The sequence below is a fragment of the Legionella saoudiensis genome (genome assembly GCF_001465875.1).
Classification (GTDB): Bacteria; Pseudomonadota; Gammaproteobacteria; order Legionellales; family Legionellaceae; genus Legionella; species Legionella saoudiensis.
Map to the genome: position 1 here is coordinate 115,343 of NZ_LN901324.1, position 57,671 is coordinate 173,013.

A 57,671-nucleotide genomic window follows, 5' to 3' on the forward strand; every position below is an offset into this window, starting at 1 on the left:
AGGCACAATGGGATAAAGCCAAACAGGCTGATTTCGTATTAGAAAATATTAATCATGCGTCAGACTTGGAATTTCTTTACAGCCAGGCAATACCTTTATTAAGTCATCGGGGCTGGCAAGTGGAAATAATAAGCTCCTTATATCAGCAAGTGGTTAGTGCCGATGACGTGGAATGGTTTTCTGATTTAAACGAGGGAAGCGGCACCGATTTCTTCTCCTATCAATTAGGTATTTTGGTTGAGGGTAAGCCAGTTAGTATTGTTCCTTTGGTTGCTGATTTAATTCAACATTACAAAGGTAGAGAGTTAGATGGCCTTCCAGATGAGCAATTAGTCAAATTACCTTTAGATGATGGTCGCGCTTTGCAGTTAGAAATGGGGCGCATTAAACCTCTAGTACGTTTGCTTTTGCAATTTGGTTTACGTCATATTGATGAAAGCCAGCCGCTACAAATTAACAAATACCAACTGATACTCATGCAGGAAGCTGAGTTAGCACTGGCAGCCACAAAGACACGTTGGCAAGGTGCTGAAATGCTACGCAATGAATTAAAGCGCCTGGCGAAGTTAACGGATATCCCTGAAGTTCAGGTTCCACAAGGACTACAAGCGCAGTTAAGAGATTACCAACGTCAAGGGCTCAATTGGATACAGTTTTTGCGTACAAGTAGTTTCAGCGGCATCTTAGCGGACGATATGGGCTTAGGAAAAACCATTCAGACCTTAACCCATTTGCTTTATGAAAAAGAGCAGGGTCGTACTCGAACAGCCACATTAATTATTGCACCCACCAGTTTAGTTGGTAATTGGGAGGCAGAGGCTCGGCGTTTTACTCCTGCCTTAAAAGTCTTAGTTTATCATGGCAGTGAGCGACACCAGGATAACTTTGATGATTATGATTTGGTTATTTCTACCTATGGGCTTATCCATCGAGATAAAGAAAAATTTGTCAGCTATCCTTTTTATTACCTTATTTTGGATGAGGCCCAATTTATTAAAAATGCGCGCACTAAAACAACGCAAATTATTCAACAATTACATGCAGCGCATCGTTTATGCCTCACGGGTACTCCTTTAGAAAACCATTTAGGAGAATTATGGTCATTGTTTCACTTTTTGATGCCAGGTTTACTCGGCGATAGCAAGCAATTTAGGTTATGGTTTAGAAATCCCATAGAGAAACACGCAGATATGCATCGACGTGAGATTTTAGTTAACCGAGTTAAGCCTTTTATTTTAAGAAGAACCAAGAATCAGGTTGCTCGGGAATTGCCACCAAAAACGGAAATGACTCGTACTATTGAAATTGTAGGACCACAACGTGATCTTTATGAGGCAATTCGCATGAGCATGGAGAAAAAAGTTCGCGATGCCATTGTGAAGCAGGGTTTAGGTAAAAGTCATATAATCATTCTTGATGCGTTATTGAAGTTGCGCCAGATTTGCTGTGATCCTCGCCTATTATCATTACCCGAAGCAACCATTGCGCATGGAACTTCTGCTAAACTCGAAACCTTAATGGAATTGCTTGATAACTTAGTGGAAGAGGGCAGACGAGTGCTCGTTTTTTCCCAATTTACATCTATGCTGCAGTTAATTGAAGATGAGCTGCATGCACGTAACTATGATTATTTAAAGCTTACTGGACAAACACAAAACAGGCAGGCTTTAGTTGAGAAGTTTCAGGAAGGAAAAACTCCGGTGTTTTTAATTAGCTTAAAAGCGGGCGGAACTGGATTGAACTTAACGCGCGCTGATACAGTAATTCATTATGACCCCTGGTGGAATCCTGCCGTAGAAGATCAAGCTACAGATAGGACACATCGCATTGGTCAGCTAAATCCAGTATTTGTTTATAAACTTATTACTTCAGGCACCGTTGAAGAAGCTATTTTAGGAATGCAGGAGCGTAAACGTTTGCTGGTGGATGGGATTTTATCGGCAGATCCTACTAAGGCGATGAGTTTAAGCGAGGAAGATATCGAGCAGTTTTTTGCACCCTTGTAGGTTGGACCCTGGGTCCAACCTACAAGCCATTTGCAGTCACTCTTTAAAAAACATAAAAATAATGCTTTTTTATTGAAAAACTGGCATAGTCGCGAATCATGGCATAAGCTATATATGATTGTAATTATGGAGAAAACTATGAAATTATGGAAAGCGATTTGTGGTTTAGTTTTTGCTGTATCATTTATTCCTAGCGCCATTGCCGCATCAGGTTCGCCTGTTGGTCAATGGACAACAATTGATGATAAAACTGGTGCCAAAAGAGCTGTTGTTATGATTTCTGAATCTGGCGGCGTTTTAAGTGGTGTTATTGAAAAAGTATACCCACAAGCAGGCGATACTGGAATTTGTGAAAAATGCCCAGGCTCGTTCAAAGGTAAAAAAATTGCGGGCATACGTTTCTTATGGGGTTTGAAAAATACTGGTAACAATGAGTGGAGCGGTGGCTCTATTCTAGACCCTAAATCAGGTAAAATTTATAAAGCAAAAATGACACTTGATGGAAATAAACTTCATGTTAGAGGATATTTAGGCGTTTCCTTATTAGGTCGCACTCAAACATGGGTTAGATAATCTCTAAAACCTGGTTGCTTGCAGCCAGGTTTTTCTTAAAACCTCCAGTAGCAATCAAGCCATAGACCCTTTTATCAGATGACATCCAAGCAAAAGATCATTACAATAGCCGTTGTTCCAAACTCACATTGCCTACGTAATTATGCTTGATCTAAAAAATCCCAAAAAAACTCCAAAAACAGTTGATCCATTAAGAAGACCCCCTCATTCAGTTGAGGCGGAGCAAGCTATTATTGGTGGTTTAATGTTGGATAACCAGGTTTGGGATAAGATTAGCACCAAACTGTGTGAGGCAGATTTTTACCGTACAGAGCATCGTATTTTATTCCGGGCAATTTCTAGTTTATCAAAAAAAGATCAACCTTTTGACGTTGTTACTCTTCTAGATACCTTAAAGTCTCATAATGAGCTGGATGATGCTGGCGGTGAGGCTTATTTATTTGAATTAGCAAATAACACCCCCAGCGTTGCAAACGTCAGCGCCTATGCTGATATTGTGCGCGAAAAATCCGTACAACGGCAATTGATTGGAGTGGCAACGGAAATTGCTGATGCGGCCTATAATCCTGATGGTAGGGAAGTGCCGGAATTATTAGATATGGCAGAAACCAAGGTATTTGCAATCGGCGAACAAACCGGGGGCGATGGTGGTCCAGAAAATATTAAATCCATTTTGGTACGTACCGTTGAGAAGATTGACGCTTTATACCACAATGGCGATGCGCTCACTGGGGTTGCTACAGGGCTTAGTGATCTAGACAAAATGACCTCGGGTCTACAGCCCTCTGATTTGATTATTGTGGCGGGCCGTCCTTCTATGGGTAAAACCACCCTTGTAATGAATATGGCAGAGCATGTCGCAATTCAGTCTAAAAAACCTGTAATTGTCTACTCAATGGAGATGCCCTCAGATTCATTAGCCATGAGGATGATGTCTTCGTTAGGGCGTATTGATCAGCACAAGATAAGAACGGGAAAACTGGATGATGATGATTGGCCACGGGTGACTTCTGCGGTTCATATGTTGTCGGAAGCGTCTTTATTTATTGATGATACCCCAGCGTTAAGTCCCTCGGAAATGCGTGCGCGCTCACGTCGAGTGGCCAAAGAGCATGGCTCTATTGGCTTAATTGTGGTGGATTATCTACAGCTGATGAAAGTACCCGGCTTTAATGCTGAAAACAGAACGGCAGAAATCTCGGAAATTTCACGAAGCTTGAAGTCGCTTGCCAAAGAATTGCAAACGCCGGTAATCGCTTTATCTCAGTTAAACCGAAGTTTAGAGCAGCGTGCCGATAAACGTCCCGTAATGTCTGACTTAAGGGAGTCGGGTGCTATTGAGCAGGACGCGGACTTAATCTGCTTTATTTACCGCGATGAAGTATATAACGAAGAAAGCCCTGATAAAGGAACTGCGGAAATTATTGTTGCCAAGCAAAGAAATGGTCCTATTGGGAAGGTCCGTGTAGCCTTTATTGGTAAATATACTCGATTTGAGGATTTGGCATTTAATGGTTATCAAGAAGGATTCGAATAGTGTCAAGACCGACCCATTTGGTAGTTGAGCCTAGTGCTTTACTGCATAACTTGGCGCAAATACGACGGTTTGCTCCAGGAAAAAAAATAATTACGATGGTTAAAGCCAACGCCTATGGTTGTGGCATTCATGCTGTGGCACCAGTTCTTGATGGACATGTTGATGCTTTTGGCGTGGCTTGCATTGAAGAGGCCATGGTTATTCGTCGCCTGGGCAGTCGTACTCCTTGTATTTTGTTTCAAGGGGTTTTTAGCCCAGATGAATTTAAGCTCGTTGCTGAATATCAATTAGGCTGTGTTATGCATCAGCCGCATCAAGTGCAATGGTTATTAAATACTCCATTAGATAAGCCGATTAAATTATGGGTTAAGGTAAATACGGGCATGCACCGCTTGGGTTTTAAACCTCATGAATTACAAGAGGTAATGAATGCCCTACAGGCCTGTCCCTGGGTCGATAAAGACATTGGCTTAATGACCCACTTAGCCTGTGCTGATGAACCCGAGCGTGTGGAAAATTATCAGCAGATTGCTCTGTTCGAAAGTATTTCCGTAACGGGATTTAGCCAACGTAGTATGGCTAATTCTGCCGCCATTATTTCTTTTCCTCAAACGCATGCTGATGTAGTAAGACCAGGAATCATGTTGTATGGGGTATCACCTTTTGCGGAAAAGACAGCAACTGAGTTGGGCCTAGTGCCGGTAATGCGTTTTGTCTCTGCAATTAGTGCGGTTTATGAGAATCCTCCTTTTGCACAAGTAGGGTATAGTGGCATTTGGAGTAGTTCCAAGCCTACACGAATTGGTATCGTTGCTGCAGGCTATGGGGATGGTTACCCACGTCATATTGCTGCGAATACGCCGGTTTGGGTACAAGGTAGGGAAGTTCCGATTGCGGGCCGTATTTCTATGGATATGATGGCTGTTGATTTAACAGGGCATCCAGACGTTGAACCAGGAGCTCCTGTTGAGTTGTGGGGGACTAATATTTTAGTTGAGCGTATTGCTAAGGCAGCAGGGACGATTGCCTATGAGTTATTATGCCAAATTTCAGAACGCGTGCGTCATTCCTAGCAGGGTGGGTCAAGATCAACCTACAAGCTATACCCTATGGATCATAATCACTCAGGGTGCTAGAATGGTGTCGATTTTTTAACCCTTTAATCTGGTGACAATCATGAAAAAGTTAACTGTTGCATCCTTATCTTTGTCTTTCTTACTCGTCGGTTGTACCGGTGTGAATAATGAAGGCATAGGCGCCCTTTCTGGTGGTGTCGTTGGTGGATTGCTCGGTAGCCAGTTTGGTAGTGGCGGTGGTAAAGTCGCTGCAGCAGCTGGTGGTGCCCTTATTGGTGCGGTTTTAGGCGGCCAAATTGGGAGAAGCATGGATAAGGTAGACCAAATGCAAATGCAAAGAGCATTGGAAACTGCACCAACAGGTAGAGCAGTTAATTGGTCAAACCCAGATACTGGATATCGTTATACCGTTCAACCTGTTAGAACTTATTATCGCGTGCATCATCATGAGCGTTTGCCTTGCCGCGAATATACTACAAAAGCATGGATTGATGGACGAACTCAATTGCTTCGTGGTAGTGCTTGCCGTCAGCCTGATGGAAGTTGGCACGTAGTGAACTAGGGTAAAAACCTGGATGTGGTACTGAACTGTAGCCCGTATTAGCATCGCGTAATACGGGCTACAGTTTATTAAGCTGCTGGTTTATCCTTCACATCTTTTACACCCTTATCGCAACAAGCACAGGTGCAATGACTAAATTTATTGTATAACCAGGCAATAATAAAGCCCATAATGAATGCATCAATAAACGCAATAACCGCTCCAAGAATACTGCCTTTAATAGATGGAGTATATCCAGGATATAAATTTCCCATTGATATGACGAACTCATGTCCATAAGCATAATAAGTAGCAATTAAGCCTAGCAATAATATGCTTATGCCCCAAAGCACACCAAACGCCAGACCCAAACCTACAGGGCTTAATCTGCAACCACTCATAATTATCTCCATATAAAAAGCCTCTTGTGCGGAGGCGTGTTGGTTTACGGGTGGTTCACAATGGTACTGTTTGCTGACCGCCCAAGAGGCATAAAATGCCCCTTGTTGGAGTATAGCTCTACTTTGCACCAAGTAGTAGTTTTTGACAAATTGAAAAATATTGTGCCTCTAATTGATGCAGATCGATTAAAGAAACACACTCGTTAACTTGATGAATGGTGGCATTAACAGGTCCTAATTCAATAACTTCCACACCATAAGGGGCGATGAAACGACCATCAGAGGTACCCCCACTAGTTGATAATTCAGGGGTAAAACCTGATTGCTCCAAAACAGCTTGCTGAGCACTTTCTAAGAGGGCACCTTGTGCAGTTAAAAAAGGCTCTCCACTTAAACGCCAATTAATACTGGGGTTAAGACCAAACTCATTAAATGTTGCCATAACTTGCTCTTTTAATGTTTCTTGAGTTTGCTCGGTAGAGTAGCGGAAATTCAGATGCATATTGAGCTCACCAGGAATTATATTAGGAGCTTGCCCTCCTGAGCTAATAGAGGTTATTTGCATCGACGTTGGTGGGAAATACGCATTACCTTCATCCCAATGAATGGCGGTTAATTTAGCTAAAGCAGGGCTTATTTTATGAATGGGGTTTTCAGCTAAATGGGGATAGGCCACGTGGCCTTGTTTCCCAGGCAGACAAATTTTTGCGCTTAAAGAGCCACGCCTACCAATTTTAAGTACATCTCCAACATGGGAGGTACTGGAAGGCTCACCCACAATGCAGTAATGAATATGAATTCCTTGCTTTTGTAGTTGCTCCATAACATAAGGAGTTCCTAAATCATAATCATCACCTTCTTCACCGCTGGTAATGAGAAAGCCTAATCTGCCCGGAAAGGCAGGATAAGTTTCAATAAAGCGTTTTGCCATAAGTAGCATGCAAGCAAGACTGCCTTTCATATCTGCAACGCCTCGGCCATAGAGCATGCTGTTTTTATCAGTTAGCACAAAGGGATCTGAATCCCATTTGGACTCATCTCCCACAGGTACTACATCAGTATGACCTGCAAATACTAATAAAGGACCACTGTCACCGTATAGGGCAAAAAAATTAGATACCGGGCCATTATTCATACGTTCACAGCTAAATCCCACATCCTGCAAAAATTGAATCATAAATTCCTGACACCCTGCATCATCTGGGGTAATCGAAGGAAACTTAATGAGTTCAGATAATAATTCCTTTATTTTACTCATCATTTAATTAGCTCTTAGTAATTCATTAATACTCACTTTCGCCCGGGTTTTTTCATCAACCTGTTTGACAATTACGGCACAATATAGGCTATGACTTTTATCTTCACTGGGCAGGCTGCCAGCAACAACTACGGAGCCTGCAGGAATGCGGCCATAGCTAATTTCCCCAGTAAGACGATTGTAGATTTTGGTGCTTTGTCCTAGATAAACTCCCATGGACAACACAGAATTGCGCTCGACAATGACTCCTTCAACAACTTCGGAACGAGCTCCGATAAAGCAATTATCTTCAATAATGGTAGGATTTGCTTGTAAGGGTTCCAACACACCACCAATACCAACGCCACCTGAGAGGTGAACATTTTTACCAATTTGCGCGCAGGAGCCAACAGTCGCCCAAGTGTCAACCATCACGCCCTCATCAATGTAGGCGCCGACATTTACATAAGAGGGCATTAAAATACTGTTTTTAGCAATATACGCCCCTTTGCGCACCATTGCATGAGGTACAACACGAACCCCTGTTTGCTGAAATTGGGCTTCGCTATAGCCTTGGTACTTTAAGGGGACTTTGTCATAAAACTGACAAAATCCAGCGTCGATAACTTGATTAGGAAATAATTTAAAGGATAAAAGCACTGCTTTTTTAATCCATTGGTGTACCACCCAATCCTCATTTATTTTTTCTGCAACACGGTATTGGCCACTATCCAAGCAAGAAAGTACTTCATTCACAGCGGCAATGAGCTCGGGAGTTGCGGTACTCATGGAGAGTGTCTGGCGTTGTTCAAAGGCTTGCTCAATAATGGTTTGTAACGTATGCATTGTTTTTCCTATAAATGTTAAAGGTTAACCCGAGTATGCCATGGGCAGGTGTTTCTAAGTTAACGCATTGTGTAAATCAGCTTGTAAATCTTCAATGTGTTCAATACCCACAGAAAGGCGAATAAAGCCATCTTCAATACCTAAGGCTTTACGTTGTTCTGGGGGAATAGAGGCGTGCGTCATAATTGCTGGATGTTCAATTAAGCTCTCAACACCGCCTAAACTTTCTGCAAGCGTGAATAATTCACAGCGCGATAAAAAGCGCTTAGCTTCTTCAATACCACCATCGATTACCATGGAGATCATGCCACCAAAGCCTTGCATTTGCTCTTTCGCTAATTGGTGTTGTGGATGACTGTTAAGGCCTGGGTAGATTACTTTACTTACTTTAGGATGGGAGCTTAGCCATTGTGCTAAATGCTCTGCATTCTCACAATGTCTTTGCATACGTAAGGATAGGGTTTTTAGGCTTCTGAGCACTAAAAAGCTATCAAATGGACCGGCAATGCCTCCGCATGAGTTTTGTAAAAATGCAACGCGATCCGCCAGATCTGCATTATCGCCAACAACAACGACGCCACTAATTACATCGGAGTGACCATTTAAATATTTTGTTGCTGAATGTAGTACAATATCAAATCCTAGTTCGATTGGACGTTGAATCCATGGGGTAGCGAAAGTATTGTCTGCTACGCTAATCAAATTATGACGCTTGGCAATCGCTGCAATTTCACGTAAGTTGGCAAGTTTTAGCATGGGGTTGGAGGGAGTTTCCACCCAGATTAAACGTGTTTTAGGGGTGATGGCTGCTTCAATGTTGCGCGCATCGGTCATATCGACAAAAGAAAAAGATAAATTTGAGGTACGTGTTTTTACTTTATCAAATAAACGAAAAGAACCACCATATAGATCGTCCGTAGCAATCACGTGATCTCCGGCGTCAAGCAGATCAATAACCGTATTAATAGCAGCCATTCCCGAACCAAAAGCAAAACCACGCTGGCCTGATTCCAAGCTAGCAACACAGCCTTCATAAGCGGCTCGTGTAGGATTTTGCGTGCGGGAATACTCATACCCCTGATGTACTCCGGGTGCACTTTGACGATAAGTTGATGTTGCATAAATAGGGGTCATTACGGCACCAGTACTTGGGCAAGGCTCCTGGCCAGCATGAATAGCTCGTGTATCGAAGTGATTCTTTTTCATTCAAATATTCCTTATAGGTAATAGCCAGAAATTATTTAGGATATTCTAGTGGGGTAACCTCACCTAGGCAAGGTATCAATTGATGCTAAACTTAGAGTAACTAGTAGTTTTAGTGCTTAATCTCAGGCTTTTGGGGCATTTTTACCTCAATCATTTTGATTTCTTTCGATTTTATGCGATTCTTATCCTGAAACCGCGTTTAAATCCAAGGCTTAGGAAACTATGAAGGTTGATTTTCATTATTTATGGTCAGGCAAATATGCTCAATGGATTGCTATTGCTTTAATTTCGCTCTTTTCTTTATTGATTATTCTTGAATTTTTTTCACTAAGATTTTCACCGGTTTCCGTAAAAATAGCCCCTGAAGTGGGTAATAGGTCAATTCCAATGGCCCCAAAAGAGGACTCTTTTAGTGCCATAATTAAGGCCTCCCTTTTTGGTGTTTATGTTTCCAATGATTTAAGCGATGGTAGTGTTAAAAAATCCATGTTAAATGTTACTTTGGTAGGAATCCTATTTGCTGGTAATATGGATAACTCACAAGTGATTATTCGTGCTGCAAATGGAGAAGAGAAGACCTACAAGATAGGCGATACCATTCCAGGAGATGCAGTGATTAAACGGATTACGGCCAATGGCGTCCTTGTTGAGCGTCAGGGAGCTTTGGAAAGTTTAAGTTTACCCAAAAATGAATTAACCTTTGAGCCGGTAGCTAAGCCTTTAAAAGGGGAATAGGATAGATGAGGCATGCTTTAAAATTATTAATCGTTGTATTGTTTATTCCAACATTAGCTGCTTGTTTGACAAGCACCACCAACCTACGCGAGGGTATTATTAGTTTTCGTGTTGAGGATTATCGGGCTGCATTCATACGTTTGAAACCTGAAGCCAAAAAAGGACAGCGTGATGCGCAATATGCTGTTGGTTATATGTATTATTACGGCAAGGGTGTGGTTGAAGATCGCAAAAAAGCATGGTTTTGGATTAAGGCTGCTGCAAATGCAGGGCAACCCGATGCGATTGTGGCGGCAAAAATGTTGGATGGGAATATGAATACCCCGGTAGTTAATCCGAAGATTTATTAAACGTTGTGCGTTTGCGAATAAATAGTTATTCGCAAACGCGATTATTCTAATAAAGACAAAATTTTACTTGTTGGTTTTGCCAGTCCCAATGTGCTTAATTGCTCTTTCGCAAACCATTGTCCTTTAGGCTCAGCCAATGTTCTTCCTAAAGCCTTCGTTTTAATTTTTAATGCATTAATCTCCAATAGAAAATGACTAAAGCGATGTTTAAATGCTATTAAGTGCTGCGCTGACTCGCCATTCAAATCATATTCTAGCTGAATAAAATCCAGAGGGCATTTGCCTTCATCTAAACTAGGCAAACACCATAAACCACCCCATAGCCCAGTGGGAGGTCTTTTTTCTAAATAAATTTTTCCTTCATGATTGCATAAAACCAATAACTGTTGTTGCTGCACAGGCACTGGTTTTTTTACTTTTTTGCTAGGATATAAATGCTGTTCTTTATATTTTAAGGCCAAACAATGATCTTGAACTGGGCAGCAAGCACAATCAGGATTCTTTGTGGTACAGCAGGTAGCGCCTAAATCCATAATGGCTTGCGTGTAATCCGCACACTGCTCTTGAGGCATGCAGGCATCGGCTAGTTGCCATAATTGTTTTTTAATTGCTGCCTGTTCTGGGTGTCCCTTAATAGCAAAAAAACGTGTTAAAACGCGCTTCACATTTCCATCTAAAATTGCCGTAGGCTGATTAAAGGCTTGTGATAAAATTGCTGCTGCTGTTGAGGCACCGATTCCTGGTAATGCATGGACCAGCTCAAGTTGATCAGGAAAAATTCCTTGATATTCTGAAATAATAATCTGAGCCGTACGATGAAGATTACGCGCTCTACTGTAATAACCTAACCCGGACCACAAGGAAAGGACCTCATCCTCATGAGCCTGTGCTAAATCATTAATACTTGGAAAACGCTCCATAAAACGCTCAAAATAGGGGATAACTGTTTGGACCTGCGTTTGTTGCAGCATAATTTCAGAAATCCACACTCGATAAGGGCTACGTGGTAATTGCCAGGGCAGATTTTTGCGCCCATAACTAGCAAACCATTCAAGTAAAGGCTTGCTAAATTGCTCAGGTAAATTATTCAACATAAATCATTGTCTAGTTAATCAGCCAAGATAATATCTTAATTTTAATATGATTAATACCTGAACACGATGCAGAAAAAATTTTAAAATTATTCGCGAACTCCCCATCCATGGTCTATCGTTTTATTAAGGATTGTTTATAAATATAAACAGCCCCAAAGGACACGCCTAAATTTTTATTAAAAGTCCCCCTCATCCGCGAAGAAAATTCATCGCAGATAGGGGGCTTTTTTTGTGATTTATGTAGAAAGATACAATAAGGAGATAATTATGCGCCAAAAATCATATGAAATAATAGTCTTAAAGCCCACGGCTGTTTTTTTATCATTTCTGGCGTCTCAATTACCAGAAGTTAAATTACCTGATCTGCGTTTATTACAAATCGACAATACAGCCTATACTATTCCCAAACAAGCTACAGATGATGCACTTCTCAATGAAATAGAAAAATGTTTCCCTGAAATGTTTCGCCATGAAATTTCGCGCTGGTTAGGGGACAGCGTACGTTCTGAGATTGAAACTAATTTTCTTGATTTTCTTTGCTGCTTCAAATTTGAATTACACAACCATATTATTTTAATGGAGCCAACAATAGAAAAAGGGCGGCAATTATTACTCTTCAAACCTCGAGCAGCATTACTTAATTGGTTAAAATCAACAGCTGAAGGACAAGATGAGCTTGTTGAAGTAATTGAGCGCGTACACTTATCTAATTTAGAAGAAAATGCCACTGTGATGGTGAAGAACTTTTCTAATTTAACAGAAATTAAGCCCTTCATTAAAAACTACTATCAGCCGATATTTTCAACTGCGATGACTCGCATTAGCAATCAATCAGAGCAATGGCCGTTGATTGATTCATTCCAGCAGTTTAATGAGTATTTTGCAGTTGAAATACATACTCAATTGATTCATTTGTATCAGTAAGGAGTTGATTATGGATCCGATGGTTATAGGACTTATTTGTGCAGCAGTATTTGGGACAGTGATGATTGCATCGGCGTTTATCAGGCAATTATTATTAAGTCGAGATAAAAAATTAAATGATGAAGCACAAAGTCGGGCATTAGCGCAGGAGGCGAGTGAGTTAGAGAAAATCCGTATGCAAATGCAAAGTGAAAAACGTTTTAATGCACATTATCAAATGCTTGGTGATAATAAGGACGCGATTAAGTATATAGATAATCAAATCGAAGAACTTTTAAATAAAAAAACGCAACTTATAGAACGTTATGCTCAAGCAACCATTAAAGAGTCAGGGGTTATCATTTCCAGCGGAGAGGTTTCTCCTGAGCGTAAAGCAATTTGTGATAAATTAAGAGATGAAATTGATAAAAAAATTGCTTTCTATGACAATGAGCTGCAATTGCTGCAAAAGCGTAGGGCTATATTATGGGATACCCATACCGATTTTGAGCGCTATTTGTTAAATCAAGAAAAAATGAGTAATGTCAATCTTGATAATATTTACAAGCAACATTCGGCCTTATTGGAAAAAGTGTATTTGCGTCATATTGATGATACAGAGGTGGTTGCGGTTAAAGTTATTGATGCAGGGACTGTCTCGTTTAAAGACATGCTGATGGCACCTATACAATTTTTAATGCAAATTTTTGGTGCAGGTACGGCCTTACCTAGTATTGCCGTGGTGCAAACCCGAGTGGAACATAGCGCCAGACAAGAAGTAGAGCGTGCGGAAAATGAGATTAATACCCCTGAAGAGCGTTCTAATCTGCATCGTCAGGCACTTGAAGAACAAAGTGACCAAGGGACTGAGGTGAAAAATACTTCTGTTTCTTTTGCCGTATAGCAAGGGATATAAGTTAGGCTTTTAAGCCAAATGGTGACATTTTGCCCAATGTATAATACAATCCTGTTCTGAAAAATTCTCTATTTTTTCTTAAAATTTCGACGTGCCACGATTTATCCGCGGGACGTCGAAAAAATAAGAGGATTTCTCACAATCTCGTTGCATTTAAGGGATGCATAAAATTTTATAAATTGCTGTGGAGTATTACAACAATGAGGCAACATCGCTTAGGATTTATTTTAGGTATTATTTTAGCTGTTCCTGCATACAGCATGAATGTAAATGCACTGCTTCCAGATGAACAAAATACGGTACAGGTATTTCAACAAGCATCGCCCAAAGTGGTGTATGTTCATCGCTTGGCAACAGTGACCAATCATTATTCATTTAAAAAAATGCAAATCCCTGATGGTTCGGGTTCTGGAATTATTTGGGATGATAAAGGCCATATCGTTACTAATTATCATGTAATTAAAGACGCAGATAAGCTTGCTATTACTTTGGACAATATGACTGTACCGGCACGAGTAATTGGTGCTGAGCCACGTAAAGACATTGCAGTATTACAAATTAAATCTCCGAATGCTTTATCGAAATTAAAATCATTTAAACCATTTGAAATCGTACATCTTCCTGATTTAATTGTTGGCCAAAAGGCAATTGCAATCGGTAATCCTTATGGTCTAGATCACAGTTTATCTAAAGGCGTTATTTCTGCTTTAGGCAGACAAGTTCCAGGTATAGGCGGCGTGACGATTCGTAATATGATTCAAACGGATACACCAATTAATCCGGGTAACTCAGGAGGTCCTTTATTAAATAGTGCGGGACAATTAATTGGTATGAATACGATGATTTTTTCTCGCTCGGGAGCCTCTGCAGGAGTTGGTTTTGCCGTACCTGCTGATGATATTCAACGCATTGTGTCTCAAATTATCAAACATGGGCGTGTGGTCTTGTCGGGTATTGGTATTCACAGCGTTGCACCTAATGTTGCCCATCGTTTGGGGGTACATAAAGGTATATTGGTTGCTGAGGTACTTCCGCGTACGCCAGCTGCACAGGCTCATTTACAAGGAACTCACCGTGACTCCTGGGGACGGTTGGTCATGGGTGATGTGATTGTAGCGCTTAATGGCCATTCAGTTGAAAATTATGATGCGCTTTATAATTTATTGACGGAAATTAAGGTTGGTGAAAAAATTACCTTATCAGTACAGCGCGGTAATAAGCAGATGGATATAGCAATGAAAACTATTGATATCGCTGGAGCGTAATCGTTCCTTTTCCATCAAAAGTAAGTCATTTTAGTTACATGAAGGAGCTCTTGTATGTGGTACAATGATTAAAGTACTACATGTAGGCGCTCCTTTTATTACATTTGGGATGGCCTACTGATGGGCAATTACTTAAGGAGAATAGGGATGTTACTTAATAAAGAAGAATCATTATTATTATTGATTGACGTTCAAGAAAAACTTACCCCTGCTGTAATGAACAGCGAAGCCCTTATTTCTCAATGTGAATGGCTGTTAAAGTTAGCTCGCAAACTCTCAGTTCCAATTTTAGTTAGTGAACAATATCCCAAAGGCCTTGGCATGACTGAGGCATCACTTAAGCACTATTTCGATCCGCAAGACTGTATTGATAAGGTTCATTTTTCCTGCATGAGTGATGCAAATTATACACAGCGGCTAAAACAATTTCATAAAAAACAATTAATTTTAATTGGAATGGAAGCACATGTGTGTGTGTTACAAACTGCATTAGAGATGAAAGAACATGGTTTTGATGTTTTTGTGGTGGTTGATGCGGTAAGTAGCCGCGGAGCGCAAAATATAAAATATGGTCTGAAACGTATGCAGCAAGCAGGCGTTCATTTGATTACCTCTGAAATGGTATTTTTTGAATGGGTAAGAAAAGCTGGAACACCGGAGTTTAAAGAGTTAAGTAAAGAGTTTTTGTCTTAAGTTGTCATTTAATAAATGTTGTTTCGCCAGGCGTCCAATGGCGAATACATAAACTTCGAATAGCCTCTATAGGTAAGCTCAAGCAAGAAGTGTAGGCTGGTGCTGAGCATCGCGAAGCCCAGCATGGATGGGGCATTGGCCTTGGCGCTGGGCTTCGTTGTACTCAGCACCAGCCTACAAAATCCCTTAAAGTAAGTGCCATTAGCCTCTACAGGGATACGAGAGATGAACGGATCTTATACATTTATAATTACGGAGAAGTTATAGTGAATTTTACAAATCAAGTGGCATTAATTACTGGCGGCGCCTCAGGTATGGGGAAGGCTTGCGCCCAATATTTGCAGCAACGAGGAATGCGAGTAGCTATTTGGGATAAACAAGCCGACCCTCAAAGTGAAGCTGATCTATTTATTAATTGTGATGTAACCAGTGACACTTCCGTCGAAGAAGCCATGCAGCAAACAATTGCGAAACTTGGCGCGCCTAGAGTATGTATTAATTGCGCAGGAATTGCACCAGCTAAGCGTATTGTAGGTAAAGAAGGTGCAATGCCTTTGGCTGCATTTAAGCAAGTCATCGATGTAAATCTTATTGGTACATTTAATGTCATGCGCGTTGCCGCACATGCGATGTCAACATTGGAAGTGGAAGGCAAATCTCAGGAACGTGGAGTAATTATTAATACTGCATCGATTGCGGCATTTGAAGGACAGATAGGGCAGGCGGCCTACAGCGCTTCCAAGGGTGGAATAGTAGCCATGACTTTACCTGCCGCACGAGAGTTGGCTCAGTTTGCTATTCGTGTAAATACAATAGCTCCCGGATTGATTGGTACGCCCTTATTACTCAACATGCCTCAAGAGGTGCAGGAAAATCTGATTTCAACCATGACCTTTCCTAAGCGTTTTGGCCAACCTGAAGAGTTTGCTGCTTTAGTGGGCCATATTATTGAAAATGGGATGATGAATGGTGAGGTTATTCGCCTAGATGGGGCCTTGCGTATGCGGTAATTGTAGAGAGGACTTATCGTCATCCCTCAGCATTACGTTTGGGATGACGTTAAACTCAAAACTAAGCCTCTTCGTGATGGCGATTCGTATCGTTTGAAGAGGATAGGTTACCATGAGCATTATAAACCTTCACTGCATCAGGCTTATTCCCCGAAAGGGCATTGACAAGCTCTTGACGGACATAAAGGTTATTCGCAATCACTTGGCCATTTACAGCGTTTAATTCACGGCAACGAGTTAAGGCATGGGCTAGTTTGTTATTTAAGGTTTTTACTTGGTTTATTTCAGCCTCAGGGCATTCTTTAAGAAAAGCATTTAGGGCATCTGCTGCGTTAATTGCTTGATTCGATGAATTGATTAGCTCCATACGCTGCTTTGCGCTGTCTTCTAGCTTGTTGGACAAGTCCTGCTTTTTACTGGCACACTCTTCCATTTGAGCAAACTGGCGAGTTTCCAAAAATCCTTTTTCTTCGGCTAATAAATTATTAAGTGATTCAACCCAAGAAATTTCTTGTTCTAAATGCTTGCATAATGCTTTTACTTTGTCGTTATTCATGTAACTACCTTAAAAATTACGCCATTTCTGTATTATTTAACATTTTTGCTGCAATCTTGTCACTATTAATTTGGTAATTACCTATTTCTATTTCAGCTTTGAAATAGAGAACCCGAGCCTCGTTAACTTCAGGAACTGTATCTAATGATTTTTTAATTGCTTCAAGCTGTTTAGTGGTATTGCTGATGCTAACGCTGTCATCAAATGATGAAGAACCTTCAGCTAAAATTTTATTAATTTCCAGCTGTTTACTTTTCAAACGATTGTCTGACTCTATAGGTTTCACATGAGTAGCATCACTAATTTGATTAAACATAAACTTATCCTCACGTTGTTTGGTGTTTATTCCATACTGATGACCCATAGTTACCAGTCCTAAAAATTGCATCAGTAAACGCGTTATCGGCAGCTAAAGAAAATACTTTAGTAAATTTTCTTAATTTTATGATTTTTTTATTAAAAAATATATTCTTAGCTTAAAAAACTACGGTTACCCTTTTTTTTCCGGAAACTTGGGCTTCAACTATTTTTTTTGAGCTTAAATTTCGTACTTTAATGGTTTCCCCTAAGGAACCATCGGTAACGGCGATGCCATCCATACTAATGGTTAAATTATTATTGCCGGTTACAATAGAAACCTTTTCTCCTTTATTAACAACTTTGGGTAATTCAATGTTGGTTGGATTAAAAGGATGGTTAACTGCAATATTTTGTTTACAAACTTGACCAACTAAGTCGTCAATATCATTGAAATAGCCATGTTTTAATTTGTGAATATCCATTTCAGTTTGGTAAATATCATTCCCAGTAATCCGCTCCCCTTTCATTAGGCTGCGACTTGCTACAAAGACAGTTTTTAGAATGATGATGCGAATTGGTACATATAAAGACCAATGATTCTCAGGCTCCTGGCACTTAATTCCCATCGTGCTCGTTTCTAAAATAGGGGTATTATAAGGATTAAATACCACCAATTGATCATCCGCACAGGCTTTCAAACTTAAACGAGAATCAATTTTATCGGCGGAAACGTGAATACGTCCTTCTTTATGAGAGGCTAATTGTTTGAGCACGTACAGTTCAATTTTTTGAGTTAATAACTCAGGCGACTGAGTTGGCTCGGCAAAAGCTCCTGTGCTTGCAAAAAATAGTAAAATGCTTAGTATGCTCTTTTTCACAACAATATCCCTAATGTCCCTGTAATATTTTTTTGAATCATACAGCAAACAGAGTAGCAAATTAAGGAGTTTATAACATGCTCAAGTATTTTATTATTTTAGGTACTATTGCTGGTTTTTTTGCTTATCCCCAGGTGCATGCAGACAGTCATCGCCCTCAAGACTTTCTACAATCAGTGAGTGGCTCTAAAAATGAGGGCGAGCAGATTTATAATCATTTTTGCGTCAATTGTCATGCAACTAAACCTATTATTCCTGTTGGGGCACCCAGAGCGGGTGAGGAAGAGGATTGGAAATTACGTCTAAAACAAGGGATGAAAATTTTGTTCCAGCATACTGATGAAGGATTAAATGCAATGCCGCCTCGCGGAGGGTGCTTTGAATGTACGGACAAACAACTGGAGTTAGCTATCCAATTTATGCTTCCACAGCAAAAAGAAAAAACCAAATAAAATGAACATGATAATCACAAAATGATTAAAAAGTAAAAAAAATTTACAAAAAAGCCTAAACCTATTTTTGATTCTCCCGATAAATAAGAAAAAAGAGGGAGAAAAAAATGAAAAAAATGTTACTTATAGGACCAGTTTGCGCATTGGCTGCATCATGTTCTTCTATGGATGGGGGGGTACCTGTAGTCGATGATGCGGGTTATACCCATTACACAAAAAGCATGGCAAACGATCATCGTGGAGCTCATCACTTTCCTGAAAAACGAGTAGCAACCGGTAAAAAAGTTTTTATTTTTGACCCAAAAGCAACTGCATGGGCTGCCTATGATGCTGATGGAAACAGAGTAAATACAGGTAGCGCATCTGGTGGTAAAGATTTCTGTGAAGATGCAGGTAAACCATGTCGTACAGTGACTGGTACGTATCATGTTTATTCGAAAAAAGGTGAGGATTGTACCTCCAGTATTTATCCCCTTGAAACTCATGGCGGAGCCAGAATGCCTTATTGCATGCACTTCCATGGTGGTTATTCAATTCATGCGGCTTATGAAGTACCTAACTATAATGCAAGTCATGGATGCATACGCGTATTACCCAGTGCTGCAAAATGGCTGAACCAAGATTTTATTGATGTTGGTACTACTGTAATTGTAAAACCCTACTAAACTAATTAGAAGGTAGGTTGAACCTCAAGTTAAGTTGTACGAATAAATATAAATTCCTTCGCTAAGGAGTTTACCAGGAGTTGTAACATGCAGTATCTCCACTCTATGCCCTGCTAATGCGGGGCTTTTTTTATTCTCCTAAGAAGACTAGAATCACATAAATTTTTTAAAGCAGGTATAACTAAATGATTCTTTGTATTGATGTGGGCAATTCCCATATATATGGTGGTGTATTCGATGGAGATGAGATTAAAATTCGTTTCCGTCATACGTCACAAGTGAGCACTTCGGATGAGTTAGGGATTTTCTTAAAAAGTGTCTTACGGGAAAATGGTTGTTCTCCTGAGGCAATCAGTAAAATTGGTATTTGCTCGGTAGTTCCTCAAATTGATTATTCATTACGTGCCGCTTGTCTTAAGTATTTTTCTATCGATCCTTTTTTACTGCAAGCGGGCGTAAAGACGGGATTGAACATTAAATATCGAAATCCTGTGGAAGTTGGCGCCGATCGAATTGCTAATGCCATTGCAGCAACGCATAGCTATCCTAATCAAAATATTATTGTAATTGATTTTGGCACTGCAACCACATTTTGTGCTATTAATGCACAGAAGGCATATTTAGGGGGAGCCATTTTACCTGGAGTACGATTGTCTGTTGATGCCTTATCGAAAAACACCGCAAAATTGCCTGCCGTAGAAATTATCAAAATAGATAATGCGATTGGACGCTCTACTATAGAGAGTATTCAATCAGGGGTATATCATGGAGCGCTTGGCGCTTGCCGTGAATTAATTCAGCGTATGAACCAGGAGGCTTTTGGTGCAAGTAAAGCCCTGGTTTTAGCGACGGGTGGTTTTGCTTCTTTATTTGATAAGCAAGATTTATATGATCACCTGGTACCTGATCTGGTTCTTCAAGGTATTCGTTTAGCAGCCTTGATGAATTATTAAATACAGCGCAACTGTTTGAATTTTATTTCCAGACAGTTGCTGTTGATTATTCCCTCATAAATAGCCCAACAACAAGCTATAATCATGTATGATATGCATGAATAATTTTTATAGTTATATCAATTTCTTATATTTAAGAAAAAGTGAAAATCATAAAATATACTTTCCTTTTACGGGGATACATCATAAAATATGCTGTTTTTTTAAGCAGAACCTATGAGTGATGCAATGAGTTATTTTAATGATTGGATGTAAATACAGATACGTAGCAAAGTCCAAAAACAGTTAAAGGAATTATTATGCCTAAATTCAAAGCCCTTCCTGAAGATAAAAAAGGTAATGAACAGTTGCGGATGCACTGTGCATTGGTTTTCGCACAGATGAAAATGGCCTCTTTTTTTGATACTTATAATATAAAACCAGGAGATGAGGTCCCGCAGGATAAAATCATTAAACTACGGGGGCGAGTCGAAGATGCGAGTGATTTGGCTTATCAATGGACCGCCTTAATTGTTATGGCGCAACTGTCAGGCCGTAAAGGGTTTTCCGCCAAAAATATTGAGGTAATAAATACAGGCGATTTGCTGGGTGAACCAAAGAAAGGTGTATTTTTTGATCCTAAAAGTCAGCTCAAGAAAAAACTCTTCGGCTATGACTATTCCAGTTTCGATTCTAAATCATTGTACGCAACCTTATTTATGCCTTTTGTCGAACAAAGCGGCCTGACTTATAGTGAAGAGGACCGTTTCCAGACTTTTGGAGAACAAGTACCCAAGGAAGATGATCTGCGTTTTAAAGTTCAATGGCATATGTCCAATTATATGATGCATAATTTTTTTGCTATCGATGTAAAACGTAGGGCCATCCAGTACCTTGCCTCTAGTGATGAACTGACCCGCCAATTGCATCACATGGGATTTAAAAAACTAGCGCATATGATAGGCAACATTGATAAAGAGCAATTTATCGAGATGGACTTTAGCTCAATGAAATTGAACGAGTTTGGGTTAGGAGTGGGTTTGATTCTTAAGTTATCTAAGGGAATGAGGACTCTTATCTTAAATAGTAACCGTCTTAATAATTTAGATCCAAGCGGGGAGGAAAATCTTAAGGCGTTGCGTTATGTTTTAAGCTATATACCAGAAAGTGTAAAGTATTTGTCATTAAATAATAATGGACTTTCGAGCTTTAATAAAGAGGAGTTGATGGCAATTATGCAGGCTATACCATCAACGGTCAAAACGGTAACAATAGACTACAACAAACTGGATCCTACCTTAGTGACAGAACTTTTAAACAGTAGAGGCCAGGAAACGCCAACCTTAACAAAACCTACACAGCCAGTAAAAAAACAGGCGCCTAAAATAGGAAAACCTAAAGAAGAGAAGGCAAAAGAAGAAAAGCCAGTGAGGATTAGTTCTGTTTCACAAACGCAATTTGCTTCGAAACAGAGCAAAACATCTTCTTCTGCGCCAAAAGATGAGGCAGCCACCTCATTTACCGCTAAAAGGAATTAATCCTCTGTATTCGCTTCCATGGCTTGGCCATGGGAGCATCCGCATTATTATATCCCCATAAACCATGCAGCATAAAATACCACGCTGAATAGCTTATTGTTCTATTGTATTGTTTTTATTCATCTTGTTTGTGCGCTCAAAAAAATTACAAATAATTTGCCATAAAAGTGGGTTTTTCGCTTGACGGGTGTAGAAATGTGTTTCTATAGTGTATAAAAGTGGAGTAAAATAATAAAAAAGTGGAGAATTGTGGAGGTGAAAATCTTCACATAAATAGAGAGAACCATGTTTCGGGGAATAAACGCCATCACCATAGACACTAAAGGACGCTTAGCGATACCTACGCGCTATCGTTCTGCCTTAGGTGCTGAGGAAAAAATTCCTTTGGTAGTGACCATTGATACCGAAGAAACCTGTTTGTTGCTCTACACCGCCGCGCAGTGGCAAATTATTGAAGATAACTTACAGAAGTTGCCTAGCTTTAATGCCGCTGCACGCAGAATTCAACGTTTGCTTATTGGGCATGCTACTGATGTTGAAGTAGATGCAAATGGCCGAGTGTTACTTCCTACGGTTTTAAGAAATTATGCAAAGTTGGAAAAAGATGTGGTGATGATTGGTCAAGGAAATAAATTTGAAGTTTGGAGTAAGGAACTTTGGGATATCCGACGCGAAGAGTGGTTGGCCGAGGAAAGTTCAGGTGATTCTGGATTACCCGAAGAAATGAAAACGTTTTCTTTGTAATGGAAACAAAAATGGCAATGCATCAATCAGTGCTACTCGACGAGTCAATAGAAGGCTTAGCTATTAACAGTAGCGGTATTTATTTTGATGGAACTTTTGGGCGCGGTGGCCATAGCCAGAAAATATTAAGCCACTTAGATGCCAAAGGTCGTCTGTATGCGATTGATAAAGATTTAGATGCGATTGCTCATGCAAAAGAACGTTTTGGCCAAGATCAACGCTTTCATATTTTTCATGGCTCTTTTGCTCAGATAGAAGCTTTTGCTACTGAGGCAGGAGTGCTAGGTAAAGTAGACGGTATTTTGCTGGATTTAGGAGTATCTTCACCGCAACTTGATAATCCGGAACGTGGGTTTAGTTTCATGCAGCAAGGTCCTTTGGATATGCGCATGGACCTCTCACAGCCCATGAGTGCTGCTGATTTTGTCAATAATGCTGAAGCAGACGAAATGGCAACAATTTTTCGGTTGTATGGAGAGGAGCGTTTTGCTGGCCGGATTGCGCGGGCAATTGTTACTGCGAGAAATAATGCGCCAATTACCACAACATTGCAGCTGGCAGAAATAGTGAAGGAAGCAAATCCCAAGTGGGAAAAGCATAAACATCCAGCAACCCGAGTGTTTCAGGCGATTCGCATTCATGTGAATCAAGAGTTAAATGATTTAAGTAGTTGTCTAGAGCAGTGTCTTAAGGTGTTGGCGCCAGGAGGACGATTAGCAGTAATCAGCTTCCATTCTCTCGAAGATCGCATTGTGAAGCAGTTTATGCGGAACAAGGAGCAAGGAGAAAGGCCACCTCCAGAAGTACCAATTCGTTATGAAGAGTTAAAGACAAATTTTAAGAGAATAGGTAAAGCAATAATGCCGCAGGAAAAAGAAGTAAAAGAAAACGTCAGAGCTAGAAGTGCCGTACTCAGGATAGGGGAGAAATTAGCATGAACGCTGCAGCGAAAGTGATTAATCAAGGTACTTTATTTAATGGTCAACTGGCAGATATGCAGATGTCAAAGTCATCGTATATGTTAATCATATTAGTAGTTGCCGTATTAATAAGTGCATTAGCCGTGGTTTACAGCACGAACTCATATCGTTCGACGTTTAGCCAGGTAGAACAACAAGAACAACAAACTCATTATTTGCAACTACAGTGGGGGCAGTTATTGCTTGAACAAGCAAGTCTTGCCACTCCAGCACGAGTAGAGGATTTAGCTAGTGATAAGCTAGGAATGGTTCTACCAACAACTAAAAATACTTTTTGGTTGCAAGGACAACCATAAGCGGATTAGGCTGGGTTGCTAAGTCCAGCCAGCAGGTTCCAATGGTGGGCTTTACAGCCCAGCCTACATTCTAGTTAAAGGTATATTAAGAAAATTGTTGTCGTTGCGAACGAGGTGAAGCAACCCAGAGTCCAAGCCCATGACAACAAACCATTAGGGTCTGGAAGTTTTCGTGTTAAGCGAGTACCATCACGACTTATTTTGTGACCGCTTAATACTAGAAAAAGTAGCATGGATTGAAAAACCAGCTAAAATTCATTTAAGCATCAGGATTGTCATGCTGTCTGTTCTGAATAAGGACATTATATGCAAATCATCAGGTCAAGATTAAACAATAATAATAATTTGAGTAGTTACCTATGAAAAGATCACGCCATCTGAACAGATTGGTTATTGTCTCTGCGTTTTTTATTTTATTAACGCTTATTTTGATTTGGCGCATGATTGATTTGACCGTTTTGCATCGACAGTTTTTGCAAGGACAGGGTAATGCGCGCAGCTTGCGTACCGTGGATATTCCTGCCTACCGCGGCATGATTACCGACCGCCATGGAGCGCCTTTAGCGATAAGTACTCCTGTCGAATCTGTTTGGGTTAATCCTAAAGAATTCTCTCCTGATGAAGAACAATTCATGTCTTTAGCAGAATATTTGCACCTGACTCCAAAACAGTTAAGCAGGAAAATAGTTGATGCGCAAAATGATAATCGCGAATTTGTTTATTTGCAGAGGCAATTACCGCCTGCCTTATCAAAGCAAATTGAAAAACTGAAAATCCCTGGAGTTAATTTTCAAAAAGAATTTAAACGTTATTATCCTGATTCAGATAGTATTTCCCAGTTATTAGGGTTTACCAACGTCGATGATCAAGGTTTAGAAGGCATTGAATTAGCCTATCAGGATTGGTTAAAAGGTGTTGTAGGAAAAAAGCGTGTTATTAAGGATCGACTGGGTCGTATTATTGAGGAGTTGAATGTCGTCAAAGAGCCACGTCCGGGTCGTGATATAGTCTTAAGTATCGATAGACGCCTACAGTACTTGGCCTACAGTGAGCTGGGTAAAACTGTAGAGGAGTTTGGTGCGAAATCAGGTTCGGTAGTAGTAGTGGATACTGAAAATGGAGAAATTTTAGCAATGGCAAATGTGCCTTCCTATAATCCCAATTCACGTGGCCGTTATGATAAGGATACTTATAGAAATAGGGCGGCAACAGATACGTTCGAGCCTGGTTCGGTCATGAAAACCTTTAGTATAGCCAGTGCTTTAGAAACGGGTTTATATAGCCCCTCGACTATTATTGATACGAATCCTAGCTGGATGTCGGTGCATGGTCATGTAGTACGTGACATCCATAACTATGGAGTGCTTGATGTAACTGGTGTTTTGCAACACTCAAGTAACGTTGGGGTGACTAAAATGGTTCTAGCCAGCCCACCAGAACAATTAATTGGTTTATTACAGCGTTGTGGTTTTGGGCAACGCACGGAAAGCACCTATCCTGGAGAAAGTGACGGAAATATTGTTAAAGTGAAAGACGCAAATCCATTCGTTTTAGCAACGCTAGGTTTTGGCTACGGGCTATCGGTAACTGCGTTGCAATTAGCGAAAGCACATATGATTTTCGCTAATGATGGTCGATTAATTCCAGTTACTTTAATTCACAATGATCCGCCAACTACCGGTGTACAAGTAATTAAAGCGGAAACGGCAAAACAAGTTTTAGCCATGATGGAAGCCGTACTTGGGAAAGATGGTACAGGTAAATCGGCTAGGGTGCCTGGATATCGAGTAGCCGGTAAAACAGGAACCGCGCGCGTGGCAGGTAAAGACGGTTATAAAGATCGCAGATATACGGCAAGCTTTATTGGCATCGCACCTGTTTCTAAACCCAAATTTGTCGTAGTGGTTATTATTCATGAGCCTTCCAAAAAAGGTTATTACGCTGCTGCTGTTGCTGCTCCATTATTTTCTAAAGTGATGATGGGCGCATTACGGTTGTTTAATATCCCTACCGATGAAGCTATAGGATAACGTTTAAACTAATGGGACTACCATGAAACTAAGCCAATTGTTAGCACCTTGGGTAACATATAAAATTGTAGATTGCACAATCACAGGTATTCAAAATGACAGCCGACAAGTTCAACCAGGTGATTTGTTTGTAGCTTACCCTGGTGCCTCTGCGGATGGGCGTTTATTTATTCATAAGGCAGTGGCAGCGGGTGCTGTAGCGGTACTTTTTGAACCTACTGATTTTCCAGATATGATAGCTCCTAATGTCCCCTGTATTGCTATTCCTGATTTGGCTACTAAATTAGCTTATATAGCTAAAGCTTTTTATGGGAATCCAGACGAGGCGCTAACGTTTACGGGAATTACTGGGACTAATGGTAAGACAACAATTGCTTATCAATTAGCTCAAGCCCATTCATTACTTGGCCAAGGTGCTGCTTATATTGGAACCATTGGACAGGGGGAAGTGCATCATCTTAAACCATTAGATAATACAACCCCTGACTCATTATTTTTGCAAAAGTTATTTGCTCAATATAAGAGCCAAGGCTTAAAACAAGTATGTATGGAAGTCTCATCTCATGCTTTGGCTCAACACCGAGTTGATGCGATTGAGTTTAATCAAGCTATTTTCACCAATTTAACTTTAGATCATTTGGATTACCACCATACGATGGAAAATTATGCCGCTGTAAAGGCAACTTTATTTGCGCGAGCATCCTTACAATGGGCAATTATTAATCAAGATGATGAGTACCAAAAGTTCATGACTGCAGCAATAAAGCCGCATGTGAGAAAACTAAGCTATGGTATGGGCCCGAACAGTGATGTCAAAGTACTTAATTGGCACATGGATATTAATGGAACCTTAATTGGGGTAGAGTCTCCATGGGGACAGCATCAGTTGCATATTAAAGCGTTAGGTGCTTTTAATATCTATAATAGTTTAGCTGTATTTAGCAGCTTATTAGCTACGGGTTATGCGCCTGAGCAAGTGGTACAAGTCATGTCCCAATTGAAGGCAGCTCCAGGACGATTGGAAATAGTAAGCAGTGCTCCTTATGTGCTTGTTGATTATGCTCATACTCCTGACGCTTTAAAGAATGCATTAGTAACTTTAGGGCAGATAAAAAAGGGTAAGCTGTGGGTGGTGTTTGGTTGTGGAGGAGATCGTGATAAAAGCAAGCGTCCGATTATGGGGGAAATAGCTAGTGATCATGCCGATGAAATTGTTATTACCAGTGATAATCCACGCACTGAAGATCCGCAAACAATTATTGCCGAGATTGCTATGGGAGTTTCTTCATCGGCTTCCGTGAAGCAATTAGAAAACCGGGAAGAGGCAATTGCTTATGCTCTTAAAAAAGCGCATGATGATGATATCATTTTAATTGCAGGTAAGGGGCATGAGTCTTACCAGCAAATTGGTACAGTAAAGCATGCATTTTCAGACCAGGAGGTTGTTCGCCGGTTACGAGAGAATGCCTAATTCTGCTGGGCTTACAACGTTGGCACCGAGCATCCAAGCAACGCGGTAGTTTGCATATCCAAACCCGCGTGCGCATAGAGCTGAAAGTCATGGCGTTTCTGATGATTTTTTCTCAACTGCAAAAAGGTTTCTTCCAGATTTTTAGCCTGTTTCAAACGCATTGTTTCTGCAAAGGGGTTATACACGGATAAAATCTGCTCTTGCCAAGTTTTATTGGGGTCTAAATGCCTTAGCTCACCTAGTGTAGGATGAGCAAATTTGGGCAAAGGCAATCCAGCAATTTGATGCAATACTTCACTAACCATAGTGACCGCTCTATATTTAGCCTCAAGGCTATGACCAGCAATATGCGGAGTGCATAAAGTGGCTTTTTCAATAATGTCTTGATTAACATTGGGCTCATCAAGATAAACATCAGTGCAATAAATAAACTTATCGCCCAAATTAAGTAAGGCTGGTTCATCAACAATGCCTCCACGGGCTGCATTAATAATGACGCAGCCAGATTTTAAATGCCTTAGGAATTGTTGATCAATTAAATTGCGACTTGGATGGGGTTGAGCATCATGTAATTCAGCATGGATGCATAAAAGATCTACATGATGCAATTCTTTAAGTTGAGTATTTAACCCTTTTAATGGATCATAAACAGTCGTAGCAAAACCAGCTGCTTCTAACCTTGCTTGAACTCTGGTGCCTACTTCGCCAAAACCAATAATCCCGGCATGGTTTCCTTGAATAAGTTGCTGTTGTTGCAAATAGGCTAGACAAGATACAACATAATCGGCAACAGCACGAGCATTGCAGCCTTTAGCATCAATAACCTGAATATGCTGGGAGGCTAACCACTGCTTATCTAAATGATCGCTGCCACTGCTGGCTGTGGCGACATAACGTAATTGATGTTTTTTTAATAAATCGCAATTTACTTTTAAATTAGCTCGGCACAAAAGAACATCTTGCTCTGCAAGCAAAGATGTAATTTCATCAGCCTGGGTATAGAGAGTCAGGCAAAAGGGCTTAGGGAAAGCTTGTTCTAGCCCTGGTAGTGAGGCGTCAGCTAAAACCTTCATAATTTAAAAATTGTACTTAATACAAAAAAACCGATGTTAATAAGAGGGGCCATAATGTAATTCAAAAGACCGGTAACCATTAAAAGGAGCAAAATATAAAATCCATAGGGTTCTATTTGCGCATAGGCCATTGCTTGTCTGGGAGGTAAAAGGCTGCTTACCACTCGACTTCCATCAAGCGGGGGTAAAGGTAATAGGTTTAATGCAGCCAATACGATATTAATAACCATTCCCGCACGAGCACTCATTAACAAAAAGAGCGCTGGCATAGAGGTTTCTGGACTAAGAAAGGTAGCAATTTTAAAAGCAGCCGCCCATAAGAAAGCCATAAAAATATTAGCAAATGGTCCTGCCAGAGTGACAAGAATCATGTCGCGCCGTGGGTGTTTAAACCGACTCCAATTAATCGGCACAGGTTTTGCATAACCAATTACGAATTGAAAACTAGTTAATACACCAACCAGGATTGGTATGAGTATGGTTCCAATCAGGTCTATATGACGAATCGGGTTTAAACTTAAACGCCCAAACATTTTCGCGGTAGTATCACCACAAAGATTAGCGACATAGGCATGAGCAGCTTCATGTAAGGTGATTGCAAGTAAGACGGGAAGGGCCCAAATACATACTTGCTGGATTAGGGTAAATTCTGGCATTAAAAACTATGTGCTAGTTAGTGTATGATGATTTTAACCAATTGTGTTGTAATAACAAGTAAAATAAGAAATACCGATACGTCATCCTACGCAGTTTCATTAATGGAAACTGCGTGGAATTCTTGAATTAGGTTTATTTAACAGTACCTCATGAAGCATTAAGCTCTTGATTGTTTCTGACCGCATTTGCTAATGGATTTAAATCGTCTTATCGTTGCATTTATAACCAGTACTTAATTACATAAAAAGATCAAAAAATAAAGGACAGATAGAATTATTGCGCTTATTATACCGCAGTTAGGAGAACCGGGCTGGTGTGAGTATTTAATAACATTCATGTGGCAGGGTTATGTGCTTTATTATTTTTAGAGCATGACGAACGACAGTAGTGACGATGATTCCTTAGTATTTGAGTGAACCCGCCATGAAGCGTTTGCATGCAGAAAATGATGATAGCTGGTTTTAAGTATGTTGGCTCAAGGACTGATGTTATAACAGGAATTTAGCTTTAAGTAAGAGGAATTTGATTGATGACACAATTTGAAAAAACATTTGAGTTTATGAAAAAACCATGGGTAATTGCCCTTTATGCAATTTTGGTCGTATTGTCCTATATTTTTGTTGATAAGGCATTGGCTACTTATTTCCATCAATTGGATTTAAGAACGAATATACAAGCCTTAAGTATTTTAACCGCCTTTGGACAATGGATTGCCTACATTGTTTTATTTTTTGCAGCAGGGATATATTTTCGTTATGTGCGTGCCAATCCGGTATCTGAAGCAAGAGCATGGTATTTATTAGGATGTGTTTTTATTGCCAACTTAGTCTGTTTTGTTTTTAAAGTTGCCTTAAGCCGCGCTCGCCCTGATTTATTATTTAGCAGTAATGAGTTTGGTTTTTATTGGTTTAAAATGGGTAAGTACTATTGGTCTTTTCCTTCGGGACATACCACAACGGTAGTTAGTTTGGCTGTAGGCCTTGGTGTTTTGTTCCCCCGTTATTTTTATGCAGTACTTGGGGCAGCACTCTTAGTCGCAGCATCTAGAGTGTTATTGTATTATCATTATCTGAGTGATGTGATGACAGGTTTTTATTTAACGGTATTAGTAGTTGGCTTTTATACTCATTATCTAAAACAAAAAAATTGGTTTGAGGAAAAAGGCTGCATTGATTCAAAGCCTTTAATTTTAAGCGGACAACAATCTTAGGGACTGTTAATTATTTAACTAGTTTGACTGGTAGTAAGCAGGAGATCTTTTGCTGTGTTCAAAATGGCATGCAGTGGTCTATTACTTCGAGCAAAATAAAAACAGCATCTAATTGATTTCGCCTAAGAAGCGTTAGCAGTGCTTCTTAGGTTTTTCAAGGAGTGATTATGAATATAGAAGCTGATTTAAAATCTTTAGTTGAGGTTTATGCTAAATACGATCAGGAAAAGGGAATTTATATAAATAAACCGGAAAAGTCCGCATCTTTAGATAAGCTCATTGCCGAACAAAGTTCTAATGAAATCCATATTAGCCCTGTGGATGGGGAACAACCTACATATCCTTCTCTTAGCATAGAGCAGGAATCCCAAACTCCGAATAATAATTTAACTGAAGAGCAACTTTTTGATTTAGAACGGTCTTTTAATTTACTGCTTAATCAATGGTTATTGCATAAGGGTGCAGAAGAGAAGCAAATTGGAACGATGTATGATAAATTATCCAGTTTTTTTGAGCACTCGCCTACTCAATTACCTGAGCTGGTATGGCTTGAGCACCAATTATCTAAAGGTTTGAATGATGGTTTATGTAAACGAACTTTTGAAAATTGCTATCAACGCTTAGTGAACCCTGAAAATTTTGTAGAGCTGACATTTGGCGAGATAACAAACAAGAATGATCTTAAGAAATGGTTAGAAATTTTATCGTCAAAGGCGAGAACTTATAATGAACGAAGCTTATATAATAGCCTGTTAGGATTATTAAATGAGTCTATAGGCTATTATGATGAAATAGGAAAAATCAAGCCTACTGCAATTAAGGCTTTATTATCGTTTATCCCCATACTTTTAGTAAGCATAGGTACTATTGCTTTTGCAGAAGAAATTCTTGCTGTTTATGCCGTATATTTTATTGTGCTTAAAGGGGGAGAGTATATTGGTAAAACTAATATTTCTGAGCTGCAATCCTTCGGTGGCACAGTGCAACAAGTGACCTCAGTTACCGCAGCCACTACTACCGCATTACTCGTTCGTTTAATGGAGTTGATTTTTTGGAGCTCCCGCCAATGTTACATGGCGACACTGCAAGTAGGGTCTACTGTATTAGAGCCGCTGTTTTCTGGAACCGAGGATGCAGCCGAAAATATAGAAGAAGCATTACTTAAGGCGAATGAAAATAAAGAGGGTGGATTACTTTTCAAAAACTATCAATTAAAGCTAATTGTAGCGCCTATAGAAGTTCGTTGTTCTGCGTTAAAAGAGCAATGGTTTTTACAGCGTCGTACGGGCGGTGAAAAAGATCGAGTACTTACTCGATTTTTAACTAAAATGCGAGAATTGGATCAAAATCACGATCCTATTGAAACAAAACTGGAAGCGGCACAGCGATTAATTACTAAGTTAAAAGAAAATAAAACCGTGTATGAAACAGGGCGTTATACCGGGCCTGCAATTAACAAAGCAGAACGTTTTCTCCAGTTTTTTATTAAAAACCCCTTGGCTCTGATGGATAGTGAGACAAAGCAAACAGAAAATGCAAGTAATTCATCGATGTAGGGAGCTCTTTTAGTCTGCATTAGCGCAGTGTAATACGGGAATAAAGCTTATCATGCATCGGGCTCGTATTACGCTTTACTAATACGGCTACCACTTTGTTTTTATGCATTAATCGATAACTTAATCGCAATGCCCCCTTGAATTAGCCCCTAAAACTCTGGCAAGATGCTTTGGTTTTGATTTTCCAGTGAGGACTTATGAAAATTCTCGTTGCAGTGAAGCGCGTAATAGATCCCTATGTCAAAATTAGGGTTAAATCGGATAATACCGGAGTTGAAACACAAAATATCAAAATGGCAATGAATCCTTTTGATGAAATTGCTGTCGAAGAGGCATTACGTTTACGTGAAAAAAATTGGGCTACTGAAGTCGTCATTGTGAGTATTGGTACGGACAGTTCACAAGAGATTTTACGTCATGGTTTAGCACTGGGTGCTGATCGCGCTATTTTAGTACGTACATCAGATTCATTAGAAAGCTTAAATATCGCTAAAATATTAAAAAAGGTAGTTGAGGATGAAAAACCCTCTTTAGTCTTAATGGGCAAGCAAGCCATTGATGGTGATAATAACCAAACCCCCCAAATGTTATCCGCTTTATTAAATTGGCCACAAGCAACTTATGCCTCTAAACTGGAAGCAAGCTCCGAACATCTTGAAGTCACCCGAGAGATAGATGGTGGATTAGAAACCATTAACGTTCAATTGCCAGCCATAGTAAGTACTGATTTGCGCTTGAACGAACCGCGATATGCTAGTTTACCCAACATAATGAAAGCAAAGCGTAAGCCTTTAGATGTTATTGAATTAGATAGTATGGGCTTAGCACTGAAAAAACATATTGAAGTGATTCAAGTTACCGCACCTGCGGCACGTAGCGCAGGCAAAAGGGTAGGCTCAGTAGATGAGCTCATTAATGAATTACAAAATCAAGCCAAAGTGCTTTGATAAGGAGATAGGATGAGCACTTTAATACTTGTTGAACATGATAATCAAACCATGCACCCAGCCACTCGGAATGTCTTGTCTGCCGCTCAGCAGCTGGGTGGAGAAATCCACATGCTGGTTGCAGGTTACCAATGCAATGCAGTCGCAGAGCAAGTAGCTACTCTTTCTGGTGTACATAAGGTTTTGTATGCAGATAAGCCCAGTTATGAGCATCCGCTGGCAGAACAAATGAGTGATTTGGTGTTATCGTTGGCTAATTCATTTAAAGCCATATTAATCCCATCCAGCACATTTGGTAAAAATATTGCGCCACGTGTTGCTGCTCAGCTTGATGTAGCTCAAGTTTCGGATGTGAGTAAAATTCTTGATAATGATACTTTTGAGCATCCTATTTATGCGGGTAATGCTATAGAAAAAGTACGGGTTTTGGATGCGATAAAGGTGTTAACAATAAGAACAACTGCATTTGATGCAGTGAATGCTGCCCAAGCTGCCTGCACTATTGAAACCCTAGATAAAGAATGCATCGCTCAAAGCAGTCAATTTGTGAAGCATGAGTTAAGTAAATCTGAGCGTCCGGATTTAGGCACGGCTAAAATTGTGGTTTCTGGAGGTAGAGGATTACAAAGCGCTGAAAAATTTAAACTCATTGAAGAGTTAGCAGATGCTTTAGGTGCGGCAGTTGGTGCTTCACGGGCAGCAGTAGATGCTGGATTCGTCCCCAATGATTATCAGGTCGGGCAAACTGGAAAGGTAGTCGCCCCTATGCTTTATATTGCTGTGGGTATTTCAGGAGCCGTACAGCACTTAGCAGGAATGAAGGACTCTAAAGTAATTGTTGCCATTAATAAAGATGAAGACGCTCCAATTTTCCAAATTGCAGATTACGGATTAGTTGGCGATTTATTTGAATTAGTACCACAATTAATTGCGCATTTAAAAAATAAATAAAGCTTAGACCCTGTTGTCACTTTACAATCTGTACATAGGGCCTATAAAACACAGTAAAGGGAGTAATTATGTTAGTAGGTGTTCCAAGAGAGATTAAGCCACAAGAGAATCGTGTAGGTCTTATCCCTTCAAGTGTTAGGGAAATCATTAGAGTTGGTAGCGCTGTTATTGTTGAAAAAGGTGCTGGCTTGGGGATTGGTATTTCTGACGATGATTACAGCCATGCTGGCGCGGAAGTAGTGGACAGTGCCGATGAAGTATTTGCCAAGGCAGATTTAATCGTAAAGGTTAAAGAGCCACAGCCTATTGAATGCAAGCGTCTGCGAGAAGGACAAACTTTATTCACTTATTTACATTTAGCCCCAGACCCACATCAAGCGCGTATGTTAAAAGAATCTGGTGTAACGGCAATCGCTTATGAAACGGTAACCCAAGATGATGGTGGTTTGCCCCTGCTGACTCCAATGTCCCAAGTTGCCGGTCGTATGTCCATACAAGCGGGTGCTCATTGTTTAGAAATGGCTCAAGGCGGAAGTGGGGTGTTGTTAGGAGGCGTTCCTGGTGTAGCCGCAGCCAATGTTGTAGTTATTGGGGGCGGAGTCGTGGGTACGAATGCCGTGCGTATGGCTATGGGTATGGAGGCACGAGTAACGGTATTAGACCGCTCCTTGCAGCGTTTAAATGAGCTAGACTTCCAATTCGGTTCCAAAATTAATACCGTTTATTCTACCGCTGATGCGATAGAAAACTATGTATCTCGAGCTGATTTAGTGATTGGTGCAGTATTAGTTCCAGGTGCGGCAGCGCCTAAACTAGTAACTCGCGCTATGTTAAAATCTATGCGTCCTGGTTCTGTATTAGTCGATGTGGCAATTGACCAAGGGGGCTGTTTTGAAACAAGTCGTCCTACAACTCATCAAGAACCAACTTATGTTGTGGACCAAGTAGTGCACTATTGTGTTGCAAATATGCCGGGTGCGGTACCAAGAACGTCTACCTTTGCGTTGAATAATGCAACCTTACCTTTTGTGTTGAGCATTATTACTAAAGGTACGAAGCTGGCTTTATTAAATGATCATCATTTATTAAACGGTTTGAACGTTCATCAAGGTAAAATTACATTTGAAGCGGTTGCTCGTGATTTAGGTTATGAATACACACCTGCTGCTATTGCTTTAGCGGGTCGTTAGAAACCTCCCTAAACCTGGTTGCTTGCAACCAGGTTTCTATATTTTGCTAACTACTTTGCTTCACTCTGGTGCTTTCAGCGAGTGTCCTTTAGAAAAATTGTTCCAATCATATAATTACAAATGGTTTTAGAACTTATTTTTAAAAAAGATACTTTCTTTTGATTAAGGATAATTATGAAAAAATTTGTTTTAATATTTTTGATGGCTCTAAGTTTCCATCTTGCCGCAGCAAATCAATTCCCAGCAAAAGATAAGCTGATTGTTACTCGATGTATGTATCAGAAGCTAGGCCATTTAGCATCCTTAATTACAAAGACAGAGCAATACACGTTAATTGCAGTTGAAATGAATGAACAAGTGATGCGAGTGCTACATGATAATCGGCATGTATGTGGTGGCTTTTTAAATATTGAACCCTATCAAAAAGCAATACTGAAACAACAGCTTACTGAGCATCAACTACTAATTAATTTAACAAAATCCCCGACCGCTTTGGGAAATGATGAATATCATATAAGGCATGATGCTCAAGTAATGCCGCTATTGAAACAAATCGACAGAAGTATTATTTGGGGCAACATGCAGCATCTTACAAATTATATTAATCGTGCAGCAAATTCTAAAACAGGGGTTTTGGCTGCGCAATGGTTTAAAGACCAAATTGACTCTATGGCAAAAGAGTATCATCGTAAGGATGTTCAAAGTTATTTTGTCGCAACGGGCAAAAGGTATAAACAACCTTCAGTAGTCACGGTTATTGGCAAAGAAAAACCAGGGGGTGCACTGGTTATTGGCGCACATATAGACACGCTAAAAGGCAATATGCCAGGTGCAGATGATGATGCCAGTGGAATAGCGGCGATTTTAGAAGTATCCAGAATGCTTTTATCGTCCGAGCTTGATTTTGAGCATCCCATTTATGTTATTGCTTATGCAGCCGAAGAGCAGGGCTTGGTTGGTTCCGGTTTTGTTGTCCAATCTTTTCTAGATAAGAAAACATCGGTAAAAGCCGTATTACAATTTGATCAGGCAGGGTTTCGAGCAAATCCCAAAGATAAAACGATTTGGTTACTGGATGATTACGTAGATTCGAAGTTAACTAAATTTCTGGCTAATCTAATAACTCATTATGTGAATATTCCTGTTTCTTTCACTCATTGTGGCTATGCATGTAGTGATCATGCAAACTGGCATTTAAATGGGTTTCCTGCATGCTATCCATCTGCGACCACTTTAGATGATGATAACGACAATGTGCACACGCCTAATGATCGATTAGAGACTATCAGTTTGGAGCATTTAGAAAATTTTGCCAAATTAGGTTTGGCTTTTGTTGTTGAATTAGGTTTGAAGTAAAATTAAAGAAGTAAGGTAAAAAAAGTTACCGTCATTGCGGACAAATAAAGCAACTCAGGTTTTAGTACCTCACAGCCTGGGTTGTTTGGCCACATGTTCCTCGCAATGAGAGTATAACGCGAGGGATTATGTCAGAAATACAACCAAAACGACTTATTGAGGTGCTTCCCTATAATCGTCGTTGGCCAGAACTATTTGCCGAAGAAGCCCAAGTAATCCAAAAGGCCTTAGGGCCTAATTGCATCCAGATTCATCACATAGGCTCAACTTCAGTGCCAGGTTTAGCGGCTAAGCCTATTATCGATATGATTCCGGTGGTTGCGGATATTACACAAGTTGATGCCAGAAATCCTTTTATGGTTGCATTAGGGTATGAGGTAAAAGGTGAGTCTGGGATGCTTTTTCGGCGTTTTTTCCAAAAAGGAACTCCCCAACCTGCATTTAATATTCATGTCTTTGAGCAAGGAAATTCTGAAATTGAGCGGCATTTGAAGTTCCGCGATTGGATGCGGGCACATCCTAAAGACAAAGATGCTTATGCTCAATTAAAACAAGAGCTGGCTCAATTGCATCCTGATGACATTAGCGCCTATTGTTTTGGTAAAGATGATTTTGTGGCCAGCATTGATAAGCGAACGGGTTTTTCAGGCTTGAGGGTAGTAAAGGCATTAACTCCAAGAGAATGGAAAACGGTACGCCATTTGCGCCAATTTTATTTTTTCGACCAGGTAGGTCTTACTGATCCCTATACTTGGACATTTGAGCATGATGCGCATCTGCATTTTGTTTTATACCAAGGCACAGATATCATGGGCTATGCTCACCTACAGCTTTGGCCTGATGCCAGGGCTGCCTTGCGAATTATTGTAATTGATGAAATTCAAAGGGAGCATTACTATGACCAACAATTTCTGCTTTTATGTGAGCGTTGGCTTAAAGAACAAGGATATAGAAGCCTTCATGTAGAATCCTCACCAAAAGCATTAGAGTTTTATGAAAAAAATGGATACATTAAAATGGCATTTAATGATCCTGAGGGTTATGAAGATGACCCTCAGGTTGTGGCTTTAGGGAAGATACTTGAGTCAACATAAGAAGAACATGTAGCTTTAAAAGACGTTATTTTGAGGAATTTACCACGAAGGATCTCTTGCATGGGGTAGAAATTAATACGCGCTTCATTCAGGAGGTCTCTCGAGGCGCTCGGGATGACGTACCTCTCTATGCTATAAGGATAATTAATAATGAGAAAAAAAGGATTTTTGCTTTTTCTATTTACGTATAGCATTTTATATAGCATTCATCTGAACGCTACAACCATACATGTAAATAATCGCTTTATTTCCTATATAGAAGCAGGTCAAGGAAAGCCCTTAGTTTTAATTCATGCATTTCCCGCCGATAAACGTTTATGGGCGCCTCAACAAGAAGGACTAAAGCAGCAATTTCGGGTAATTAGTTTAGATTTATGGGGCTTTGGTGAGTCTGCTGCGGTTGACGGTAATGCAGTAACCATGACCGACTATGCGTTGGAGGTTAAAGAATTGCTGGATTATTTACACATTGAGAAAGCAATTATTGGCGGCGAATCGATGGGAGGTTATATCGCCCTCGCTTTTTTAGAACTTTATCCTCATCGTGTAGAAGGGGTAATCTTATCGAATACACAGGCGGTTGCCGATAGTGATGAAGCAAAAATCAACCGTGAAAAAAATGCAATCGACGTATTGGAAAATGGCACTGAAAAATTGGTAAATGGCTTCATGGAAAAAGCCCTAGCTCCTAGCGCCTCAGAACAAACTAGAGAGGTGCTTGCCCATATTTTAACGAGGCAAAAACCTACAGCCCTTGCTTCCGCTTTACGTGGTATGGCATTACGCAGCCCAATGCTCGATTTATTAGCAAATACTATGCTACCTATTTTAATTATCACTAGTGATCAAGATAAAATTATTTCGCCATTACAAAGTGAGCAGATGCAGCACTTAGCCTGTAATAGCAAATTGGTTATTTTAGAAAATGCAGGGCATTTATCTAATTTAGAACAGCCTGAGGAGTGGAATAGGGCGGTTAAGGAGTGGTTTTTTATTGATGGGGCTGGTCCAAGTAATTTCTAGCCGCAAAATTTATGAAAAAGTAGGGTTTTAAGGTTTCTTAATTCTGCTTAGAACAGTGCTTGCAGTGATAAAATATTTTCTGTTCGCCCAAATATCCCACTCTCCAATGATGTAAATTCTATCTGTGGCACGAGTAAGTGCTACATTAAGTAGATTAGGCTTACTGCTAGCCCAGTTAATGGCTCCTTGTTGTGTTTTATCTGCTCCTAATACAAAAATAACTTTCTCATTCTCCTTACCTTGGAACGTGTGTACTGTGCCAATATGTGCATGTAACCATTTTGATAAGGCAAAACGCGTTGGAGGAGGAATATTAGGGTCTATTTGGGACACCCAATTATCTTGTTTTTGTACTAACTCTTGAAGGTATTTTTTGATGCGTTTAAATGGAGTAATAACAAATAGGCGAGGTAGTCCTCGTTCATGATTATAAAACGCAATAAATAATCGTAAAAAGCAATCTCCATGCTCAGGAACATATTGTTTATCTATAGCTTTTCCAGCAACATCAAACCAAGCACTTGGGGGTAATTGAGGGATGCTGCTTTCTAATGGCTCCCTTGCATTAATCATTTTATTTTCATAAGCAATATCATTAGCTACGGAAAACATGGGATCAAGACAACGCCGATGTACCAATAGGGGCAGGCCAATCCATTCTTGTTGATGGCTTTGTTGTACCACGCTCCCATAAGCACTCGCTAAGTCAGCCAAACGTTGAATTGAGGTTATATTAGGAAGCCAATAAGGATTTGGACTTTTAAAATGATATTTGGCTACACCCTCTATTAAATGAGGCGGTAAGGTCATAATTGGTTCAATTTGCCGTGGATCGCCTACTACAATCGCTTTTTTACAGCGCAACATTGCACCTACAGCGGCTTGAGGAATTGCTTGGCCTGCCTCATCAATTAATAGCCAACCCAATGATTCAGCTTCAAGATTTTTGAATTGTCGGCCGATTGAGGCAAATGACGAGGATACAACTGGAATAACCATGAATAAGGATTGCCAAATAAATAATTCATCGGATGAAGCTACTGGATGTTTGCCATTTAGCACCGCTTTGAGGGCATACAAATTACCACCAAAATATTTTTTTTGGAGCGCTTCGGCAATCCAGGCTTGATGAAGCTGTAACGCCTGCACAAAAAGCTCGCTCCTTAAGGTGTTATAGTGGCTTGAATGCCAATATCCAAGCTGGTGATCTTGTGTCGTTATGCTATTGCCAGGCAGATTGGCCTCAGGGAAAATTACTTGAAATTGCTTATATGCTTCTTGTTCATCTTGGGCTTGTTTTTCAAGATATTTTAAATGTTCTTGTGCTTTTTTTAGCTCGTCTTTTTTGGCATTTATAGCCTTACTTAAATTGGCCACTTGCTCTTGATGCGTTAGAAGTTTTTGGCTTAATTCTAACCTTCGAGATTGTAGGCTTTCAATTACTGTGTTGAACTGTTTGACTAGATTTCTCTTAAATAGTTTCTTCCATATGCCTGGCTTAAATATCAGTTGCTGGTCAATTTCACGATAAAGTAGATGTTGATGGTGTTCGATTTCTGTTAATGCACTTGAAGCTTGGGCATGCTCTTCGTGCATGCTATACAAATCCTTTTGCAATAAAACTACCGCCTCCCTTTGCTTTATTAAGAGATTCGGATATTCTTCATGAGTTATTTTCTCATGTAAATTAGCGAAGGATTGCAAGTTGCTTCGATAGAGCTCAACTGCTATTAAAGCTTGTTGGAAGTTTTTCTTCGCTTGTTGAAACGAAATGCCTTTATATTGATCGCGCCATTCCCAGATATTTAAATATTCTCCTTGTCTAACACGCTCAGAGGCCTGGGCTTTGCTTTCTGGTGAAGAAAAAAATCGCTCGATAAAAGTTTGCCTATTAGCGGCATTACCTAGAGCGACGGCAATTAATCCCCAAGGTTTTTGTTTCTCATTTATAGGTTGAATACGCTGTTTAAATACTTTTGTCGCCAATTTCGCAGCTTCAGGCTTTAGGTAATTGCATGTGGTTTTATATTCATCGGCCAAATTTTTTTTTAAGGGCAACTCTAAGGTGATGTTTTCAACTGCTGCATTATTTGAGGAGGCTACCAGCATCTCAAATCCAGTTAGTTCTGGCTGAAGTAATCCTACGCTTGTTTCATGATCACCTAAAACTATTTTTTTCCAACCTGAAAAACAGGAATAAACTGAATCAAAAGTCGCTAATTTTTTTGCACGATTAACAATATTCTCCGCAATAATATCCTTTAATAAGGTGGTTTTCCCTGTGCCAGGTGGGCCGTTGGTTGCGTAGATGCTTTGAGGAATATTCGGTATAATGCATTGGTTAATAAAAAGTTGCTGCATCAAACTCATGCCATGTTTAGGAGGTGCTGGCCATCGACCAAGATTATTTTGTTGAGGAGCCAGCTGCTTTAGTACCATTGAATGGTTCAATGGGGCTAACACATCCTTTTTGTCTGCACATCCATTTACGTAAGCCTCAAGTATATTGTGGGTGTTATAAGCTAGATAATTAATCGACTTTTCTAGATCACGAATAAAGAAACTATTCAAAATATTTAATGGCTCATTTTCATCTATGTGTTCATCTTCTTCTCCCGGTATATCCTCCACACTCAATGATTGAGAGGGAAGTGCTTTAATGGCTGCAGAGATTTCTTGTGGCTCTTTTACAGGAATGAACTTTATCTTAATTACAAAAGGATAATCTGGTGAAAAACGTGCCCATTGGGTAAGTATTTTTAATAAATTCAATAAGGTATGCGCATCTAATTGGTTTAGTTCTGTTTTTTCTTCGAGAAGATTAATAGCGCTTTTAAGCAGCTCCATGTCTTTTGCAAAATTTACCTCTGATAACTTCTCAAAATCATTAGATTGGACCATGCCCATGGCCCAAGGCAGGGTGGATACGGATAGGCTTTGCCACCGCGGTGTTCCCGTTTTATCTACAAACAAGCGAGCAAAACAGGTTAATCCTTCATCATCTAATGTTTCTTCTAACTCAATATTATGTTGCTTTTGAAATTCGATGGGGAAAAAGCGGGTGCTTAATCGAGTTAATTCTTTTTTATCGAAGGGTAATAGAAATACTTGGTAATGAAATAATAATTCCTTTTCTCCCCCCAACCAAGGTAATAAGGCATTAGCGTTTTCTGTGAATAGACTTTGAAAGGCGATATCCCTAACCTCTCCTTTTTGAGAAACTGCGTTATCCAAATCAAAAGGAGTGAAAAATTCTATTTGATGCCAAAAGCGTAGTACATCAAGACATGTTTTGCGCTCAGTAGATAGGCCGTTTTCCAAAGTCCATAATCATGTAAAAATAATTTTGAAAAGCAAAAAACTCCAAGTTTAACACATATTATCAGATTACCCTCGATAAATGCGAAAATTAGCTATATCCTATTTTACGGTTTTCTGAATTTTTAATACTTAGATATTGTTTTAATAACGCAAACTGGAATAAAAATTCTTAATTATGAGAGATCCCTTTAATTATGACTAAACGCCACCAAAAGCAAGTTTATAAGGCTTATGAACACATTGTTGACTGGTTCGATAAGGCTCGTACTAAAACACTGATGGAGTCTGAGTATCTTCATTTAATTGTTAACTCCATTCCCGACGGTGCTTCAGTTTTAGACTTAGGTTGTGGCACTGGAGAGCCTCTTGCGCAATTCTTTATCGAAAGGGGCTTTAAGGTTATAGGTGTGGATGGCAGCGAAAAGATGATTGAATTGTGTAGAAAGAGATTTCCTAATGAGGAATGGCTCGTGGCTGACATGCGTGAGCTCAATCTAAAAAGAAAGTTTGATGTGATTCTTGCTTGGCATAGTTTTTTTCATCTTGATCAGGCGAGTCAAAGAGCGATGTTTCCATTATTTGCTGCTCACCTTAAGCCCAATGGCATACTTGCATTCACTTCAGGAGTTGAAGAGGGAGAGGTATGGTCTAATAACGGTGGCCAGGATCTTTATCATGCTTCTTTATCAACAGGCGAATATGAGCGTCTTTTAAAAGCCGCAGCATTTAAGATATTAACTCATAAAATAAACGACCCCCATTGCGGTGATGCCACAGTGTGGGTTGCTCAGAAAGTAGTTCATGGGTAATGAATAATATCGTGAAATCGAGCAATGTGTGCTGTGATATTGCGATATCCATGAGGTTGGCTTGCTTCAAAGCGCAGACCTTCACCTTCATGTAAGGTTTGCCATGCATTATTAATCAGGATGTCCATAACACCCTCTAAAACAATGACATGCTCAACCACCCCGTGTTTGTGAGGTGGGGATAAATGTTCACAACCCGGCAATAACTCAATCACAAACAGTTCAAAGTTTAATTGACTATCAAAAGGAAAAAGAGTTAATACGCGAATTTTTTCATCACTTGGATGAAGCTGTTGAGTTTGACCGGCTCGATGAACAGGGGCACCAACATGAGTTGGTAATTCCTCCATAAATGAGGAGAACGAGGTTTGAAAGCCGCTGGCAATTTTCCATAAAGTGGCAATGGTTGGGCTTGATTCTTCGCGCTCTATCTGGCCTAACATCGCCTTGCTAACCCCGGTGGCTGCTGCAGCTTTATCAAGACTCCAACCGCGTTCTTTACGTAAATTTTTTAGAGTTAGGGCAATATGTTTGTATAAATGTTCCATAAAAAATCATTGTGCGCTATAGCGCACAGAGTTAACATAGGTTATTATGCGTTAAAACGCACAACATGTGAAGCAGTATGATCTGAGGAGCTTATAATGGCAACAGAGCAATTTAAGAATAAATTGGTGGCTGTACTTAACAAAAGCATTGAGCCAGGTAAAGTAATGAATGCTTTGGCACATATGTGTATTGGCTTAGGCTCTGCGATTGGTCAAGAGGAGTTACGTCTTACGGATTATCGTGATGCTGATGGCGGCTCCCATCCGTTTATTTCCGAAATTCCTTTTATTATTTTGGCGGATAACTCAAATAAAATTAGAAAATTGCGTGCAGAGGCCAAAGCACAGAATATTTTATGCAATGATTTTACCGATACGATGACAGTTGGTTCTTACCAAGAGCAAATTGAGCGTACTGCTCAAGTAAAAGAAGAGGGGCTAATCTATTATGGAATCGTATTGTTTGGTGATTGGGGTAAAGTAAGTGAGTTGACGAGAAAATGCTCTCTTTGGAGGTAACTTCCATGAAAAAAACTTTTTGGGAAAACCCATACCAGCATTCTTTAGTAACCAAGGTAGTATCGGTAGATGAGGAACGTATTTTAGTAGAGGAAACGATTGCGTTTTCCTTTTCAGGTGGACAAGAAAGTGATAAGGCGTGGATTCAGGGTTATCCTGTGCTTAACTCGGAACTAGAGAGTAATCTGATTTATTATACTCTGCCTAAAGAACATCGACTAGTTGTTGGTGATGAAGTAAGTATGACTATTGACTGGCCACGACGATATCGGTTGATGCGTTTGCATTTTGCTGCAGAATTAGTGCTTGAGTTGGTAACGAGAAAATTAGAAGTGCAAAAAATTGGCGCGCATATTGCTGAATCAAAAGCACGCATAGATTTTATTTCTAACCAAAACATATCGTTTATTTTTCCTGATCTCTTGGCTGATTATAATCAGATAATCGAAGAGAATAGGCTTATCAAAACTGGATTTTCTGATGTAGCAAAGCAACGGCGTTATTGGGAAATAGAGGGCTTTTCCCGTGTTGCTTGTGGTGGGACTCATGTAAAGTCTACGGCAGAAGTTGGAGCTATTAGTTTAAAAAGAGTTAACGTTGGGGGTGGGAAGGAGCGGATTGAGATAAGGCTTGTTTAGCAATCTGCCATTTGAGTTTGTTCATTAGAATGAATCGCATTTCTTCGCAAATAGGCGCGCAAATAATTAAATTTGAAATCAATAGAGGAGCACTAACCCTGACTCGTCTTCAACCACTATATCCTGCGATCCTGCTCTTCCGCACGCACCTCATTCCTCTCGTTCACTTCAAAAAATACTGTAAGTTATGTAAAAAAGATCAGAACTAGCAAAATATGATCAGTCTGACTCATATTACATGAGTGTTTCCCTAAGTCTATATAATAGTACCCATGGGTTTTGTGTTATTTTTGAGCTAGACAAAATGAAAATCCTATGACAAATTAGACACCCATAAATGAGTTATAGGAGTTTTCGGTGCCATTTAATCAGTTAATCGATTGGTTGAGTAAAGAAAAAGAATTGGGAGTTCCGCAACCAGAATGTGCGGTTTTAGCAACGTGTACTTCATCAGGAATACCTCATAGTCGGGTAGTTGCTATTCGAGAAATAAAAGACGATGGTATTCTATTTTTCACACAAAAAGGCACACGTAAAGTGAGCGAGCTGCTTGCTAAGCCTGCAGCAACGTTGAATTTTTTATTCGCAATGCAGCAACGTCAGGTAAGTATCGAAGGCATTGCAACGCCTATTTCTCCAGAAGAAAATCAGTTCTATTGGTCGAGTTTACCTCGAGAGCGCCAATTGCGTTTTTCAGCTTATGCACCTACATCGGGGCAAGTGATTTCCGACTTGCATCAGTTGGATACGCGAAAGCAAGAATTGGATGAGCAATTCTCCAATCAACCTATTCCTATGTGTGATGATTATATGGGATTTCGTTTTAAGCCCGAGGCTTTTGTTTTTTACACTGTAGAGCCAATTTCTTTTTCACAGGTGTTTCGATTTAGTCGGGAAGGGGAGGGATGGCGTAAGGAGTTGCTGTCGCCTTAATGGGTTGCTGTTTAAGGAAGAAACCTGGTTGCGAGCAACCAGGCTTGGTTTAAATTTAAAAAATGACTTGTGCTATGTTTTTTTAATTTACGACTACTAATTTAGCTTCTTCATTTTTCTCTTCTTCAACCGAAGAAACCTCGTCACAAAAGAGTTCAATGTTTTTAACTAAATCATTAAATCGTTCGGATACAGGATCCTTTTGTGCAGAATAGACACCATAAGAAAATGCACCGACACAAAGCGCAGGAATACCGATGCTTGCAAGAGCAATTACAAGATAATCAGCGACATAACTCGCAGAAAGAACGCCAAAATACAAGGCACCGAATGAGCCACCTATGGTCAAGGCGACACTCAGTAAAAGGATGTACATGCATACCAAGGAAAGTTTATAGTTTATGCTGGCTAAGTTACTCGGAGTATGGATGGTAGTTGGGAAGCATAAAATATTGGTTTGCAGCTCTCTGCATGCGTTTACAATATCTTGTTCTTCTTCTGTTGAGTTTGATGAAACTAAGCTCATAAGAGCAGTTGTATTATGAATAACTAAATTTAATTGCTGCTTGGTATACGGATCATCAGTCATTGCAAGGATGTTTTGGCATTGAGTAATGATATGAGCGCTTAGGTTTGAAATGGTTCTGCGATCTTGAGTTCCTTTTTTCTGATCTTTCGTTTTTAAAAACCAATATTTGGATAGCCGTAGTTCTACATCATGCATCATATTTCACTCCATGTCTTTGATAAAAATGAAAAATTATTTGGATCAATTGAACTCTATTCTATTAAATTGGCTTCCCCAAAATACGATTAATGAAATAACGAATTGACGATACGGTACAGCCTAAGGCACGAAATTGACGGAAGCCAAGCATTTCAGTAAAACACAACCACATTGCTCTGAATGAATCGCTTTTGTTTCGGTATTTATTAAAGCTAATTACATTAAGAAAGAGCACAGTTACCGTAGCATAGGTAATAAAGCCCCACGCTAAAAGAATTAGCCATGCTAAGGCGATGAAGTTTATCTGTGCAAAGAAGAGGGATATGATAAATAAGATTAGGGTAAGAAATTCAATTACTGGTCCAAAAATATCAAATAAAATATAAAGCGGGAAAGTTAAGAGGCCTACAATTCCATATTTAGGATTGCAGAACATACCCATGTGTACCTCTGCACTTCGTAACATTCCTCGTTGCCATTTATCTCTTTGTTTCCAGAAGGCTTTCCAGGTACGTGGCATTTCAGTCCAACAAAAAGCATCGGATGAATGCTTTACCATGTAGGGGTAATTATGCTTTCGCATATAATGATGTATTTTGATGGTTATTTCTGCATCATAACTAAAATTTTTTGTGTCAAAGCCCTTTACCTCATGCAACAGTTCCGTTTCAAAAAAAGTAAAAGCTCCTGGAAAGCATAAGGCGCCACCAAAAGTATTCAAACCTGAACGGCTATAAAGAAAAGAACGCATATGTTCGAGTGCTTGAGACGCAGAAATAAATGATTTAGGTAACTGGCGTGTGAGCATTTTTCCGTTAGCAACTTGATTATCATTTAAGCTATAAACAGTGCCACTGACTGCAACGCAGTGACGATGTGATAAAAAAGTATAGATTAATCGGGTTAATGCCTCGGGCTCCACTACCGTGTCCGCATCTAAAGTCATCATAATGGGAGTTTGGCAGGCATTTAAGCCGGCGTTAATTGAATCAGCGCCACAACTCCAAGGAGAATGTTCCTTATCGATAACCGTCACATTTTTAAACCGTTCAGATTGGTAATAGTGTTTTATTTTTGATGTCTCAATCAATTGCTTACTGGTCACTGGTACTTCGTAAAGCACAAGCTCTTTTTTTAATAGCTCCAGTGTTCTATCGGTAGAACCATCATTAACTATAATGAAGTTAACATTTTTATAGTCACTGTTTAGAGCGCTGTATAGCATATTTAATATGCGATTTTCTTCATTAAACGCAGGGGTCACGATGGTCATAGGCATTAATTCAAGGTGATCAATAAATTGCTCAATGCCGCCATAAGTTGCCTCTTGAAATTTTTTGATAATGTCAGGCGCACAGCTTAATAAAAGTAAAAAGCACCAGATATTTAAAAAGGCAAAATAAATGAGGATTGCAATCGTTAAGATAACAAGGATATTTAATATCATACATGCTCTCTTGTTATTAATGCTTTCTGTGCAGTTTCATAAGCAAATCTATCTTTATCAGGAGATTGATTGTGTAAAACTTCAATACCTTTTGCGCCTTGTTCGATTAAGGCGTTGGCGGCATTTACGCGAACCCACCATTCGAGATCGCATAATAGGTGAGCTAAGAGCTGAATGCTTTTATCTCCTGGTATAGCACCTAGAGCCTTTGCAATGGCTGCACGCACTTCCCAATGATTATCCATTGCCAGCTCATAAATTAATTCATTTTTTTCTTTATCTTGGCAATGCATATAGTAGCGAATAATGGCTATCTTTAAATCAACTACATTAATATTAAAATCTTCTTTAGCGATTGGAGCTATTGTCTGTTGGGGAAACTCACACAGCAGTCGATAGCAAAATGTTTTTACGTAGGGATTCGGTTCTACTTGCAATCGCTCGATGATAATGGGAGATAAATCACGCGGTCCACGGGTAATCATTTTTGCTAATAAAGATTGCTGCAAACGGCGTCCTTGAGAAAAGGTAGTGATAATATTATTGATTTGCTCATCATCACCAAATTGCACGATGCTAAGGCCGGCATTCATGGAAATAAGGAGCGTAGTGTCATTGAGTAATCGGAAGATCCTTTTGCGATCATCGGCATCCAAACCATACAAATAGCACATTGCAGCTTGATTGCGTTTGAACCCACTATAGGATGAGGCCCATTTTATTGCTACAGGCTTCAATACTAAAGTGAATAATTGTTTCTTGAGATGCTCAAAATAATCATTGGGTTTTTCTCCCAAACGTTTCATGACAATTAGAACATTAGGTACGGATTTTTTTAATTTTTTAGCCTGCTCCATAGAAATAGGTTTTTTATTGTTCATATGTGAATGGAGCAAGTCAAAAATCCATTTCAAATTATGGCTATTTTTTTTCTTATACCAACTAAAATAGCACTTCGCAAAAAAAGTGAGTAAGACAAACAGGGTAATAAGGATTAGCTCCAGTATTGCCACAATTTTTACAATGTGCAGTATTGTTTCCATGTTCTTCCTCAGAACCTGTATTTAAAGGCAACTGAGCCGTCATAAAGGTTACGAACTAAATTGCTTGGATATTTCCATCGTTGATAGCCCGCTCCTAATTCGGCAAGGATGTGGTGGTTAAAAAGAGGGAAGCCATAACTCGCATTGATGTAATTATTTTGTATCACAATAAAGTTTACCGTTAATAAGTCTGCAAGGTCAGGGCTTGTTCCACTACCCGCCCCAATTCCTAAATAATGATCTAAGTTACCGCCAAAATATCTCCGGGCTTTTAATGTATATAGAATGGAAGTATTTTTATGACCCTTAGGAACAAAATAATAAGGTCTAAAATTAAACCAGTAATTTTTAGGGTATAAGCTAATTGAACTGGTGTAAGTTACAAAAAAAGTTTGAGCTATTTTGGCGTATTTGGCACCGCCAGACAGTTCAAAAAATTTAGGAATATTAACGTACGCCTCACCCGATGTGGAAAGATCGGGAAATATAGAAGGTTTATCTGCAAAAGCTACGCTTAAATCAGCATAAATGTTTCGATTAAACCGCGGCGAAAAATCCAGCTCATATTGAGCTGCGCTTTGGCGTAACCTTGATGCATAATTGACCCGGCCAGTAGCTACACCATAGATAGTATCGCGACTGTAATAAATGCTGGACCAATCCCAAACTGAGTGCACATCAGATACATAAGCATTATCAGATGAAATTCCTATTTCATTTAAACCATAGGCATAACGAGGACTAACGCTGTTAATATCGGCTAATAAGCCATCGATTTTTTTATCTTTAGGTGAAATTTTCTTAGCTTGCTGGTATGCGCGTGCAGCCAAAGAGTATTGGCGGAGGGTGTCGTGGATCATTCCCTCCTTCATTAGTAACTCGGTATCATAAGGCTTGCGTTTTAGCCCACTTCTAATCACACTTAATGCATTCATGTCATTGTGTTGGTCCAGATAAAAATTAGCCAAGGCAATGCGATATTCACTATTATCTGGGTATTGAGCAACTAGATTTTGTAAAATTGTCTTAGCCTCTTTGTATCTTTTTTGCGTGATGTAACTTTTAGCTTGGGCTAACTTATCTATTCTGGCTGCGGGACGTCTTGAATAAATTCTCTTTGTTTTATGAGGCCTGCTTAACTCGGCTAGCTGTTTTTTTAATAGTAACAAGGGCTGGGAATTGCGCGGATTGCTGAGCATACCCTGTCTAATTAAATCTTGCGCTTCTTTAAACTTTCTTTGGACTAGACTTAATTTAATCAAACCAACACGAGCATCTAAATAGTCGGGTTTGCGAATTAAAACTGCGCGTAAGCGCACGGTTGCTTGCGGATAATCTTTTAGTTGAAAGTAAATAAGTCCTAATAACAATTCACTATCTAAATCTTTGGGATTAATTTTTAAGTTTTGTAATGCCTTTTCTTTAGCAAGGGTTAGTTTACCTTGCGCTCTTAATTTTTTTATCTCAGCTAAACTGGTGGATGCTGGCTTTTTGCTTATGGCAACTTGTTTGGTTACTGCTACAGCGTGTTCCGTCACTCCTACAGGTTGTTTTTTTAAGAGGTTTTTCGCTGATAAAATACTTACTTCTTGGATAATAGTTGCTTTAAGAGCAAGGAGCTCTTGCTGTTTCGGATTTTGATACAATCCAACGACAATTAAATTTGAAGCTTCCTGAAACTGTTTATTAAGGATTTTTATGCGGATTAATGCAATCCGCGCATCCATATAAGTTGGCGTTTGCGCTAAAACCTGGCTAAAGCAGGTACTGGCTTCTTTAAAGTTTCGTTCTTGATAATAAATTAGCCCTAATATAAACCGCATATCACCATCATGAGGATGCTGTTGTAGATAAGTTTTGGCTATGGTTTTTGCTTCTGATAATTTACCAGTCTTTCTTAATTGTTGCACTTGCTCCAAAGCTGAATGGGAGAGCCTAGATTGGTTTTTATTGTTTGGATTTACTGAATGCGTTACTTGATTACTTTGGATGGGTTGTGATGAGGCTGCCAGCGCATCAAAAAACATAAAACAGGATAGAAAAAATATATGCTTTTGCATCTAGATGCACCCATTAATTATCGAGAAAGAGCAATAAACCGACACGGCGTACTCCTTGTAAAATGCCTAAAATTGAGTTGCGTATAAGGATGCACTAGTAAGCCCTTATAGTCCTAAGTACTATCCGTCTCCAAATATAATCGTGTTGGATAGGATCGTCAACAAGATGTTAACTGCTGTTTTTAAATGAATTTGCTGGAATTTAATTGCCTGCAAAAGAGGTGCTTATTAAAGAGGCTTCCCTAAGATGCGGTCAATTAGGTAACGAAGTGTTGATATGGTGCAATTTAGGGCACGAAATTGTCGAAATCCTAACATTTCGGTAAAACTCAACCACATTGCTCTAAAAACATCAGTTCTTTTCCGATATTTGTTAAAACTAATGACATTAAGAAACAGTACAGATAGGGTCGTATAAGTAATAAATCCCCATGCTAAAATCAATAGCCACATTAATATATACCAATTAACTTGCTCTAAATAAACGGATATTATTAGGAGCACTAGTGATGTAAACTCAACGACTGGTCCGAAAATATCAAATAAAATATACAGTGGAAATGTTAGTAAGCCCACAATTCCGTATCTGGGGTTGAATAACATCCCTATATGTTTCTGAGCGCTTCTTAACATGCCACGCTGCCATTTATCTCGTTGTTTCCAGAAAGAAGCCCAGGTTCCTGGCATTTCTGTCCAACAAAAAGCATCAGAGGAATGTTTTACCATATAGGGGTATTTATGCTTCCGCATGTAATGATGTATTTTGATGGTTATTTCTGCATCATAACTAAAGTTTTGTGTATCAAAGCCATTCATCTGATGCAGTAATTCTGTCTCAAAAAGCGTAAACGCTCCAGGAAAGCATAATGCGCCACCAAAGGTATTTAAACCCGAACGACTGTAAAGAAAAGAGCGCATGTGCTCTAGTGCTTGTGCTGCGGAAATAAATGGTTTGGGTAATCGGTGTGTTAACATTTTTCCATGCACAACGCGATTATCATTTAAACAATAAACAGTGCCACTAACGGCAACACAATGGCGATGAGATAAAAAGGTATAAATTAACCGAGTTAATGCTTCGGGTTCAACCACAGTATCGGCATCTATGGTGAGCATAATTGGGGTTTGGCACGCATTTAAACCGGCATTAATGGAGTCAGCAGCGCAATTCCAAGGAGAATGTTCCTTATCGATAACCATCAAATTTTTAAAACGTTCAGATTGGTAATAATGTTTTATCTTTGAAGTTTTTATTAATTGTTTACTGGCCACCGGAATTTCATAGAGTAAAAATTCTCTCTTTAATAGGTCCAAGGTTCCATCAGTAGAGCCATCATTGACTACAATAAAATTTGCATTTTTGTAATCACTTCTTAGCCCGCTATAAAGCATATTTAAAATGCGTTTTTCTTCATTAAAGGCAGGAGTCACCACAGTAACAGGCATTAATTCCAGATGGTCAATTAATTGGTCGATGCCGCCATAGGTTGCCTCTTGGAATTTTTTAATGATGTCGGGACCACAGCTAAGCAAAAGTATAAAGCACCAAACATTTAAGAAGGCAAAATAAATGAGAATAGCGAATGTTAAAAAAATAATGATATCAAATACCATCTCTCTTTCCCTTCTATTAATGTCCTTGGCGCTCTTTCATCAGCAATTTGTGCGAATCTAGCAAACGATACTTGTTTATCCCATATATTCACAATAGCTAATAACTCCTACAAAATCATTAAATGTTTACTATCTTTCTGTATTTAGAAAATCCTTTAGGGCTTGGCTTTGAAAGTAATGTAGTATGATGAGGTTGATAAATAAGGTTTTTTATCTGTTTAGCGAGACGTATATTATGACAAGGAGGACAAAGATACATGAAAGGTTATTATTTAATACGTGGCATTATGGGGAGCATGGGATTGCTCTTGATGCTTGCACCAAATCATGCAGGGTCTGCAGAGCAGGAATCAACCGCTACTGATAAGATGACATCTCAATCTTCATCTCACCCGAGCCTGAAAGAGCTTCAATCTTGGCGCTCATCCATCATGCGCGTTCCTCGACCTCAAAATGCGTGCTTTTCTGCCAAATATCCTAAAGCAGAATGGACTGAAGTCCCCTGTACCAAGGCGCCGTTATGGCCTTATCGCCCTGCTCGCGGTGGACGTCATGGCTTTACTGTAGGCAATGGTAATGATGTTACTGCCCAGGCAGCTAGTGGTAATATAAGCGAAGCGATTGGCTCCTTCGATAGTGTCAGCGGAGTAGTGAATGAATATGGAGTTAGCCCAATAAACGGTACGCTCACAGCAAATATTTTTTCCCTTCAATTAAATTCAAATTTCTTTCTTAATACTCCTGCCTGTAATGGGATTTCTGGTTGTGAAGGTTGGGCGCAGTTTGTTTACTCCAACACCAGTGGTGTAGCTTTTATTCAGTATTGGCTCATTAACTATGGGCCGACATGTCCGGCAACCGGAGGTCCTGGAGGTACTGGATGGATATCTTTTAGCAATGATTGCTATGGCAATAGTAATGCGGTTGTGATTACTGGGAGCCCTCCTTTAAATATTTCTAAGCTCAGTCAGATGGTAGTTGCTGGCCAAGCGGCTGCAGGGGGGAATGACACGCTTACTATGACATTGAATGGTACAGCTTATTCCACAAGTGATCATGACAGTGTGGTCAGCCTGGCTAATTATTGGCAAACAGCCGAATTTAATGTCTTTGGTGATGGTAATGGTTCAGAGGCTAAGTTTAACTACAACTCCTCGAATGTGGCGGCGCTTAAAGTAAGGACTGCGGTGGATGCGGGTAGTTCCGCTGCACCAAGCTGTCTGGCTACAGGTTATACGGCTGAGACGAATAATCTTAATTTTGGACTATTTACGGCAAGTCCGGCTGGAGCGAACCCTGCTGCCATTGTATTTACGGAAAGTAGTACTAATACCGGGAGTTCTGCTTGCCAAACCGCATCGAGTACAGGGGATACCCATATCACGAATTTTGCTGGTTTAGAATATGACTTTCAGGCAACTGGAGATTTTGTGTTAGCTGAGGCTGGTCCTGATTTCATTGTGCAGACTCGTCAAGCCTCACCTGTGATTGATCCGCGGTGGAAGGATACGTCCATAAACAAGGGGGTTGCTGTGCAAATGGGACAAACTCGTGTGGCTGTTTATGTTGGCCCTACACGATTAGTCATTAATGGTAAACCTTATAAAATGCGCAAGGGGCAACGACACTTAGAGGTTAACGGGGTACAAATTGCACGCAGGGATAATGAGTTTATAATCATTGGACCTAAAGGGGATAGCGTGCGCGCAATGCTCTTTGATAATGGCATGAACACTTGGATGAACGTAACTGTAAGCCTGAGTAGTTCTATGGGTAAAACACGTGGTTTGCTAGGTAATTTAGACGACAATATCCATGAGTTAATCACCTCTCAAGGGATAGCTTTAAACTGGCCAGTTTCTTTTCATGATCTTTATACCATTTATGGCGAAAGTTGGCGTGTGAAGCCGGAGCAAATGTTGCTTGAGGCGGATACTATGGTAAGACCCGGGATTCCTGAAAAACCATTTTACGTAAGTGATCTGCATCCAAGAGAAGCGGCACAGGCTATTGATGTGTGTAAAGCTTCCGGAGTTACGGAACCTACATTACTTGAGGCTTGTGCGCTCGATACCGCGGTTCTGGGCGATAACGAAATATCCGTTAGACCTTATCTTCATGCTAATGCTCCACGCGAGGTAATGCCACGTCCTCTTGTTGAATCTAAAAAGCATCGTTAAGAGTAGCCCGCTTGCTTGCAAGCGGGATTAATTTTACGGAGAGATGTTAACTGTCGGCCCCTATGCGCAATAACTCAAGCTTTGTGCCATGAACTCCTGGGTTGCTTCGGCACTGCGTTTCTCGCAATGACGTGGTTGGTTTTTGAGCAGCCGTCTCCGCTATTAATTGATATAAATTAATATGGATATGCTTTATCCGTCATTGCGAACGAAGTGAAGCAACCCAGAGTTTAGGACTTCGATCATCATGACTTTTGTGAGCATCGGTGTGGAAGCCCGATTGCAAGCAATCAGGCTAAGAGTTTACTTAGGTGCCTGACCACCAGTATGAGGCTTAAGGCCATATTTTTTCATTAGTTCTTCTGCTTTTAAATCCATAACTGCTAATAAGCCAAATACACCAGTGCTTTGTAATGCACCATTGCCTGAATCAAAAACAGGCACCATACCCGCCAGGCTTTGCCAAGTAGTGGCTGTAGCTGGCGCAGCGCTACTGGGATTGCCATCACCCGTAATAATAACCGCCATGTTCTCATAACTTGTGGAGCAGATGCTTACGCCACACACAACAGTACCAGGGGTGGGCGCATTTAGAATTGTGGCCGTTGGGGAAGTGTCTGGGGCTGCAATCACTGCGGAATCATAGATTGCAGTAGTAATACCGCTCACAGTGCCAATTGCAGGAGTAACCTTTATCGAAACAGGGGCGCCTACACAGTGAGAGCTACTGTGAGTACCCGAGGAAAACCAGGGAACAACTACATAGCCATTATAATTAATTTTAGCGGTGCTACACACTCCAGAGGTATCAGATACCGAAACCTGGAACGCCGATTGAGACGCGCCCGGAGAGTTCGTATTACTGTCAACATTACCCATATTGTTAATTATCATCACTTGGCCGCTGATTGCATTACCTGCAGCAAAAGCAGTGGGGGAGGAGAATAAAGCTACAGCAAGTATCGATTTTAAGAAGTTTTTTTTTGTTATTTTCATATCTGATATCATCTTTAATAATTGAATGAAACCTCATTGAATAGTGGTTACACTGCAGCCCACACTTGACCAGTCTAGCATCTGATTTTTAAGTTCGCAGTATATTTTAAATTTATTTTAATATTTATGGAGTTAGATAGAATAGGCCATTCGCGACATGCCATAAGAGATATATACTGGATGCGCTAGAGCGCATCCATGCATTTATTAGGTAGAGAGATCTGCTACATGAGCTAATAATTCAAGGTTTTCTTCTGCTGAGACGTTAACGCCCCTATTTTTTTGAGCATTATGTTTAAATAGAGAGTAATGGTTAAACGCGATGCCAAGAATCTTTTCGGCTTCCGGACGTATTGCTTTCTCATTAATATTTTCATCATTACATAAATCATCAATAGAGATAGCATTTGGGGACTTGCGTGGTTTAATTTGGTTAATGTCACTATAAGAACTATTTACAGGCCATCTACCAAATTTTTCTTCATAAGCTCTTCTTTTTAAAGTAGAAATACTAACCCCTAGTCCTTTTGCTGCTTCAGGTTGAGGAAGGACAAGCATTCTGATTATGTCATGAAAGGGGATTTCATGCTTTTTTCTAGAAGTTTTTTTTACGCTATTTTCTTCATCAAGAACTCGAAACGTTGAAGATGAAGTGGGTTTATTGGAGCTGTTTTTTTTAGCCATGTTAAACTCATTGATTGGTAAGAAGGGGCAAAATTATAACAAAATATACTTAATAGAACCTTAAGAGAAAGTCAGATATATTCTTTAGACACAGAAAAATTTTATCTATTTGCCATTGATTATATAAAGATTGAGCAGTATAAAGTCGCTGAACGCTCTATTGGAGTAAATAATGCCTGAAACTGCACAAAGCCATGAGCCTATAAGTCTCTCAGAAGGAGCGGGGGCTAAACCATCAAGTAATGAATCTTGGGAGACTGTTTTAAAAGAACTTAACCAGTTGCGCCAAGAAAAAATATATTATCAAAATCAGTTAGCGATTTACGAAAAACTTCACGATAAAGATAGAAAAGATTTAAAAAACGCGCTTCTTGAACGCATGCGGGTACAAACAGTACTGCGCGAAAATAAGTCTTGGCTGAATGGCCAGAAAGAGGCATTTCAGGCTGCGATGAGTGGTTTGCCGTTGACTGTATCACTTAAGGCTTTGGTTGATACCATTGTTGTGCAGACTAATGGTGCAGCAAGGGCCGCTTTTTATAGAATGTCAGCTGCGGGTACCGGGTTATATCATATTGTAGGGATGTCAGAAGAATATGCAAATGATGTAAATGGCTTTAAAGTAGGGCCTGATTCACTGGCCTGTGGTCTTGCGATGTATAAAGGAGAGCCCGTTATAACTCCTGATATTGAAGAGGATCCAGCATGGGGTACTTTGAAGTATCTCGCTCGTAAGCATAACTGCCGCGCATGCTGGTCTTTCCCGATACGAACTAAGGATGGACCAATAGTTGGAACCTTAGGCATTTATTTTAACGAGCCACGCAAACCTACAACACAAGAGTTAGAGTTAGCCGGTGTTCTTACACATGCAGCGGCAATCATTATTTCTCGTGAACAAGAGTTGGTAGAGCGAACCCAAGTCGAAGAAGCTTTGCGCGAAAGCGAAAAGAAATTGAAGATGTCTTTACGTTTACGGGATGAGTTTATTGGTAATGCAAGCCATGAACTCAACACACCGCTTACGAGCATGATGATTTATGCGCAAATACTCGAACAGCAATTTGAGGGAGCTGCTAATCCACGTCATACGGAAATGGTAATAAAATTAAGAGAGCAGGTGGATCGTTTGCATGTACTTATTCGAGATATGCTGGATACAACACGTTTGGCAGAAGGAAAGTTGCAGTTAAAAATTTCATGCTTTGATTTAAATAATTTAATACAAGAAAAAGCCGAAAATACCCAACTAAATACGAAAAAGCATCAATTGGAGCTGCAGCTTAAGCCAATGGAGCCTATTGTCGCTGATGAAGAGCGTATCGGACAGGTGCTTATCAACCTTATTTCCAATGCTATAAAGTATTCTCCTTTGGGAGGAAAAATTATAATTTCTAGTGAAATAATAGATAAGCAGGTAAAAGTAAGTGTAACTGATAGTGGTATAGGCATTCCCAAAGAGGATTTTGAAAAGATCTTTGAGCGTTTTTATCGAGTAATTTCCAATGAGGCAAAAACCTTTCCAGGCATGGGCATCGGGCTCTCGATTTGTAAAGACATCATTGAAATGCATAGAGGCCGGTTTGCAGTTGAAAGCCAAGAACGTATTGGCTCCACGCTTAGTTTTATTATTCCTATTAAATTTATCGAAGAGGGTGAATGAAATTAATATTATTAGTTGAAGATGATCCTTCAATACAAGATGCAATGCAATTAATATTTCCAGAGCCTGAATATAAATTGCTCATTTTTAGTGCAGCGGAAGATGTTCTTGAAGTAAATATGCTTATTCCAGATGTTTATTTGATTGATAAACAATTATCTGGATTTGATGGGATTGAACTGTGCCATATTCTTAAACGAA

55 protein-coding genes (2 of these 55 running past the window's edge) are annotated in these 57,671 nt (G+C 39.8%); 36 read left to right on the top strand and 19 right to left on the bottom strand.

Annotation, left to right across the window (positions count from 1 at the left end; all coding sequences use genetic code 11):
• From BN3124_RS09570 to BN3124_RS09590, 5 genes are all read left to right on the top strand, one after another.
• Positions 1 to 2,006, top strand: the 3' portion of a protein-coding gene (locus BN3124_RS09570; RefSeq protein WP_058534582.1) for a DEAD/DEAH box helicase. Its footprint begins 1,261 nt before the window's first position; 2,006 of the gene's 3,267 nt are visible here — the last part of the coding sequence; its start codon lies off the left edge, out of view; its stop codon occupies positions 2,004 to 2,006.
• A gap of 138 nt (positions 2,007 to 2,144) precedes the next feature.
• Positions 2,145 to 2,579 carry a DUF2147 domain-containing protein gene (locus BN3124_RS09575; protein ID WP_058534583.1) on the top strand — a complete coding sequence of 145 codons (435 nt, stop codon included), beginning with the start codon at positions 2,145 to 2,147 and terminating at the stop codon, positions 2,577 to 2,579.
• Positions 2,580 to 2,721: 142 nt separating this feature from the next.
• Positions 2,722 to 4,116 (top strand): replicative DNA helicase, encoded by a 1,395-nt coding sequence (dnaB, locus tag BN3124_RS09580; protein WP_058534584.1) that lies wholly within the window; start codon positions 2,722 to 2,724, stop codon positions 4,114 to 4,116.
• A complete protein-coding gene (alr, locus tag BN3124_RS09585) occupies positions 4,116 to 5,189 on the top strand; it encodes an alanine racemase (RefSeq protein ID WP_058534585.1) in 1,074 nt (357 codons plus the stop codon). Before dnaB ends, alr begins: the two co-directional genes overlap by 1 nt.
• A gap of 103 nt (positions 5,190 to 5,292) precedes the next feature.
• Complete coding sequence (locus tag BN3124_RS09590) at positions 5,293 to 5,754, top strand: RT0821/Lpp0805 family surface protein (RefSeq protein ID WP_058534586.1); 462 nt, start codon at positions 5,293 to 5,295, stop codon at positions 5,752 to 5,754.
• Positions 5,755 to 5,822: 68 nt separating this feature from the next.
• Here the strand turns inward: BN3124_RS09590 and BN3124_RS09595 are convergent, their stop codons facing one another.
• The 4 genes from BN3124_RS09595 to BN3124_RS09610 form a co-directional block, all read right to left on the bottom strand.
• Complete coding sequence (locus BN3124_RS09595) at positions 5,823 to 6,134, bottom strand: bacteriophage holin (protein ID WP_058534587.1); 312 nt, start codon at positions 6,132 to 6,134, stop codon at positions 5,823 to 5,825.
• A 118-nt stretch (positions 6,135 to 6,252) separates the two neighbouring features.
• Entirely contained in the window at positions 6,253 to 7,392 is a 1,140-nt protein-coding gene (gene dapE, locus BN3124_RS09600; protein WP_058535866.1) for a succinyl-diaminopimelate desuccinylase, read from the bottom strand.
• Between the two features lie 3 nt (positions 7,393 to 7,395).
• Positions 7,396 to 8,217 carry a 2,3,4,5-tetrahydropyridine-2,6-dicarboxylate N-succinyltransferase gene (dapD, locus tag BN3124_RS09605; protein WP_058534588.1) on the bottom strand — a complete coding sequence of 274 codons (822 nt, stop codon included), beginning with the start codon at positions 8,215 to 8,217 and terminating at the stop codon, positions 7,396 to 7,398.
• 54 nt (positions 8,218 to 8,271) lie between these two features.
• A complete protein-coding gene (locus tag BN3124_RS09610; protein ID WP_058534589.1) occupies positions 8,272 to 9,423 on the bottom strand; it encodes a trans-sulfuration enzyme family protein in 1,152 nt (383 codons plus the stop codon).
• A 222-nt stretch (positions 9,424 to 9,645) separates the two neighbouring features.
• Here BN3124_RS09610 and BN3124_RS09615 point away from each other — a divergent pair, with 222 nt between their 5' ends.
• Both BN3124_RS09615 and BN3124_RS09620 read left to right on the top strand, forming a co-directional pair.
• A complete protein-coding gene (locus BN3124_RS09615) occupies positions 9,646 to 10,158 on the top strand; it encodes a type II secretion system protein N (RefSeq protein WP_058534590.1) in 513 nt (170 codons plus the stop codon).
• A 5-nt stretch (positions 10,159 to 10,163) separates the two neighbouring features.
• On the top strand, positions 10,164 to 10,508 hold the full coding sequence (locus BN3124_RS09620; protein ID WP_058534591.1) for a tetratricopeptide repeat protein: 345 nt from the start codon (positions 10,164 to 10,166) through the stop codon (positions 10,506 to 10,508).
• A gap of 41 nt (positions 10,509 to 10,549) precedes the next feature.
• Here BN3124_RS09620 and mutY read toward each other — a convergent pair whose 3' ends face one another.
• Positions 10,550 to 11,602 (bottom strand): A/G-specific adenine glycosylase, encoded by a 1,053-nt coding sequence (mutY, locus tag BN3124_RS09625; RefSeq protein WP_058534592.1) that lies wholly within the window; start codon positions 11,600 to 11,602, stop codon positions 10,550 to 10,552.
• 267 nt (positions 11,603 to 11,869) lie between these two features.
• Between mutY and BN3124_RS09630 the strand changes: the two genes are divergently transcribed.
• The 5 genes from BN3124_RS09630 (at position 11,870) to BN3124_RS09650 (ending at position 16,389) form a co-directional block, all read left to right on the top strand.
• A complete protein-coding gene (locus tag BN3124_RS09630) occupies positions 11,870 to 12,526 on the top strand; it encodes a hypothetical protein (RefSeq protein ID WP_058534593.1) in 657 nt (218 codons plus the stop codon).
• A gap of 10 nt (positions 12,527 to 12,536) precedes the next feature.
• A complete protein-coding gene (locus BN3124_RS09635) occupies positions 12,537 to 13,409 on the top strand; it encodes a hypothetical protein (RefSeq protein ID WP_078061535.1) in 873 nt (290 codons plus the stop codon).
• Positions 13,410 to 13,621: 212 nt separating this feature from the next.
• Positions 13,622 to 14,686 (top strand): S1C family serine protease, encoded by a 1,065-nt coding sequence (locus tag BN3124_RS09640; protein ID WP_058534594.1) that lies wholly within the window; start codon positions 13,622 to 13,624, stop codon positions 14,684 to 14,686.
• 147 nt (positions 14,687 to 14,833) lie between these two features.
• Positions 14,834 to 15,379 carry an isochorismatase family protein gene (locus tag BN3124_RS09645; protein WP_058534595.1) on the top strand — a complete coding sequence of 182 codons (546 nt, stop codon included), beginning with the start codon at positions 14,834 to 14,836 and terminating at the stop codon, positions 15,377 to 15,379.
• A 266-nt stretch (positions 15,380 to 15,645) separates the two neighbouring features.
• On the top strand, positions 15,646 to 16,389 hold the full coding sequence (locus BN3124_RS09650; RefSeq protein WP_058534596.1) for an SDR family NAD(P)-dependent oxidoreductase: 744 nt from the start codon (positions 15,646 to 15,648) through the stop codon (positions 16,387 to 16,389).
• Positions 16,390 to 16,450: 61 nt separating this feature from the next.
• On the opposite strand, the gene BN3124_RS09655 is transcribed toward BN3124_RS09650, so the two are convergent.
• The 3 genes from BN3124_RS09655 to flgA form a co-directional block, all read right to left on the bottom strand.
• The gene (locus BN3124_RS09655; RefSeq protein WP_058534597.1) at positions 16,451 to 16,945 is read right to left on the bottom strand and encodes a flagella synthesis protein FlgN; all 495 of its coding nucleotides are present in this window, start codon (positions 16,943 to 16,945) and stop codon (positions 16,451 to 16,453) included.
• A gap of 16 nt (positions 16,946 to 16,961) precedes the next feature.
• Positions 16,962 to 17,261, bottom strand: a complete 300-nt coding sequence (gene flgM / locus BN3124_RS09660) for a flagellar biosynthesis anti-sigma factor FlgM (protein WP_058535867.1) — start codon at positions 17,259 to 17,261, stop codon at positions 16,962 to 16,964.
• 160 nt (positions 17,262 to 17,421) lie between these two features.
• Positions 17,422 to 18,123 carry a flagellar basal body P-ring formation chaperone FlgA gene (gene flgA / locus BN3124_RS09665; RefSeq protein ID WP_058534598.1) on the bottom strand — a complete coding sequence of 234 codons (702 nt, stop codon included), beginning with the start codon at positions 18,121 to 18,123 and terminating at the stop codon, positions 17,422 to 17,424.
• A 77-nt stretch (positions 18,124 to 18,200) separates the two neighbouring features.
• Between flgA and BN3124_RS09670 the strand changes: the two genes are divergently transcribed.
• From BN3124_RS09670 to BN3124_RS09710, 9 genes are all read left to right on the top strand, one after another.
• Positions 18,201 to 18,575 carry a c-type cytochrome gene (locus tag BN3124_RS09670; RefSeq protein WP_058534599.1) on the top strand — a complete coding sequence of 125 codons (375 nt, stop codon included), beginning with the start codon at positions 18,201 to 18,203 and terminating at the stop codon, positions 18,573 to 18,575.
• Positions 18,576 to 18,682: 107 nt separating this feature from the next.
• A complete protein-coding gene (locus tag BN3124_RS09675; RefSeq protein WP_058534600.1) occupies positions 18,683 to 19,240 on the top strand; it encodes a L,D-transpeptidase in 558 nt (185 codons plus the stop codon).
• 185 nt (positions 19,241 to 19,425) lie between these two features.
• Positions 19,426 to 20,193, top strand: coding sequence for a type III pantothenate kinase (locus BN3124_RS09680; protein WP_058534601.1), 768 nt, complete (start codon positions 19,426 to 19,428; stop codon positions 20,191 to 20,193).
• Positions 20,194 to 20,492: 299 nt separating this feature from the next.
• Positions 20,493 to 21,710, top strand: a complete 1,218-nt coding sequence (locus tag BN3124_RS09685; RefSeq protein ID WP_058534602.1) for a leucine-rich repeat domain-containing protein — start codon at positions 20,493 to 20,495, stop codon at positions 21,708 to 21,710.
• A gap of 285 nt (positions 21,711 to 21,995) precedes the next feature.
• Complete coding sequence (mraZ, locus tag BN3124_RS09690; protein ID WP_058534603.1) at positions 21,996 to 22,454, top strand: division/cell wall cluster transcriptional repressor MraZ; 459 nt, start codon at positions 21,996 to 21,998, stop codon at positions 22,452 to 22,454.
• 11 nt (positions 22,455 to 22,465) lie between these two features.
• Positions 22,466 to 23,392: a 16S rRNA (cytosine(1402)-N(4))-methyltransferase RsmH gene (rsmH, locus tag BN3124_RS09695; RefSeq protein ID WP_058534604.1), complete on the top strand. Its 927-nt coding sequence runs from the start codon at positions 22,466 to 22,468 to the stop codon at positions 23,390 to 23,392.
• Positions 23,389 to 23,730, top strand: coding sequence for a cell division protein FtsL (gene ftsL / locus BN3124_RS09700; RefSeq protein WP_058534605.1), 342 nt, complete (start codon positions 23,389 to 23,391; stop codon positions 23,728 to 23,730). Before rsmH ends, ftsL begins: the two co-directional genes overlap by 4 nt.
• 359 nt (positions 23,731 to 24,089) lie before the next feature.
• A complete protein-coding gene (locus BN3124_RS09705; protein ID WP_058534606.1) occupies positions 24,090 to 25,760 on the top strand; it encodes a peptidoglycan D,D-transpeptidase FtsI family protein in 1,671 nt (556 codons plus the stop codon).
• Positions 25,761 to 25,782: 22 nt separating this feature from the next.
• Positions 25,783 to 27,231 carry a UDP-N-acetylmuramoyl-L-alanyl-D-glutamate--2,6-diaminopimelate ligase gene (locus BN3124_RS09710; RefSeq protein ID WP_058534607.1) on the top strand — a complete coding sequence of 483 codons (1,449 nt, stop codon included), beginning with the start codon at positions 25,783 to 25,785 and terminating at the stop codon, positions 27,229 to 27,231.
• 11 nt (positions 27,232 to 27,242) lie between these two features.
• On the opposite strand, the gene BN3124_RS09715 is transcribed toward BN3124_RS09710, so the two are convergent.
• A complete protein-coding gene (locus BN3124_RS09715; RefSeq protein WP_058534608.1) occupies positions 27,243 to 28,304 on the bottom strand; it encodes an NAD(P)-dependent oxidoreductase in 1,062 nt (353 codons plus the stop codon).
• Entirely contained in the window at positions 28,301 to 28,960 is a 660-nt protein-coding gene (locus BN3124_RS09720) for a site-2 protease family protein (RefSeq protein ID WP_058534609.1), read from the bottom strand. The genes BN3124_RS09715 and BN3124_RS09720 overlap by 4 nt, the downstream gene beginning before the upstream one ends.
• Positions 28,961 to 29,490: 530 nt before the next feature.
• Here BN3124_RS09720 and BN3124_RS09725 point away from each other — a divergent pair.
• The 8 genes from BN3124_RS09725 (at position 29,491) to BN3124_RS09760 (ending at position 38,288) form a co-directional block, all read left to right on the top strand.
• Positions 29,491 to 30,171, top strand: a complete 681-nt coding sequence (locus BN3124_RS09725; protein ID WP_058534610.1) for a phosphatase PAP2 family protein — start codon at positions 29,491 to 29,493, stop codon at positions 30,169 to 30,171.
• A 167-nt stretch (positions 30,172 to 30,338) separates the two neighbouring features.
• A complete protein-coding gene (locus BN3124_RS09730) occupies positions 30,339 to 31,727 on the top strand; it encodes a hypothetical protein (protein ID WP_058534611.1) in 1,389 nt (462 codons plus the stop codon).
• Between the two features lie 197 nt (positions 31,728 to 31,924).
• Positions 31,925 to 32,674, top strand: coding sequence for an electron transfer flavoprotein subunit beta/FixA family protein (locus BN3124_RS09735; protein WP_058534612.1), 750 nt, complete (start codon positions 31,925 to 31,927; stop codon positions 32,672 to 32,674).
• A gap of 12 nt (positions 32,675 to 32,686) precedes the next feature.
• Entirely contained in the window at positions 32,687 to 33,625 is a 939-nt protein-coding gene (locus tag BN3124_RS09740) for an electron transfer flavoprotein subunit alpha/FixB family protein (RefSeq protein ID WP_058534613.1), read from the top strand.
• Between the two features lie 68 nt (positions 33,626 to 33,693).
• Entirely contained in the window at positions 33,694 to 34,815 is a 1,122-nt protein-coding gene (gene ald / locus BN3124_RS09745; protein WP_058534614.1) for an alanine dehydrogenase, read from the top strand.
• 174 nt (positions 34,816 to 34,989) lie between these two features.
• A complete protein-coding gene (locus BN3124_RS09750) occupies positions 34,990 to 36,171 on the top strand; it encodes a M20/M25/M40 family metallo-hydrolase (protein ID WP_058534615.1) in 1,182 nt (393 codons plus the stop codon).
• A gap of 128 nt (positions 36,172 to 36,299) precedes the next feature.
• Positions 36,300 to 37,265 (top strand): bifunctional GrpB family protein/GNAT family N-acetyltransferase, encoded by a 966-nt coding sequence (locus tag BN3124_RS09755; RefSeq protein WP_058534616.1) that lies wholly within the window; start codon positions 36,300 to 36,302, stop codon positions 37,263 to 37,265.
• A 150-nt stretch (positions 37,266 to 37,415) separates the two neighbouring features.
• Complete coding sequence (locus BN3124_RS09760; protein WP_058534617.1) at positions 37,416 to 38,288, top strand: alpha/beta fold hydrolase; 873 nt, start codon at positions 37,416 to 37,418, stop codon at positions 38,286 to 38,288.
• Between the two features lie 27 nt (positions 38,289 to 38,315).
• On the opposite strand, the gene BN3124_RS09765 is transcribed toward BN3124_RS09760, so the two are convergent.
• On the bottom strand, positions 38,316 to 41,609 hold the full coding sequence (locus BN3124_RS09765) for a DEAD/DEAH box helicase (RefSeq protein ID WP_058534618.1): 3,294 nt from the start codon (positions 41,607 to 41,609) through the stop codon (positions 38,316 to 38,318).
• A 194-nt stretch (positions 41,610 to 41,803) separates the two neighbouring features.
• Here BN3124_RS09765 and BN3124_RS09770 point away from each other — a divergent pair, with 194 nt between their 5' ends.
• The gene (locus tag BN3124_RS09770; RefSeq protein ID WP_058534619.1) at positions 41,804 to 42,418 is read left to right on the top strand and encodes a class I SAM-dependent methyltransferase; all 615 of its coding nucleotides are present in this window, start codon (positions 41,804 to 41,806) and stop codon (positions 42,416 to 42,418) included.
• Here BN3124_RS09770 and BN3124_RS09775 read toward each other — a convergent pair.
• Positions 42,409 to 42,966: a helix-turn-helix domain-containing protein gene (locus BN3124_RS09775; protein ID WP_058534620.1), complete on the bottom strand. Its 558-nt coding sequence runs from the start codon at positions 42,964 to 42,966 to the stop codon at positions 42,409 to 42,411. The genes BN3124_RS09770 and BN3124_RS09775 overlap by 10 nt on opposite strands.
• A gap of 96 nt (positions 42,967 to 43,062) precedes the next feature.
• On the opposite strand from BN3124_RS09775, the gene BN3124_RS09780 reads away from it, so the two are divergent.
• The 3 genes from BN3124_RS09780 (at position 43,063) to BN3124_RS09790 (ending at position 45,056) form a co-directional block, all read left to right on the top strand.
• Positions 43,063 to 43,485: a DUF2000 domain-containing protein gene (locus BN3124_RS09780; RefSeq protein WP_058534621.1), complete on the top strand. Its 423-nt coding sequence runs from the start codon at positions 43,063 to 43,065 to the stop codon at positions 43,483 to 43,485.
• A gap of 5 nt (positions 43,486 to 43,490) precedes the next feature.
• Positions 43,491 to 44,123, top strand: a complete 633-nt coding sequence (locus BN3124_RS09785) for an alanyl-tRNA editing protein (RefSeq protein WP_058534622.1) — start codon at positions 43,491 to 43,493, stop codon at positions 44,121 to 44,123.
• 357 nt (positions 44,124 to 44,480) lie between these two features.
• Positions 44,481 to 45,056 (top strand): pyridoxine/pyridoxamine 5'-phosphate oxidase, encoded by a 576-nt coding sequence (locus tag BN3124_RS09790; RefSeq protein WP_058534623.1) that lies wholly within the window; start codon positions 44,481 to 44,483, stop codon positions 45,054 to 45,056.
• A gap of 82 nt (positions 45,057 to 45,138) precedes the next feature.
• Here BN3124_RS09790 and BN3124_RS09795 read toward each other — a convergent pair whose 3' ends face one another.
• The 5 genes from BN3124_RS09795 to BN3124_RS09815 all read right to left on the bottom strand — a co-directional run bounded on the left by BN3124_RS09795 (position 45,139) and on the right by BN3124_RS09815 (position 51,947).
• Complete coding sequence (locus tag BN3124_RS09795) at positions 45,139 to 45,783, bottom strand: hypothetical protein (protein ID WP_058534624.1); 645 nt, start codon at positions 45,781 to 45,783, stop codon at positions 45,139 to 45,141.
• A 61-nt stretch (positions 45,784 to 45,844) separates the two neighbouring features.
• Positions 45,845 to 47,230 (bottom strand): glycosyltransferase family 2 protein, encoded by a 1,386-nt coding sequence (locus tag BN3124_RS09800; protein ID WP_058534625.1) that lies wholly within the window; start codon positions 47,228 to 47,230, stop codon positions 45,845 to 45,847.
• The gene (locus tag BN3124_RS09805; RefSeq protein ID WP_058534626.1) at positions 47,227 to 48,273 is read right to left on the bottom strand and encodes a HEAT repeat domain-containing protein; all 1,047 of its coding nucleotides are present in this window, start codon (positions 48,271 to 48,273) and stop codon (positions 47,227 to 47,229) included. The genes BN3124_RS09800 and BN3124_RS09805 overlap by 4 nt, the downstream gene beginning before the upstream one ends.
• An 8-nt stretch (positions 48,274 to 48,281) precedes the next feature.
• A complete protein-coding gene (locus BN3124_RS09810) occupies positions 48,282 to 50,333 on the bottom strand; it encodes a tetratricopeptide repeat protein (protein WP_058534627.1) in 2,052 nt (683 codons plus the stop codon).
• Between the two features lie 228 nt (positions 50,334 to 50,561).
• On the bottom strand, positions 50,562 to 51,947 hold the full coding sequence (locus tag BN3124_RS09815; RefSeq protein ID WP_058534628.1) for a glycosyltransferase family 2 protein: 1,386 nt from the start codon (positions 51,945 to 51,947) through the stop codon (positions 50,562 to 50,564).
• 257 nt (positions 51,948 to 52,204) lie between these two features.
• On the opposite strand from BN3124_RS09815, the gene BN3124_RS09820 reads away from it, so the two are divergent.
• Complete coding sequence (locus tag BN3124_RS09820; protein WP_058534629.1) at positions 52,205 to 54,127, top strand: VWD domain-containing protein; 1,923 nt, start codon at positions 52,205 to 52,207, stop codon at positions 54,125 to 54,127.
• A gap of 303 nt (positions 54,128 to 54,430) precedes the next feature.
• On the opposite strand, the gene BN3124_RS09825 is transcribed toward BN3124_RS09820, so the two are convergent.
• Positions 54,431 to 55,123, bottom strand: a complete 693-nt coding sequence (locus BN3124_RS09825; RefSeq protein ID WP_058534630.1) for a hypothetical protein — start codon at positions 55,121 to 55,123, stop codon at positions 54,431 to 54,433.
• Positions 55,124 to 55,330: 207 nt separating this feature from the next.
• On the bottom strand, positions 55,331 to 55,807 hold the full coding sequence (locus tag BN3124_RS09830; RefSeq protein ID WP_058534631.1) for an RWP-RK domain-containing protein: 477 nt from the start codon (positions 55,805 to 55,807) through the stop codon (positions 55,331 to 55,333).
• Positions 55,808 to 55,979: 172 nt separating this feature from the next.
• On the opposite strand from BN3124_RS09830, the gene BN3124_RS09835 reads away from it, so the two are divergent.
• Both BN3124_RS09835 and BN3124_RS09840 read left to right on the top strand, forming a co-directional pair.
• On the top strand, positions 55,980 to 57,470 hold the full coding sequence (locus tag BN3124_RS09835; protein ID WP_058534632.1) for a GAF domain-containing sensor histidine kinase: 1,491 nt from the start codon (positions 55,980 to 55,982) through the stop codon (positions 57,468 to 57,470).
• Positions 57,467 to 57,671 carry the 5' portion of a response regulator gene (locus tag BN3124_RS09840; protein WP_058534633.1) on the top strand. The gene runs 164 nt beyond the window's last position, so the window shows 205 of its 369 coding nt (coding positions 1-205); its start codon is at positions 57,467 to 57,469; its stop codon lies off the right edge, out of view. The genes BN3124_RS09835 and BN3124_RS09840 overlap by 4 nt, the downstream gene beginning before the upstream one ends.

What these genes read in the sequence shown, in the direction of transcription:
- BN3124_RS09575 (WP_058534583.1), top strand. Translation starts at nt 2,145, where the DNA reads ATGAAATTATGGAAAGCGATTTGTGGTTTAGTTTTTGCTGTATCATTT.
- dnaB (WP_058534584.1), top strand. Translation starts at nt 2,722, where the DNA reads ATGCTTGATCTAAAAAATCCCAAAAAAACTCCAAAAACAGTTGATCCA.
- BN3124_RS09590 (WP_058534586.1), top strand. Translation starts at nt 5,293, where the DNA reads ATGAAAAAGTTAACTGTTGCATCCTTATCTTTGTCTTTCTTACTCGTC.
- BN3124_RS09595 (WP_058534587.1), bottom strand. Translation starts at nt 6,134, where the DNA reads ATGAGTGGTTGCAGATTAAGCCCTGTAGGTTTGGGTCTGGCGTTTGGT.
- dapE (WP_058535866.1), bottom strand. Translation starts at nt 7,392, where the DNA reads ATGAGTAAAATAAAGGAATTATTATCTGAACTCATTAAGTTTCCTTCG.
- dapD (WP_058534588.1), bottom strand. Translation starts at nt 8,217, where the DNA reads ATGCATACGTTACAAACCATTATTGAGCAAGCCTTTGAACAACGCCAG.
- BN3124_RS09610 (WP_058534589.1), bottom strand. Translation starts at nt 9,423, where the DNA reads ATGAAAAAGAATCACTTCGATACACGAGCTATTCATGCTGGCCAGGAG.
- BN3124_RS09615 (WP_058534590.1), top strand. Translation starts at nt 9,646, where the DNA reads ATGAAGGTTGATTTTCATTATTTATGGTCAGGCAAATATGCTCAATGG.
- BN3124_RS09620 (WP_058534591.1), top strand. Translation starts at nt 10,164, where the DNA reads ATGAGGCATGCTTTAAAATTATTAATCGTTGTATTGTTTATTCCAACA.
- mutY (WP_058534592.1), bottom strand. Translation starts at nt 11,602, where the DNA reads ATGTTGAATAATTTACCTGAGCAATTTAGCAAGCCTTTACTTGAATGG.
- BN3124_RS09630 (WP_058534593.1), top strand. Translation starts at nt 11,870, where the DNA reads ATGCGCCAAAAATCATATGAAATAATAGTCTTAAAGCCCACGGCTGTT.
- BN3124_RS09635 (WP_078061535.1), top strand. Translation starts at nt 12,537, where the DNA reads ATGGATCCGATGGTTATAGGACTTATTTGTGCAGCAGTATTTGGGACA.
- BN3124_RS09640 (WP_058534594.1), top strand. Translation starts at nt 13,622, where the DNA reads ATGAGGCAACATCGCTTAGGATTTATTTTAGGTATTATTTTAGCTGTT.
- BN3124_RS09645 (WP_058534595.1), top strand. Translation starts at nt 14,834, where the DNA reads ATGTTACTTAATAAAGAAGAATCATTATTATTATTGATTGACGTTCAA.
- BN3124_RS09655 (WP_058534597.1), bottom strand. Translation starts at nt 16,945, where the DNA reads ATGAATAACGACAAAGTAAAAGCATTATGCAAGCATTTAGAACAAGAA.
- flgM (WP_058535867.1), bottom strand. Translation starts at nt 17,261, where the DNA reads ATGTTTAATCAAATTAGTGATGCTACTCATGTGAAACCTATAGAGTCA.
- BN3124_RS09670 (WP_058534599.1), top strand. Translation starts at nt 18,201, where the DNA reads ATGCTCAAGTATTTTATTATTTTAGGTACTATTGCTGGTTTTTTTGCT.
- BN3124_RS09675 (WP_058534600.1), top strand. Translation starts at nt 18,683, where the DNA reads ATGAAAAAAATGTTACTTATAGGACCAGTTTGCGCATTGGCTGCATCA.
- BN3124_RS09680 (WP_058534601.1), top strand. Translation starts at nt 19,426, where the DNA reads ATGATTCTTTGTATTGATGTGGGCAATTCCCATATATATGGTGGTGTA.
- BN3124_RS09685 (WP_058534602.1), top strand. Translation starts at nt 20,493, where the DNA reads ATGCCTAAATTCAAAGCCCTTCCTGAAGATAAAAAAGGTAATGAACAG.
- mraZ (WP_058534603.1), top strand. Translation starts at nt 21,996, where the DNA reads ATGTTTCGGGGAATAAACGCCATCACCATAGACACTAAAGGACGCTTA.
- rsmH (WP_058534604.1), top strand. Translation starts at nt 22,466, where the DNA reads ATGGCAATGCATCAATCAGTGCTACTCGACGAGTCAATAGAAGGCTTA.
- ftsL (WP_058534605.1), top strand. Translation starts at nt 23,389, where the DNA reads ATGAACGCTGCAGCGAAAGTGATTAATCAAGGTACTTTATTTAATGGT.
- BN3124_RS09705 (WP_058534606.1), top strand. Translation starts at nt 24,090, where the DNA reads ATGAAAAGATCACGCCATCTGAACAGATTGGTTATTGTCTCTGCGTTT.
- BN3124_RS09710 (WP_058534607.1), top strand. Translation starts at nt 25,783, where the DNA reads ATGAAACTAAGCCAATTGTTAGCACCTTGGGTAACATATAAAATTGTA.
- BN3124_RS09715 (WP_058534608.1), bottom strand. Translation starts at nt 28,304, where the DNA reads ATGAAGGTTTTAGCTGACGCCTCACTACCAGGGCTAGAACAAGCTTTC.
- BN3124_RS09720 (WP_058534609.1), bottom strand. Translation starts at nt 28,960, where the DNA reads ATGCCAGAATTTACCCTAATCCAGCAAGTATGTATTTGGGCCCTTCCC.
- BN3124_RS09725 (WP_058534610.1), top strand. Translation starts at nt 29,491, where the DNA reads ATGACACAATTTGAAAAAACATTTGAGTTTATGAAAAAACCATGGGTA.
- BN3124_RS09730 (WP_058534611.1), top strand. Translation starts at nt 30,339, where the DNA reads ATGAATATAGAAGCTGATTTAAAATCTTTAGTTGAGGTTTATGCTAAA.
- BN3124_RS09735 (WP_058534612.1), top strand. Translation starts at nt 31,925, where the DNA reads ATGAAAATTCTCGTTGCAGTGAAGCGCGTAATAGATCCCTATGTCAAA.
- BN3124_RS09740 (WP_058534613.1), top strand. Translation starts at nt 32,687, where the DNA reads ATGAGCACTTTAATACTTGTTGAACATGATAATCAAACCATGCACCCA.
- ald (WP_058534614.1), top strand. Translation starts at nt 33,694, where the DNA reads ATGTTAGTAGGTGTTCCAAGAGAGATTAAGCCACAAGAGAATCGTGTA.
- BN3124_RS09750 (WP_058534615.1), top strand. Translation starts at nt 34,990, where the DNA reads ATGAAAAAATTTGTTTTAATATTTTTGATGGCTCTAAGTTTCCATCTT.
- BN3124_RS09755 (WP_058534616.1), top strand. Translation starts at nt 36,300, where the DNA reads ATGTCAGAAATACAACCAAAACGACTTATTGAGGTGCTTCCCTATAAT.
- BN3124_RS09760 (WP_058534617.1), top strand. Translation starts at nt 37,416, where the DNA reads ATGAGAAAAAAAGGATTTTTGCTTTTTCTATTTACGTATAGCATTTTA.
- BN3124_RS09770 (WP_058534619.1), top strand. Translation starts at nt 41,804, where the DNA reads ATGACTAAACGCCACCAAAAGCAAGTTTATAAGGCTTATGAACACATT.
- BN3124_RS09775 (WP_058534620.1), bottom strand. Translation starts at nt 42,966, where the DNA reads ATGGAACATTTATACAAACATATTGCCCTAACTCTAAAAAATTTACGT.
- BN3124_RS09780 (WP_058534621.1), top strand. Translation starts at nt 43,063, where the DNA reads ATGGCAACAGAGCAATTTAAGAATAAATTGGTGGCTGTACTTAACAAA.
- BN3124_RS09785 (WP_058534622.1), top strand. Translation starts at nt 43,491, where the DNA reads ATGAAAAAAACTTTTTGGGAAAACCCATACCAGCATTCTTTAGTAACC.
- BN3124_RS09795 (WP_058534624.1), bottom strand. Translation starts at nt 45,783, where the DNA reads ATGATGCATGATGTAGAACTACGGCTATCCAAATATTGGTTTTTAAAA.
- BN3124_RS09800 (WP_058534625.1), bottom strand. Translation starts at nt 47,230, where the DNA reads ATGATATTAAATATCCTTGTTATCTTAACGATTGCAATCCTCATTTAT.
- BN3124_RS09805 (WP_058534626.1), bottom strand. Translation starts at nt 48,273, where the DNA reads ATGGAAACAATACTGCACATTGTAAAAATTGTGGCAATACTGGAGCTA.
- BN3124_RS09810 (WP_058534627.1), bottom strand. Translation starts at nt 50,333, where the DNA reads ATGCAAAAGCATATATTTTTTCTATCCTGTTTTATGTTTTTTGATGCG.
- BN3124_RS09815 (WP_058534628.1), bottom strand. Translation starts at nt 51,947, where the DNA reads ATGGTATTTGATATCATTATTTTTTTAACATTCGCTATTCTCATTTAT.
- BN3124_RS09820 (WP_058534629.1), top strand. Translation starts at nt 52,205, where the DNA reads ATGAAAGGTTATTATTTAATACGTGGCATTATGGGGAGCATGGGATTG.
- BN3124_RS09825 (WP_058534630.1), bottom strand. Translation starts at nt 55,123, where the DNA reads ATGAAAATAACAAAAAAAAACTTCTTAAAATCGATACTTGCTGTAGCT.
- BN3124_RS09830 (WP_058534631.1), bottom strand. Translation starts at nt 55,807, where the DNA reads ATGGCTAAAAAAAACAGCTCCAATAAACCCACTTCATCTTCAACGTTT.
- BN3124_RS09835 (WP_058534632.1), top strand. Translation starts at nt 55,980, where the DNA reads ATGCCTGAAACTGCACAAAGCCATGAGCCTATAAGTCTCTCAGAAGGA.